The organism is Micromonospora sp. BRA006-A (assembly GCF_033433935.1).
Taxonomy (GTDB): Bacteria; Actinomycetota; Actinomycetes; order Mycobacteriales; family Micromonosporaceae; genus Micromonospora; species Micromonospora aurantiaca.
Map to the genome: position 1 here is coordinate 3,520,038 of NZ_JANCLW010000001.1, position 54,109 is coordinate 3,574,146.

62 protein-coding genes and 1 riboswitch (1 of these 63 running past the window's edge) are annotated in these 54,109 nt (G+C 72.6%); of the genes, 28 read left to right on the plus strand and 34 right to left on the minus strand.

Annotated elements, in window-relative coordinates; genetic code table 11:
- Positions 1–59 precede the first annotated feature (59 nt).
- Both NMK34_RS15920 and NMK34_RS15925 read right to left on the minus strand, forming a co-directional pair.
- Positions 60–878, minus strand: coding sequence for a TIGR04222 domain-containing membrane protein (locus NMK34_RS15920; RefSeq protein WP_318334058.1), 819 nt, complete (start codon positions 876–878; stop codon positions 60–62).
- A 13-nt stretch (positions 879–891) separates the two neighbouring features.
- Positions 892–2,433: an ArnT family glycosyltransferase gene (locus tag NMK34_RS15925; protein ID WP_318334059.1), complete on the minus strand. Its 1,542-nt coding sequence runs from the start codon at positions 2,431–2,433 to the stop codon at positions 892–894.
- A gap of 108 nt (positions 2,434–2,541) precedes the next feature.
- Here NMK34_RS15925 and NMK34_RS15930 point away from each other — a divergent pair, with 108 nt between their 5' ends.
- The 5 genes from NMK34_RS15930 (at position 2,542) to NMK34_RS15950 (ending at position 5,734) form a co-directional block, all read left to right on the plus strand.
- Positions 2,542–3,030 carry a GNAT family N-acetyltransferase gene (locus NMK34_RS15930; protein WP_318334060.1) on the plus strand — a complete coding sequence of 163 codons (489 nt, stop codon included), beginning with the start codon at positions 2,542–2,544 and terminating at the stop codon, positions 3,028–3,030.
- A gap of 58 nt (positions 3,031–3,088) precedes the next feature.
- Entirely contained in the window at positions 3,089–3,616 is a 528-nt protein-coding gene (locus NMK34_RS15935) for a DUF2087 domain-containing protein (RefSeq protein WP_318334061.1), read from the plus strand.
- On the plus strand, positions 3,613–4,122 hold the full coding sequence (locus tag NMK34_RS15940) for a GNAT family N-acetyltransferase (protein WP_318334062.1): 510 nt from the start codon (positions 3,613–3,615) through the stop codon (positions 4,120–4,122). The genes NMK34_RS15935 and NMK34_RS15940 overlap by 4 nt, the downstream gene beginning before the upstream one ends.
- 74 nt (positions 4,123–4,196) lie before the next feature.
- Positions 4,197–4,631 carry an Hsp20/alpha crystallin family protein gene (locus NMK34_RS15945; RefSeq protein ID WP_013286325.1) on the plus strand — a complete coding sequence of 145 codons (435 nt, stop codon included), beginning with the start codon at positions 4,197–4,199 and terminating at the stop codon, positions 4,629–4,631.
- Between the two features lie 113 nt (positions 4,632–4,744).
- Positions 4,745–5,734: a tyrosine-type recombinase/integrase gene (locus NMK34_RS15950; RefSeq protein ID WP_318334063.1), complete on the plus strand. Its 990-nt coding sequence runs from the start codon at positions 4,745–4,747 to the stop codon at positions 5,732–5,734.
- Positions 5,735–5,799: 65 nt separating this feature from the next.
- On the opposite strand, the gene NMK34_RS15955 is transcribed toward NMK34_RS15950, so the two are convergent.
- Positions 5,800–6,171: a VOC family protein gene (locus NMK34_RS15955; RefSeq protein ID WP_318334064.1), complete on the minus strand. Its 372-nt coding sequence runs from the start codon at positions 6,169–6,171 to the stop codon at positions 5,800–5,802.
- A gap of 99 nt (positions 6,172–6,270) precedes the next feature.
- On the opposite strand from NMK34_RS15955, the gene NMK34_RS15960 reads away from it, so the two are divergent.
- A complete protein-coding gene (locus NMK34_RS15960; RefSeq protein WP_318334065.1) occupies positions 6,271–6,729 on the plus strand; it encodes a hypothetical protein in 459 nt (152 codons plus the stop codon).
- A gap of 3 nt (positions 6,730–6,732) precedes the next feature.
- Here the strand turns inward: NMK34_RS15960 and NMK34_RS15965 are convergent, their stop codons facing one another.
- From NMK34_RS15965 to NMK34_RS15975, 3 genes are all read right to left on the minus strand, one after another.
- Positions 6,733–7,419: a thymidine kinase gene (locus tag NMK34_RS15965; RefSeq protein WP_370585003.1), complete on the minus strand. Its 687-nt coding sequence runs from the start codon at positions 7,417–7,419 to the stop codon at positions 6,733–6,735.
- A 92-nt stretch (positions 7,420–7,511) separates the two neighbouring features.
- Positions 7,512–8,903, minus strand: coding sequence for an MFS transporter (locus NMK34_RS15970; protein WP_318334066.1), 1,392 nt, complete (start codon positions 8,901–8,903; stop codon positions 7,512–7,514).
- Between the two features lie 20 nt (positions 8,904–8,923).
- Complete coding sequence (locus NMK34_RS15975; protein ID WP_318334067.1) at positions 8,924–9,691, minus strand: glycerophosphodiester phosphodiesterase family protein; 768 nt, start codon at positions 9,689–9,691, stop codon at positions 8,924–8,926.
- Between the two features lie 88 nt (positions 9,692–9,779).
- On the opposite strand from NMK34_RS15975, the gene NMK34_RS15980 reads away from it, so the two are divergent.
- Both NMK34_RS15980 and NMK34_RS15985 read left to right on the plus strand, forming a co-directional pair.
- Entirely contained in the window at positions 9,780–10,232 is a 453-nt protein-coding gene (locus NMK34_RS15980; protein ID WP_318334068.1) for a helix-turn-helix domain-containing protein, read from the plus strand.
- A complete protein-coding gene (locus NMK34_RS15985; protein WP_318334069.1) occupies positions 10,225–10,593 on the plus strand; it encodes a DUF4180 domain-containing protein in 369 nt (122 codons plus the stop codon). Before NMK34_RS15980 ends, NMK34_RS15985 begins: the two co-directional genes overlap by 8 nt.
- Positions 10,594–10,721: 128 nt before the next feature.
- Here the strand turns inward: NMK34_RS15985 and NMK34_RS15990 are convergent, their stop codons facing one another.
- Both NMK34_RS15990 and NMK34_RS15995 read right to left on the minus strand, forming a co-directional pair.
- Entirely contained in the window at positions 10,722–11,363 is a 642-nt protein-coding gene (locus NMK34_RS15990; RefSeq protein ID WP_318334070.1) for a flavodoxin family protein, read from the minus strand.
- Between the two features lie 62 nt (positions 11,364–11,425).
- Entirely contained in the window at positions 11,426–12,193 is a 768-nt protein-coding gene (locus NMK34_RS15995) for a lysophospholipid acyltransferase family protein (protein WP_318334071.1), read from the minus strand.
- A gap of 195 nt (positions 12,194–12,388) precedes the next feature.
- On the opposite strand from NMK34_RS15995, the gene NMK34_RS16000 reads away from it, so the two are divergent.
- Together NMK34_RS16000 and cydB are read left to right on the plus strand one after the other, a co-directional pair.
- Positions 12,389–13,798 carry a cytochrome ubiquinol oxidase subunit I gene (locus NMK34_RS16000; RefSeq protein WP_318334072.1) on the plus strand — a complete coding sequence of 470 codons (1,410 nt, stop codon included), beginning with the start codon at positions 12,389–12,391 and terminating at the stop codon, positions 13,796–13,798.
- A 17-nt stretch (positions 13,799–13,815) separates the two neighbouring features.
- Positions 13,816–14,814 (plus strand): cytochrome d ubiquinol oxidase subunit II, encoded by a 999-nt coding sequence (gene cydB / locus NMK34_RS16005; RefSeq protein WP_013286337.1) that lies wholly within the window; start codon positions 13,816–13,818, stop codon positions 14,812–14,814.
- Positions 14,815–14,884: 70 nt separating this feature from the next.
- On the opposite strand, the gene NMK34_RS16010 is transcribed toward cydB, so the two are convergent.
- A complete protein-coding gene (locus NMK34_RS16010) occupies positions 14,885–15,571 on the minus strand; it encodes a hypothetical protein (RefSeq protein ID WP_318334073.1) in 687 nt (228 codons plus the stop codon).
- Between the two features lie 65 nt (positions 15,572–15,636).
- Positions 15,637–16,101, minus strand: a complete 465-nt coding sequence (locus tag NMK34_RS16015; RefSeq protein ID WP_318334074.1) for a peroxiredoxin — start codon at positions 16,099–16,101, stop codon at positions 15,637–15,639.
- Between the two features lie 90 nt (positions 16,102–16,191).
- Here NMK34_RS16015 and NMK34_RS16020 point away from each other — a divergent pair, with 90 nt between their 5' ends.
- Entirely contained in the window at positions 16,192–16,584 is a 393-nt protein-coding gene (locus NMK34_RS16020; protein WP_318334075.1) for a YciI family protein, read from the plus strand.
- A gap of 19 nt (positions 16,585–16,603) precedes the next feature.
- Complete coding sequence (locus tag NMK34_RS16025; protein ID WP_318334076.1) at positions 16,604–17,824, plus strand: RNA polymerase sigma factor; 1,221 nt, start codon at positions 16,604–16,606, stop codon at positions 17,822–17,824.
- Between the two features lie 21 nt (positions 17,825–17,845).
- On the opposite strand, the gene NMK34_RS16030 is transcribed toward NMK34_RS16025, so the two are convergent.
- Positions 17,846–18,679 (minus strand): patatin-like phospholipase family protein, encoded by an 834-nt coding sequence (locus NMK34_RS16030; RefSeq protein ID WP_318334077.1) that lies wholly within the window; start codon positions 18,677–18,679, stop codon positions 17,846–17,848.
- A 75-nt stretch (positions 18,680–18,754) separates the two neighbouring features.
- Here NMK34_RS16030 and NMK34_RS16035 point away from each other — a divergent pair, with 75 nt between their 5' ends.
- Positions 18,755–19,483 (plus strand): SDR family NAD(P)-dependent oxidoreductase, encoded by a 729-nt coding sequence (locus NMK34_RS16035; RefSeq protein ID WP_318334078.1) that lies wholly within the window; start codon positions 18,755–18,757, stop codon positions 19,481–19,483.
- Positions 19,484–19,533: 50 nt separating this feature from the next.
- Here NMK34_RS16035 and NMK34_RS16040 read toward each other — a convergent pair whose 3' ends face one another.
- Positions 19,534–19,659 carry an MFS transporter small subunit gene (locus NMK34_RS16040; protein ID WP_256451507.1) on the minus strand — a complete coding sequence of 42 codons (126 nt, stop codon included), beginning with the start codon at positions 19,657–19,659 and terminating at the stop codon, positions 19,534–19,536.
- Positions 19,656–21,065 carry an OFA family MFS transporter gene (locus NMK34_RS16045; RefSeq protein ID WP_318334079.1) on the minus strand — a complete coding sequence of 470 codons (1,410 nt, stop codon included), beginning with the start codon at positions 21,063–21,065 and terminating at the stop codon, positions 19,656–19,658. The genes NMK34_RS16040 and NMK34_RS16045 overlap by 4 nt, the downstream gene beginning before the upstream one ends.
- A 180-nt stretch (positions 21,066–21,245) precedes the next feature.
- Here NMK34_RS16045 and pdxY point away from each other — a divergent pair, with 180 nt between their 5' ends.
- From pdxY to NMK34_RS16080, 7 genes are all read left to right on the plus strand, one after another.
- A complete protein-coding gene (gene pdxY / locus NMK34_RS16050; protein ID WP_318334080.1) occupies positions 21,246–22,097 on the plus strand; it encodes a pyridoxal kinase PdxY in 852 nt (283 codons plus the stop codon).
- Positions 22,098–22,195: 98 nt separating this feature from the next.
- Complete coding sequence (locus tag NMK34_RS16055) at positions 22,196–22,660, plus strand: helix-turn-helix transcriptional regulator (protein WP_013286348.1); 465 nt, start codon at positions 22,196–22,198, stop codon at positions 22,658–22,660.
- Between the two features lie 5 nt (positions 22,661–22,665).
- Positions 22,666–23,079 carry a VOC family protein gene (locus tag NMK34_RS16060; RefSeq protein ID WP_318334081.1) on the plus strand — a complete coding sequence of 138 codons (414 nt, stop codon included), beginning with the start codon at positions 22,666–22,668 and terminating at the stop codon, positions 23,077–23,079.
- 9 nt (positions 23,080–23,088) lie between these two features.
- Entirely contained in the window at positions 23,089–23,538 is a 450-nt protein-coding gene (locus NMK34_RS16065) for a pyridoxamine 5'-phosphate oxidase family protein (RefSeq protein ID WP_318334082.1), read from the plus strand.
- 26 nt (positions 23,539–23,564) lie between these two features.
- Positions 23,565–25,940, plus strand: coding sequence for an excinuclease ABC subunit UvrA (locus NMK34_RS16070; RefSeq protein ID WP_318334083.1), 2,376 nt, complete (start codon positions 23,565–23,567; stop codon positions 25,938–25,940).
- A gap of 70 nt (positions 25,941–26,010) precedes the next feature.
- Positions 26,011–26,637, plus strand: coding sequence for a hypothetical protein (locus tag NMK34_RS16075; RefSeq protein WP_318334084.1), 627 nt, complete (start codon positions 26,011–26,013; stop codon positions 26,635–26,637).
- A 537-nt stretch (positions 26,638–27,174) separates the two neighbouring features.
- On the plus strand, positions 27,175–28,161 hold the full coding sequence (locus NMK34_RS16080) for a tyrosine-type recombinase/integrase (RefSeq protein ID WP_318334085.1): 987 nt from the start codon (positions 27,175–27,177) through the stop codon (positions 28,159–28,161).
- Here the strand turns inward: NMK34_RS16080 and NMK34_RS16085 are convergent.
- On the minus strand, positions 28,151–29,185 hold the full coding sequence (locus NMK34_RS16085; RefSeq protein WP_318334086.1) for a beta family protein: 1,035 nt from the start codon (positions 29,183–29,185) through the stop codon (positions 28,151–28,153). The two genes, NMK34_RS16080 and NMK34_RS16085, sit on opposite strands and share 11 nt — an antisense overlap.
- A 122-nt stretch (positions 29,186–29,307) precedes the next feature.
- Between NMK34_RS16085 and NMK34_RS16090 the strand changes: the two genes are divergently transcribed.
- Positions 29,308–30,321, plus strand: a complete 1,014-nt coding sequence (locus NMK34_RS16090; RefSeq protein ID WP_318334087.1) for a hypothetical protein — start codon at positions 29,308–29,310, stop codon at positions 30,319–30,321.
- A 93-nt stretch (positions 30,322–30,414) separates the two neighbouring features.
- Positions 30,415–31,281 carry a bifunctional 5,10-methylenetetrahydrofolate dehydrogenase/5,10-methenyltetrahydrofolate cyclohydrolase gene (locus NMK34_RS16095; RefSeq protein ID WP_318334088.1) on the plus strand — a complete coding sequence of 289 codons (867 nt, stop codon included), beginning with the start codon at positions 30,415–30,417 and terminating at the stop codon, positions 31,279–31,281.
- A 3-nt stretch (positions 31,282–31,284) separates the two neighbouring features.
- Here the strand turns inward: NMK34_RS16095 and NMK34_RS16100 are convergent, their stop codons facing one another.
- Complete coding sequence (locus NMK34_RS16100) at positions 31,285–32,064, minus strand: endonuclease/exonuclease/phosphatase family protein (protein WP_318334089.1); 780 nt, start codon at positions 32,062–32,064, stop codon at positions 31,285–31,287.
- Between the two features lie 174 nt (positions 32,065–32,238).
- Here NMK34_RS16100 and NMK34_RS16105 point away from each other — a divergent pair, with 174 nt between their 5' ends.
- Positions 32,239–33,012 carry a sulfite exporter TauE/SafE family protein gene (locus NMK34_RS16105; RefSeq protein ID WP_194803366.1) on the plus strand — a complete coding sequence of 258 codons (774 nt, stop codon included), beginning with the start codon at positions 32,239–32,241 and terminating at the stop codon, positions 33,010–33,012.
- Entirely contained in the window at positions 32,997–33,800 is an 804-nt protein-coding gene (locus tag NMK34_RS16110; protein ID WP_318334090.1) for a GNAT family N-acetyltransferase, read from the plus strand. The genes NMK34_RS16105 and NMK34_RS16110 overlap by 16 nt, the downstream gene beginning before the upstream one ends.
- Here NMK34_RS16110 and def read toward each other — a convergent pair.
- Positions 33,780–34,289 (minus strand): peptide deformylase, encoded by a 510-nt coding sequence (gene def / locus NMK34_RS16115; RefSeq protein ID WP_113974148.1) that lies wholly within the window; start codon positions 34,287–34,289, stop codon positions 33,780–33,782. The genes NMK34_RS16110 and def overlap by 21 nt on opposite strands.
- Before the next feature lie 99 nt (positions 34,290–34,388).
- Between def and pip the strand changes: the two genes are divergently transcribed.
- Complete coding sequence (gene pip, locus NMK34_RS16120; protein WP_318334091.1) at positions 34,389–35,339, plus strand: prolyl aminopeptidase; 951 nt, start codon at positions 34,389–34,391, stop codon at positions 35,337–35,339.
- Between the two features lie 63 nt (positions 35,340–35,402).
- On the opposite strand, the gene NMK34_RS16125 is transcribed toward pip, so the two are convergent.
- Positions 35,403–36,596, minus strand: coding sequence for a chorismate-binding protein (locus NMK34_RS16125; protein WP_318334092.1), 1,194 nt, complete (start codon positions 36,594–36,596; stop codon positions 35,403–35,405).
- Between the two features lie 123 nt (positions 36,597–36,719).
- On the opposite strand from NMK34_RS16125, the gene NMK34_RS16130 reads away from it, so the two are divergent.
- Positions 36,720–36,920: a DUF5999 family protein gene (locus NMK34_RS16130; RefSeq protein ID WP_013286363.1), complete on the plus strand. Its 201-nt coding sequence runs from the start codon at positions 36,720–36,722 to the stop codon at positions 36,918–36,920.
- 94 nt (positions 36,921–37,014) lie between these two features.
- Here the strand turns inward: NMK34_RS16130 and gcvP are convergent, their stop codons facing one another.
- Together gcvP and NMK34_RS16140 are read right to left on the minus strand one after the other, a co-directional pair.
- The gene (gcvP, locus tag NMK34_RS16135) at positions 37,015–39,837 is read right to left on the minus strand and encodes an aminomethyl-transferring glycine dehydrogenase (RefSeq protein WP_318334093.1); all 2,823 of its coding nucleotides are present in this window, start codon (positions 39,835–39,837) and stop codon (positions 37,015–37,017) included.
- A gap of 73 nt (positions 39,838–39,910) precedes the next feature.
- Positions 39,911–40,001: riboswitch (glycine riboswitch) on the minus strand.
- A 57-nt stretch (positions 40,002–40,058) separates the two neighbouring features.
- Positions 40,059–40,901, minus strand: a complete 843-nt coding sequence (locus NMK34_RS16140; RefSeq protein ID WP_318334094.1) for an NAD-dependent protein deacetylase — start codon at positions 40,899–40,901, stop codon at positions 40,059–40,061.
- A 165-nt stretch (positions 40,902–41,066) separates the two neighbouring features.
- Here NMK34_RS16140 and NMK34_RS16145 point away from each other — a divergent pair, with 165 nt between their 5' ends.
- Entirely contained in the window at positions 41,067–41,723 is a 657-nt protein-coding gene (locus NMK34_RS16145; RefSeq protein WP_318334095.1) for an NAD(P)H-binding protein, read from the plus strand.
- A 50-nt stretch (positions 41,724–41,773) separates the two neighbouring features.
- Here NMK34_RS16145 and NMK34_RS16150 read toward each other — a convergent pair whose 3' ends face one another.
- The 15 genes from NMK34_RS16150 to NMK34_RS16220 all read right to left on the minus strand — a co-directional run bounded on the left by NMK34_RS16150 (position 41,774) and on the right by NMK34_RS16220 (position 53,454).
- Positions 41,774–42,454 (minus strand): DivIVA domain-containing protein, encoded by a 681-nt coding sequence (locus NMK34_RS16150; RefSeq protein WP_135240198.1) that lies wholly within the window; start codon positions 42,452–42,454, stop codon positions 41,774–41,776.
- Positions 42,451–43,617: a globin domain-containing protein gene (locus tag NMK34_RS16155; RefSeq protein WP_318334096.1), complete on the minus strand. Its 1,167-nt coding sequence runs from the start codon at positions 43,615–43,617 to the stop codon at positions 42,451–42,453. Before NMK34_RS16155 ends, NMK34_RS16150 begins: the two co-directional genes overlap by 4 nt.
- A 2-nt stretch (positions 43,618–43,619) precedes the next feature.
- Entirely contained in the window at positions 43,620–44,009 is a 390-nt protein-coding gene (locus NMK34_RS16160) for a group I truncated hemoglobin (protein ID WP_194803355.1), read from the minus strand.
- A gap of 435 nt (positions 44,010–44,444) precedes the next feature.
- Positions 44,445–45,038 (minus strand): MerR family transcriptional regulator, encoded by a 594-nt coding sequence (locus NMK34_RS16165; RefSeq protein ID WP_318334097.1) that lies wholly within the window; start codon positions 45,036–45,038, stop codon positions 44,445–44,447.
- 144 nt (positions 45,039–45,182) lie between these two features.
- Positions 45,183–45,647, minus strand: coding sequence for a bifunctional nuclease family protein (locus NMK34_RS16170; RefSeq protein WP_174527870.1), 465 nt, complete (start codon positions 45,645–45,647; stop codon positions 45,183–45,185).
- 209 nt (positions 45,648–45,856) lie between these two features.
- A complete protein-coding gene (locus NMK34_RS16175) occupies positions 45,857–46,558 on the minus strand; it encodes a MerR family transcriptional regulator (RefSeq protein ID WP_318334098.1) in 702 nt (233 codons plus the stop codon).
- 50 nt (positions 46,559–46,608) lie between these two features.
- Positions 46,609–47,061 carry an FHA domain-containing protein gene (locus tag NMK34_RS16180; protein WP_007071101.1) on the minus strand — a complete coding sequence of 151 codons (453 nt, stop codon included), beginning with the start codon at positions 47,059–47,061 and terminating at the stop codon, positions 46,609–46,611.
- Between the two features lie 216 nt (positions 47,062–47,277).
- The gene (gene gcvH / locus NMK34_RS16185) at positions 47,278–47,658 is read right to left on the minus strand and encodes a glycine cleavage system protein GcvH (RefSeq protein ID WP_135240202.1); all 381 of its coding nucleotides are present in this window, start codon (positions 47,656–47,658) and stop codon (positions 47,278–47,280) included.
- 54 nt (positions 47,659–47,712) lie between these two features.
- Positions 47,713–48,645, minus strand: coding sequence for a DUF881 domain-containing protein (locus NMK34_RS16190; protein ID WP_318334099.1), 933 nt, complete (start codon positions 48,643–48,645; stop codon positions 47,713–47,715).
- A 10-nt stretch (positions 48,646–48,655) separates the two neighbouring features.
- Positions 48,656–48,988, minus strand: a complete 333-nt coding sequence (locus NMK34_RS16195; protein ID WP_007071104.1) for a small basic family protein — start codon at positions 48,986–48,988, stop codon at positions 48,656–48,658.
- Positions 48,985–49,959, minus strand: coding sequence for a DUF881 domain-containing protein (locus NMK34_RS16200; RefSeq protein ID WP_318334100.1), 975 nt, complete (start codon positions 49,957–49,959; stop codon positions 48,985–48,987). The genes NMK34_RS16195 and NMK34_RS16200 overlap by 4 nt, the downstream gene beginning before the upstream one ends.
- Positions 49,956–50,594 (minus strand): CDP-alcohol phosphatidyltransferase family protein, encoded by a 639-nt coding sequence (locus tag NMK34_RS16205; protein WP_402806276.1) that lies wholly within the window; start codon positions 50,592–50,594, stop codon positions 49,956–49,958. Before NMK34_RS16205 ends, NMK34_RS16200 begins: the two co-directional genes overlap by 4 nt.
- A gap of 307 nt (positions 50,595–50,901) precedes the next feature.
- Positions 50,902–51,372 carry a MarR family transcriptional regulator gene (locus NMK34_RS16210; RefSeq protein ID WP_318334101.1) on the minus strand — a complete coding sequence of 157 codons (471 nt, stop codon included), beginning with the start codon at positions 51,370–51,372 and terminating at the stop codon, positions 50,902–50,904.
- A 48-nt stretch (positions 51,373–51,420) separates the two neighbouring features.
- Entirely contained in the window at positions 51,421–52,608 is a 1,188-nt protein-coding gene (locus NMK34_RS16215) for a GAF domain-containing SpoIIE family protein phosphatase (protein ID WP_318334102.1), read from the minus strand.
- Positions 52,609–52,707: 99 nt separating this feature from the next.
- The gene (locus NMK34_RS16220; RefSeq protein ID WP_318334103.1) at positions 52,708–53,454 is read right to left on the minus strand and encodes an SAM-dependent methyltransferase; all 747 of its coding nucleotides are present in this window, start codon (positions 53,452–53,454) and stop codon (positions 52,708–52,710) included.
- 128 nt (positions 53,455–53,582) lie between these two features.
- On the opposite strand from NMK34_RS16220, the gene NMK34_RS16225 reads away from it, so the two are divergent.
- Positions 53,583–54,109, plus strand: the 5' portion of a protein-coding gene (locus tag NMK34_RS16225; protein WP_318334104.1) for a universal stress protein. It continues 307 nt past the right edge of the window; the window shows 527 of its 834 coding nt (coding positions 1–527); it begins with the start codon at positions 53,583–53,585; the stop codon falls past the right edge of the window.

Sequence of the window (54,109 nt, forward strand, 5' to 3'; positions counted from 1 at the left end):
GGACAAAACGGGCGCCGGACGCCGTCAACCTCATGATCGACGCGAAAGGAGAGGTTCGGTCAGCGGCGGGCGGGTTTGCGGGCGGGGCGAGGACGGTCCCGTTCCGGGTCGACGCCCACCTGCACGGCGAACGCCGGGTCCACGGCGAGCAGGGGGCGGGGACCGAACAGCGCCATCCCGGTGAGCAGCGTGTCGGTGTCGCGGCCCTGCCAGGCCGGGCGGCGCTCCGGGTCGAGGTCGGCGTGCTCGCGGCGCAAGCGCCGCAGCAGCCCGCGCGCGGCGGCGCCGGTCTCCGGCACCTCGGTCAGCCACCAGCCGCCGAGCGCGGTGGCCAGGCAGCACAGCAGCAGCCCGGCGACCGAGGCCGGACCGCCCGCCGAGCGCCCCTCGACCGCGCTGTCCACGAGCCGGGTCAGCCCGACCGCGGCGACCGCGAACAACGGCACCGTGCCCAGCGCGATCCGCCGCCGCTGCCCGGGGGTGAGCAGCCAGCCGTCGCGGACCAGCCGCCCGACCGTACGGCGCAGCGCCCGGCCCACCGCCGGGTCGGCGAGCACCGCCGCCCAGGTCTGCGGGCGGCGCAGCGCGCTGTGCAGGGCGCGTACCAGCGCGGGCGAACCGGCCGGGGGCGGTCCCTGCGCGTGCAGGGTGGCGAGTTCGCCGACGTCGACCCCGCTCGCGCGGCGCAGCGCGGCCACCCCGACCTGGCAGGCCAGCAGCGCCCGGTCGGTCAGGTACGCCAGCTCGACCCGGTCGGGTGTCGCACCGCGGGTACGGCGGCCGGTCAGTTCGCGTACCGCCACGGCGATCACGACTGCCACGGCGACCGCGCCGAGGTAGTCGAGGAGGAAGACCGGCCCGCTGACTCCCCAGAGCATGGCGGCAAGTATCTCAGGAGCCGTGGCGTACCTCGGTGTCCCAGATCTGTGACCACGGACGCCGCAGGCCCCGGGCGAGGAAGATCGGCTCGCCGTTCTCGTCGTTGTCGACGTCGACCCGCTGGTCGACCCGGCCTGCCTCGGTGACCTCGGTGAACCAGGCACGCAGCGGCTCCGGCCGGGACCAGCCGACGACGATCACCACGTCGGCGTCGTCGGGCGGCCGGCCGAACGTGGCCATGCTGTTGTGCCCGGAGTACGCGCGGGGCAGTCCCCGGGCCGGACCGTACCGGGCCAGCGCGCCGGCCTCGCCGTAGTTGCCGGTCAGCACCACCGCCCGGTCGCGCCCGGCCGGTGGCAGCGCGCGGTGCACGGCGGCCACCGAGTCGGTGAACTCGGGCCAGCCGATGGTCTCGCCCGCGTCGTAGTTGACAGCGACCACGAACCCGGGCAGCCGGTTGGCCGGCAGCGTGGGCAGCAGCAGCACCGCGCTGCTCGCGGCCATCAGCACGGCGGCGGTGACCAGCACCGCCTGCCGGGCCCGTGCCGCGCCCCGCCGTGCCCACGCGACGACCGGCACCACCCCGGCGGCGGTGAGCACCAGCAGCAGCGGCGCGTCGTAGTAGCCCTTGCCACCGGCCACCACCACGATCGCGACCACCACCAGCCACGCCCAGGCCAGCGACCGGTACGCCGCCCAGGACGGTCGGCGCAGCAGCGCCACCAGCCCGGCGACCCACACCGGGACCGCGAACGGGCTGATGATCAGGAACTGGAGCACCACCGCGTCGATCCGGCCGCTGTACGAGCTGTCTCCGTCGGCGATCGACGCGGCGACGTCGAGCTGCGGGAAGCCGTGCGCGGCCTGCCACGCCGCGTACGGCACGGCGAGCAGCGCGGCGATGCCCGCACCGGCGAGCACCCACCGGTCGCGCAGCAGCCGGCGCGGCCCGGCGATCAGCAGACCCGCGACCAGGCCCACGCCGAGCAGCGCGGGCAGCGGCTTGTTGAGCAGGCCGACGCCGAGCGCGAGCCCGGCGCCGAGCGCCCAGCGGGTGTCGCCGGTGCGCAGCATCCGTGCCACGCACAGCGCGGCGGCCAGCCACACCAGCAGGTCGACGCTCGTGGTGCTGAGCAGGTGGCCGCCGGCCAGCACGATGCCCGAGGCGGCGGCGAGCACCGCGGCGGCCGTCTGGGCCACGCGGCCGGCGCCGAACTGCCGGGCGATCGCGGCGACCAGGACCACCGCCGCACCGCCGATGAACGCCGACGGGGTACGCAGCACCACCAGGTTGCCCGGCGCGATCGTGTCGGCCAGCCGCGCCAGCGCCGGCACGAGGGGCCCCTGGTCGACGTAGCCCCAGTCCAGGTGCCGGCCGCACAGCAGGAAGTACAGCTCGTCGCGGTGGTAGCCGTAGCGGCCGGCCAGCGACAGCAGCACGACGGTGAGGACCGCGCCCACCACGAGAGGCGCGGCGGTACGCGGACCGGCGGGCGGCGGGCCACCGGGTGCGGCGGCCTCGCTCCGATCGATGCCGGCGACTGATTCGGCCACCCGTCCATGATGGCCCCGGCCGGTGGTCCGCCGATGTCCCGCCGCCCTCGGCCGGGTGGGCGGAAACCGGTGGCCGGACGGCCGGGGCGGCGGCTAGCGTGCGCGCCGATGCTGATTCGTGACTACACCGACGCCGACTGGGCCCAGGTCCGGCCGATCCTCGCCGACGTCGTCACCGCCGCCGACACGTTCCCGTACGACCCGCAGTGGCCGCCGGAGACGGTGCGTGAGGTGTGGGTGGAGCGCCCGCCGGGGCGTACCTCGGTCGCGGTGGACCACGACGGCGCGGTGCGCGGCACCGCGAAGATGGGCCCGAACCGGCCCGGGCCGGGGTCGCACGTCGCGACGGCGAGCTTCATGGTCGCGGCGGACGCCCGCGGCCGGGGTGTGGGCCGGGCGCTGTGCGAGGAGGCGCTGGACTGGGCCCGGCGGCGGGGTTTCGCCGCGATGCAGTTCAACGCCGTGGTGGAGACCAACACGGCGGCGGTGGAGCTGTACCGGCGGCTCGGCTTCACGGTGATCGGCACCGTGCCGGAGGCGTTCGCGCACCCGGAGCGGGGGCGGGTCGGGCTGCACGTGATGCACCGGCGGCTGTGAGCGCGGCGGCCGGAAAACGCCTCGCCGGATCCGGCGGGTTGCTGACAGGCTGCCCGCCATGACCGCTCAAGCCCTCGCCGGGGCGCTCGCCGACGAGCGCCGCCGGACCGTGTTCGCCGCGATCGTGCTCGGCGCCCGGGACGTGCCGGCCGTGGTGGCCCGTACCGGCCTGCCCGCCCGCGACGCCGCAGTGGCCGTCCGCCGTCTCACCGACGCCGGGGTGCTCGCCGACGACGGCGGCGGGCTGCGGGTCGACGCCGAACGGCTGCGCGAGTTCGCCCGGGCCGCCGCGGCGTCCCCGGCGGCGCCGGCCGCGAACCCGCGCGAGACGATCCTGCGCACGTTCCTGTGCGACGGCGCGCTGACCCGGCTGCCCGCGCAGCGGGGGCGCCGCCGGGTGCTGCTGGAGCACATCACCGAACGCACCTTCGAACCCGGACGGCGCTACCCGGAACGGGAGGTCGACGACGCGCTGCGCCGCTGGTGCGAGGGCGGCGAGGCCGACCACGTGACGCTGCGCCGCTACCTGATCGACGACATGCTGCTCACCCGCGAGCAGGGCGTCTACTGGCGGACCGGCCCGTGACCGGCTGGAGCACGCAGGTCGCGCACCCTTACGAGCCGGACGCGGCGCTGCTGCTGCGCGAGTACATGGCGGAGATGGTGCGCCGCTGGTACGGCCGCCCGGAGCGGCCCGGTGAGGTGGACGCCGCGCTGGCCGAGGACCCGAGCGACGACCTGGTCCCGCCGGCCGGGCTGCTGGTGGTGGCCCGCCGCGACGGCCGGCTCGCCGGGTGCGCCGGGCTGCGATGGCAGCCGGACTGGGCCGAGCTGACCCGGGTGTACGTGCGCCCGGAGCACCGGGGCGCCGGGGGCGGGGCGGCGCTGCTCGCCGCGATCGAGGCGTACGCGGCCGCCGGCGGAGCGGCGCGGATCCGGCTGGACACCCGCTCGGACCTGGTCGAGGCGCGGGCCCTGTACGCCCGCCACGGTTACCGGGAGATCCCCGCCTTCACCAGTGGCCCGTACGCGCAGCACTGGTTCGAGAAGACGCTTGCGGGACGAGTTGACGAGGCGGCGCCGGCGCGCTAAAACAGAACCAGGAACTTGAGTCACACAGACTCAACTTGAGACCTTGGGCCAGGAGAACCGAGGAGGCAAGAGCCATGTTGATGCGTACCGACCCGTTCCGCGAGATCGACCGGATCGCCGAGCAGTTCTTCGGCACCACCGCCCGGCCCGCCGTGATGCACCTCGACGCGTACCGCGACGGTGACCACTTCTACGCGGCGTTCGACCTGCCCGGCGTGGATCCGGACAGCATCGACTGCACCGTCGAGCGCAACGTGCTGACCGTCCGCGCCGAGCGCCGCCGTCCCACCGGCGAGAACGTCGAGCTGGTCGCCGCCGAGCGTCCGATGGGCACGTTCACCCGGCAGCTGTTCCTGGGCGACACGCTCGACACCGACCGGCTGGAGGCCGGCTACGACAACGGGGTGCTGACGCTGCGCATCCCGATCGCCGAGCGCGCCAAGCCGCGCCGGATCACGGTGAGCACGCCCGCCGAGAGCAACGGCCACCGTCAGCTCACCACCGCCTGAGCACGTCACGCCCGAAGCGGGGGAGGCCGGAGCGCCGGCCGGCCCCGCTTCGGCGTACCGGCGGTCCGCGCGCCTCGTCGCCAAACACCCCGTCGGCTGAGAACCTTTCTCACATGCTTCGCCCCGAGGTGCTGCCCCGCGCCCGTACCGCCGCCCTGCCCGCCGGCCCGGCCGACGTCACCGAGGCGTGGCTGCGCAACCGGCGGCTGTCCGAGCACACCCGCGACGCGTACCGCCGCGACGTCACCGGCTGGCTGACCTGGTGCGCCGAACACGCCGTCGACCCGCTGCGGGCCACCTTCCTCGACGTCAACACCTACGGCCGCGAACTGGAGTCCACACCCCGCGGCCGGACCGGCCGGCCGCTCACCCCGGCCACCGTCGCGCGCCGCCTGTCCGCGCTGTCGAGCTGGTACGACTTCCTGGTCAAGCTGGGCGCGGTGCCCGCCAACCCGGTGTCGGCGGCGGACCGGCCGCGCGTCGACCGGGACCACTCCGCCACCGTCGGCCTGACCCCCGACGAGGTCGACGCGCTGATCGCCGCCGCCGAGGCCGACACCGGCCCGGCCGCCGCCCGCAACCGGGCCGCCGTCGCACTGCTGGCCGACCTGGGCCTGCGGGTGGGGGAACTGGTCGCGCTGGACGTGTCCGACCTGGGCACGGAGCGCGGTCACCGCAGCGTCCGCTTCGTCGGCAAGGGCGGCAAGGTACGCCGGCGTGCGCTCACCCCCGGCACCGCGTACGCGGTCGACGCCTACCTGGCCGTGCGGGCCGCCGCGCAGGGTGTCACGGTGCCGGAGCTGACCGGTCCGCTGCTGGTCACCGCCACCGGTGGCCGGTTGGACCGGCACGCCGTGTTCCGGCTGGTACGCCGCCTCGCGCAGCGGGCCGGGATCGCCGCGTGGGCGAAGCTGTCGCCGCACTCGCTGCGCCACGCGTTCGCCACCACGGCCCGCTCCGAGGGGGTGCCGCTGGAGGACGTGCAGGACGCGATGGGGCACGCCGATCCGCGTACCACCCGCCGCTACGACCGGGACCGGCACAACCTGGACCGCGATCCGGCGTACGCGATCTGGGCGGCCCGGGCCCGCCGTCGCGGCTGAACCCGTCGCACCCGCCCCGGCCGCGATGCGGGCCGCGGTGCTCCGCGGCCCGCTGCGCCGACCGGTCAGCCCTGGGGGCGGGGGCAGAGGCAGAACGGCTGCCCGATCGGGTCGAGCAGCACGGTCCACCGCTCGCCGCCGGGCTGGAAACCGGGGCGGGTCGCGCCGGCCGCCACCAGCTCCTTCTCCGCGGCCGCCACGTCGTCGACGTAGAGGTCGAGGTGGTAACGCTTGCCGCCGCTCTCGTCGGGCCAGGCGGGCGGTGTGTAGCCGGGCACCAGGCCGAAGCCGATCGACGTGCCGTCCTTGACGATCATGGCGTACTCGGCCTCGCTGTGGGTGATCTCCCACCCCAGCGCGGTGGAGTAGAAGGCCGCGTGCGCGGCCGGGTCGGAGCTGTCGAGACTGATCATGGCGATGTCGGCATTGACTGTCATGCCGACAGTCTGCCGCCGGTGCCTGACATCTTCGGCCCGGTGCGGGCGCGCGTCGCAACCGGCTGCGCGGCGCGTTCCGGTTGCCTACCGTCGACGGTGATGGGCAGGCAGCGGGAGTGGCACCACACGGCCCGGCGTCGCCGCCCGCTACGCGCGGGCGTGCTGATCGCCGGCCTCGGCGTGGGCACCTGCCTGATCGGGGTGGCCGGCCTGGCGGCGTGGAACGCGCAGGTGGTGCTCCAGGCCGACGGGCCGGTGCGGGAGACCGCCGACGGTTTCCTCGGCGACGTCGCGTCCGGGGACACCGACGCGGCGTACGAGCGGCTGTGCGCCGAGGCCCGGGGCAAGTGGAGCAAGTCGGGCTTCGGCAGTTGGGTGCGGACGCCACCACAGGTCAGCGGATACGAGATCGTCGACGTCTCGGTGGCGACCCGGTCCGGCAAACCGACCGGGACGGTGATCGTGCGGATCAACCGGGACGGCGGCGGCAGCGAGGAGCGGGAGCTGCCGGTGGTGCCGGAGGGCGGCGGCTGGCGGGTGTGCGGGGATCCGTTCTGAGGCTCAGCCGCGCGGGCCGAGGTCGCCGGAGCGGTAGTGGCGCCGGCACAGCACCTGGTAACGCACGTCGGCGGTGTCCACGGTGTCGCCGATGACGACCTGGGCGCCTTCACGCACCACCCGGCCGTCCACCACCCGGGCGTTGAGCAGCCCTTCCCGGCCGCACCAGCAGAGCACCTCGACCTGGATGCGGGCCACCTCGTCGGCCAGCTCGAACAGCCGCTGCGCGGCCGGGAACAGGCAGGAGCGGAAGTCGGTGGCGAGGCCGAAGGCGTAGACGTCGACGTCGAACCGGTCGACCAGCTCGGCCATCTGCTCGATGTGTTCGAGGTTGTAGAACGACGCCTCGTCGCAGATCAGGTAGTCGACGCGTACCCCCTCGGCCCACGCGTCGCGGACCAGGGCGCGCAGATCGAGGTCGTCGGTGACCTCGACGGCCTCGTGGGCCAGGCCGATGCGGGTGGTGACCTGCGGGCCCAGCGAGCGGTCGATGCGGGTGGTGACCAGCCCGCGGCGGCCCTGCCGCGCGTGGTTGTGGTTCATCTGCAGCGCCATGGTGGACTTGCCGCAGTCCATCGGCCCCCAGAAGAACTTCAGCGCGGCGGCGTGCAGCGGCCGGCCGTCGACGCCGCGGGCGGCGGCGCAGCCGGCGGCCCGGTCGTCGCCGGGCCCCGGCAGGGGGCGGGCCAGGCAGGTCTGGGCGGCGTCGTCTGTCACGTCGGGGCAGCCTAGTCCATCGACACCACCCGATCAGGCCCCCGATGATCGACGGGCACGGCGGGTCAGAGCACCCGGGGCGGGGTGTTCCCGGCGGCGATGATGGCCCGGCGCATCGGCACGGCGGCCAGCAGCGCGAAGCCGACCACGAAGAAGATCAGCAGCGACACCAGGCCCACCCGGTACGACGAGGTCAGCTGGAAGACCAGGCCGAACGCCAGCGGGCCGAGCCAGCTGGTGCCCTTGTCGCTGATCTCGTAGAAGCCGTAGTACTCGCCCTCCTTGCCAGCCGGGATGAGCTGGCTGAACAGCGAGCGGCTCAGCGCCTGGCTGCCGCCGAGCACCAGGCCGATGCAACCACCGAGGATCATGAACGGTACGGGCGCCTCGGCGGGCAGCCGGAACGCGGCGATGATCACACCGGTCCAGAGCACCAGCGACAGCAGCACGGTCTTCCAGGCGCCGATGCGCTTGGCGAGCGCGCCGAGGGCGAGCGCGCCGCCGAAGGCGAGGAACTGCACCAGCAGGATGGTCACGATCAGGGTGCTCTGCTCCAGCCGCAGTTCCTCGGTGCCGTACTGGCTGGCCAGGGTGATGACGGTCTGGATGCCGTCGTTGAAGACCAGGAAGGCGAGCAGGAAGAACAGCGTCAGCGGGTACGTCTTCAGTTCCCGCAGGGTGCGCCCGAGCTGCCGGAACCCGTCGGTGAGCACGTTGCCGCCCGCCTGCAGGGCTGCGGCGGTGGGGTGCTCGCGCAGCCAGCGCAGCGGGACCAGGGTGAACGCGGCCCACCACACGCCTGCCGACACGATCGACCAGCGGGCCAGGTCCAGCGTGCGCTGGGCGTTGCCCTCCTCGCTGAGCATGGTGACCGCGACCAGGTTCAGCGCGAGCAGCAGGCCGCCGCCGAGGTAGCCGATGGCCCAGCCGCGGCTGGAGATGCCGTCGCGCTCGTCCGGGCCGCCGAGTTGCGGCAGGAACGAGTTGTAGACGACCACGGCGGCGCCGAAGGAGATGTTCGCGATCAGGAACAGCGCGCCGCCGAGCAGGTAGCGCTCGCCGGTTACGAACGCGAACGCGATGGTCGCGCCGGCGCCGGTGAACGCCGCGGCGGCGAGCAGCCGCTTCTTGTGCGCCGACCGGTCGGCGATCGCGCCGATCACCGGCAGCACGAACACGGTGAGGAAGACCGACAGCGAGATCAGGTACGGATAGAACGAGCCGGCGGCGACCTTGATGCCCAGCGGGTACACCGCGCCGTCGCAGCTGTCCGCGCCCAGCTCGCAACCGGCGGCGAGTTCGGTGACCGTGGTGAGGAACGGCCCGAGGAAGACCGTGATGACAGTGGTCTGGAACGCGGAGTTCGCCCAGTCGTAGAAGTACCAGCCGGTGCGCTCGCGGCGGGTGCTGCCCGGTCCGGCGGGGTCGGCGACGGCGGGGGTGACCGTATCGGCCATCGGGGGTCGTCCTCGGGGGCTCAGGCGGCCCAGTGGCCGCGACTGCGATAGACGTCACGGAGCACGCTGACGTGATCGGTCATGATGCCATCCACACCAAGATCAAGTAAGTGGTGCATCTGGGCGGGATCGTCGATCGTCCAGACGTGCACCTGCAACCCGATCCGGTGGCAGTACGCGAGGAACCGCCGGTCCGCCACGGGCACCCGTCCGAAGGTGACAGGCACCTGCGCGGCCACCACCGACGGGGGCAGCCGTAGCGGCCGTCCGTGCAGCGAGGCCAGCCGCAGCCGGGCCACGCCGCGCATGCCGAGGCTGGTGGCGACCTTCGGCCCGGCCAGCGCCCGCAGCCGGGCGAGCCGGGCGTCACTGAACGAGGCGAGCAGCACCCGCTCGCCGGCGCCGGCCCGGGTGACCGTGGCGACGGTGGGCGCCACGCCGCCGTCGGACTTCACGTCGATGTTGAACCGCACCTGCGGCCAGGCGCCGAGCACCTCGTCCAGGCGAGGCACCAGCGCGGCACCGCCGACGCGCACCGAGGACAGGTCGGCCCACCGCAGGTCCGCGATGCGGCCCGGTTCGCCGGTGACGCGGCGCAGCGTCGGGTCGTGGAAGACCACCGGTACGCCGTCCGCGGTGGCGTGCACGTCGGTCTCCATGTACCGGTAACCCAGGGCGACGGCACGGGCGAACGCGGCGGCGGTGTTCTCGTCGCCGTCGGCCGCGCCGCCACGGTGGGCGAACGCCAGCGGCCCGGGCGCGTCGAGGTAGCCGTGACGGGGCTGCACGCGGGCAGTATGCCCGGCCCGGGTGGCCCGCACATGGCCGGGCGGTGAAATTACCTATCGTTACCTATCTTCGCTAGGATAGGGTGCGATGAGTAATGACATGTACTCGGTGGAACAGGTTGCTGACCTGCTCGGCCTGCACGTGCGCACGGTGCGCGGCTACATCCGCTCGGGGCGGCTGCGGGCCACGCGGATCGGCAAGCAGTACCGGATCGCCCGCGCGGACCTGGACGCGCTGACCGGCCGGCCCACTGCGGCCGCTCCGGCGCCGGGGGCGGAGGTGTCCAGCGTCGTTCGCCTCGACGGCGTCGACCGGGCCGCCGCCGACCGGCTCGCCACGCTGGTGCTCGCCGGCGTGAACACCCACCACGACCCGGACCGTCCACTGCGGGTGCAGACGGTCCACGACGAGGAGCGGCACCGCATGACCATGGTGATCCTGGGCGATCTCACCGCCACCGCCGACCTGCTGCGCCTGCTCGACGGAGTGCTCGACGGCGGCAACGGCCTGCTCGGCGGCGGGGAGCGCAGCCGTGACTGACCAGATGCAGGAGCGCGCCGGGGTGCCGGTGCTGGTCTGCGACCCGGACGGCCCGCCGATCGCCACCGAGGCCGACGCGCTGGACCTGATCGGCGCGGCGTTCCTCGGCGCGACAGTGGTGGCGGTGCCGGCCGAGCGGCTCGACCCCGGCTTCTTCACGCTCGGCACGCGCTTCGCCGGTGAGGTGATGCAGAAGTTCGTCAACTACCGGCTGCGCCTGGCGATCGTCGGTGACATCTCCGCGCATCTGGAGCGCAGCGGCGCGCTGCGCGCGCTGGTGGCCGAGTCGAACCGGCACGACCAGGTGTGGTTCGTCCCCGACCTGGCCGCCCTCGACGCCCGGCTGCGCACCACCCCCTGACCCCGCCCTCACCTCGAACTCGCCCCGCTGATCTTGCACTTGCGGCCCTCGTCGAGGGCGGTTGGCCGGATTCGCCGGGGCACCAACTGCAAGATCGGCGGGGAGCAGTGGGGGCGGGGCGTGTCGGGTCAGCCGGACTGGTTGGTGGCGGCGTTGCGGGTTCCGGGGGGCGGGTAGGGCTGCTCCGCGAGCAGCCGGGCCAGGTGGGCGCTGTTGAGCGCCAGCGCGGCGGTGGTGCGGCCCGTCGTGTCGGGTTTGGGCCGGGCGTCGACGTAGTCGGTCTTGTGCAGCGCCTCCCCGACCCAGTAGGTGGCCCCGGCGGCCGGGCAGGTGAACCCCACCTCGTTGAGCGCCTGCTGCACCTCGGCGATGGTGTGGTGCGCGCCGTCCTCGTTGCCGACCACGGCCACCCCGCCGACCTTGCCGTAGGTGCGCAGGCGGCCCTGGTCGTCGGTCTCGGACAGCTCGGCGTCCAACCGTTCGAGGACCATCTTGGTCACCGACGAGGGCTGACCGAGCCAGATCGGCGTGGCGATGATCAGGATCTGGGCGGCGAGCAGCTTGGCGCGGATGGCGGGCCAGCCGTCGCCGTCGCCCTCGTCGACGGAGACCCCGAAGCGCACGTCGTGGTCGACCACCCGGACGATCTCGCCGTCGACGCCCTGCTCGGCCAGCGCGTCGAGCACCTCCTGGCCGAGCACCTGTGAACTGGACGTCGCCGGGGAGCGCTTCAGGGTGCAGTTGAGAACGAGTGCTCGAACAGCGGTCATGACCGGGTCCTCTCCGCGTACGGGATGCGAGGCTTGATACCCGCCACCGCGCCCGGGATGCGTCAGCCGGTACGGCGGCGGTGCGCGCGACTGCCGTCCACCGGGCGGCCGGGGTCGACGTGCCGGGGCCGATCGGGCTCGTCGGGGCGCAGCGGCACCAGGTCGTCGGTGATCGCGTCGATGATCCGGTCGGTGGCCTGCCGGGCCGCGCCGGGGGAGCCCGGCCGCAGGTCGTCCAGCGGCACCGGCGCGCCGAAGTGCACCCGGATGGCGGGCCGGCGGAGGATCGCCCGGGCCACCGCACCCAGCATCCCCTTGGGCGCCCGGTAGGGCAGCACCTCGTGCGAGCCCCACTGGGCGACCGGTACGACGGCGGCGCCGCTGGCGAAGGCGAGCCGGGCGGCGCCGGTCTTGCCCCGCTCGGGCCACATGCCGGGGTCGAGCCCGATGCGTCCCTCCGGGTAGACGAGCACCACCGAACCGCCGGCCACCGCGTGGGCGGCGACCTCCAGCGAGCGGTGCACCGCGGCGGTGCCCCGGTCGACGCGGATGTGCCCGGCGCGGCGCATCAGCGAGCCGATCAGCGGGGCGCGGAACAGGCCGCCGGTGGCCATGATCCGGGGCGCGACGCGCCGGACCCGGCAGGCGGCGGCGAGCACCACGGGGTCGAACGGGCTGATGTGGTTGGCGGCCAGGACCAGCGGGCCGTGGCGCAGCGCGTCCGGCACGTCGCCGGTGACCTCCAGCCGGCCGACCAGCCCGACGACGGCGCGGGCGAGCGTCTGCGCGCCCCGCCACAGCAGCGGCGCACGCCAGGGGGTGCTGTTCATCAGTGGTGGATGGTCCCACGAGCCGGGGTGACCCGGGTGCCCGGCACGGGTGATCCCGGGACCGCAGGTCCTCCGGCAAGGGTGATCAGGGTCATTGGTCCCGGGCCGGGTGGGGCCCTGCGGCCCTGCTGCTTTCGCTACGACGCCGAGTAGTATCTACTACGTCTCGTAGTATGCACAGCTGGGGGTTTTCAGGTGGACGCGTTGGACGTCGCCCGCTGGCAGTTCGGTGTCACCACCGTCTACCACTTCTTGTTCGTGCCGTTGACCATCGGCCTGTCCGTGCTGGTGGCGATCCTCCAGACCATGTGGCACCGCACCGGCAACGAGCGGTACCTCAAACTCACCAAGTTCTACGGCAAGCTCTTCCTGATCAACTTCGCGATGGGTGTGGTCACCGGCATCGTGCAGGAGTTCCAGTTCGGCATGAACTGGAGTGACTACTCCCGGTTCGTCGGTGACATCTTCGGGGCGCCGCTGGCCATCGAGGCACTGGTGGCGTTCTTCCTGGAGTCCACGTTCATCGGCCTGTGGATCTTCGGCTGGGACCGGCTGCCCAAACGCCTGCACCTGGCCGCGATCTGGGCCGCCGCGATCGGCACCAACCTGTCGGCGTACTTCATCCTCGCCGCCAACTCGTTCATGCAGAACCCGGTCGGCTTCCGGATCAACCCGGACAGCGGCCGCGCCGAGCTGACCGACTTCGTCGCCGTGCTCACCAACAAGGTCGCCCTGGTCACCTTCCCGCACACCCTGGCCGGCGCGTTCCTGGTCGCCGGGTCGCTGATGGTCACCGTCGGCCTGTGGCACGTGATGCGCAACCGCGACAGCGCCGACACCGGCGCGTACCGCTTCGCCACCAAGCTCGGCTCCTGGGTCGTCCTGATCTCGTCGGCGCTTGTCATCCTCACCGGCGACATCCAGGGCAAGATCATGACCGAGGTGCAGCCGATGAAGATGGCCGCCGCCGAGGGCCTCTACACCACCGAGAGCCCCGCCTCGTTCTCCGTGCTCACCGTCGGCAGCCTCGACGGCAGCCGCGAGCTGTTCGCCGTCAAGATCCCGTACCTGCTGTCGTTCCTCGGCACCGGCGACCCCAACGGCACCGTCCAGGGCATCAACGACCTCCAGGCCCAGTACGCCAGCCAGTACGGCCCCGGCAACTACGCCCCGATCATCCCGGTCACCTACTGGAGCTTCCGCTTCATGATCGGCTTCGGGCTGGCCGCCGCCGCGATCGCGCTGCTGGTGCTGTGGAGCCAGCGCAAGGGCCGCACCCCCACCAGCAAGTGGCTGCTGCGCGCCGGCCTGGTCATGCCCGTGCTGCCGCTGCTCGCCAACTCCTTCGGCTGGATCTTCACCGAGATGGGCCGCCAGCCGTGGATCGTCTTCGGCGAGATGCTCACCCGCGACGGCGTGTCCCGCAGCGTCTCCCTGACCGAGGTGCTCACCTCCTTCACCGCGTTCACCCTCATCTACGCCGTCCTCGCGGTGGTCGAGTTCAAACTGCTGGTCCGCTACGCCCGCGCCGGCGTACCGGACGTTACCCCTCGGTCCGACGACGACACCGACGACGCCGAGCGCCCGCTGGCGTTCGCCTACTGACACCCCGGAGCCCAACCGTGGAACTGACGACCGTCTGGTTTCTCCTCGTAGCAGTGCTCTTCACCGGCTACTTCATCCTCGAAGGCTTCGACTTCGGCGTCGGGATGCTGCTGCCGGTGCTCGGCCGCGACGACAGGCAACGCCGCGTCCTGATCAACACCATCGGCCCGGTCTGGGACGGCAACGAGGTGTGGCTGATCACCGCCGGCGGCGCCATGTTCGCCGCCTTCCCCGAGTGGTACGCCACCCTGTTCTCCGGCTTCTACCTGCCGCTGCTGCTCATCCTGCTGGCCCTGATCGCCCGCGGCGTCGCCTTCGAGTACCGCCACAAGCGGCCCGAGGCGTCCTGGAAGCGCCGCTGGGACCAGGCCATCTTCTGGGGCTCGGCGATCCCGGCCGTGCTGTGGGGCGTGGCGTTCGCCAACATCTTCCGCGGCGTGCCGCTGGACGCCGACCACGAGTACGTCGGTGGCCTGCTCGACCTGCTCAACCCGTACGCGCTGCTCGGTGGCCTGACCACGCTGGGGCTGTTCCTCACCCACGGCGCGGTGTTCCTGGCGCTCAAGACCACCGGTGACATCCGGGAGCGCGCCGGCGCCCTCGCCGTCAAGCTCGGCGTCGGCACCGCCGTCGCGGCCGTGGCGTTCCTGAGCTGGTCGCTGAGCATCCGCTCCAGCGCCGCCGCCGTCGTGCTCGCCGTCGGCGCCGCCCTCGCCCTGCTCGGCGGTCTGGCCGCGGCCAAGGTACGCCGGGAGGGCTGGGCGTTCACCGGCACCGCCGTGGCGATCGCGCTGGCCGTGGCGACGCTGTTCGCCGCGCTGTTCCCGAACGTGATGCCGTCCACCCTCGACGCGGCCGGCACGCTCACCGCCACCAACGCCGCGTCCACCCCGTACACCTTGAAGATCATGACCTGGGTGGCTGTGGTGTTCACGCCGATCGTGCTGGCGTACCAGGGTTGGACGTACTGGGTGTTCCGCCGCCGGATCGGGGTACAGAACATTCCGCAACACTGATCGACCTGTGGGCGCAGGGGCGCGGGGCCGGTGCGAGGGGGTCGCACCGGCCCCGCGGGGCGTTGAGCGGTCAGCGCGCCTCGCGCAGCTCCGCCAGCCGCGCCTCGATCTCGGCCAGCTCGGCGCGCAGCTTCTCCGCCTGCTGCTCGGCCTCGGCCCGCTCGGCGGCCAGGATCTGCTCCACCGCCTCCTGCACCCCGGGCACGTCGACAAGCGCCACCATTCGCAGCGCCTCGGCCGGCTTCACCACGTACGGCCGGGCCAGCGCCTTCGTGCCCTGCTGCGCGGCCACCGTCCACTCACCCTCGGCGTAGGCGAGCGTCACGGTCAGCCCCGGCGGGGTCTTCGGCTTCGCGGCCTTCACGGCCCGCTTCGCCGGCTTCGGCTCCGCCTGCGGCTGCTCGGTCTTCGGCTCCTCCCGCCGCGGCGCCGGCACCCGCGGGGTGTCCAGCACGAACTCCGGCTCTGGCGCGGCCGGCGGCTGCTCCGGTTCCGGCTTCGCCTCGGCGGCCGGACGCCGCCCGGCACCCTTCGGGGCGATCGCCACGTCGGCGGGGGAGAAGGGCAGCTCGTCGCGGCCGAACCGCACCACCACGAACTCCTCCGACGCCGCCGGGTCGGTCAGCTCCACCACCTGCCCGATCTGCCCGGCCATCTGCCCGGCCGCCTCGGTGAACACCACCCGGGGCTTGCGGCCCGCCGCAAGGGCCTCCCGGATTCCCTGAATCTCGTCAGTGGACAAACCCTGACCCGCCATCACGCCCTCTTCCGTACACCTGTTTGACGCAGCCTTGATACCAGCCGGCTGCGACACCGCGATGATCAGCCCCCGAGGGCCCGCAGCGCCGCGTCGGCGTGCTCGTTCATGCTCAGCTCGCTGTGCACCACCGCGAGGATCCGCCGGTCCGTGCCGATCACGAACGTCATCCGCCGGGTGCTCAGCGCGCCCAGCGGCAACCGCCGCCGCACCCCGAACGCCCGCGCGACCTCGCCGTCGACGTCGGACAGCAGCGGATAGCCGAGCCCGTGCCGGCGGGAGAACTCCGCCTGCCGCTGCACCGGATCCCGGCTGATCCCCACCCGAGACGCGCCCACCGCCGCGAACTCCGCCGCCAGGTCCCGGAAGTGGCAGCTCTCCGCCGTGCAGCCCCGCGTCATCGCCGCCGGATAGAAGAACAGCACCACCGGACCGGCGGCCAGGAACTCCGACAGCCGCCGTGGCGTGCCCGTCTCGTCCGGCAGCGTGAAATCCTCGACCAGGTCACCGACACCCACCGCGTCACTCATGACGCGAGGATATGTAGACATCGGCGATCCCGCTCCGTCGTACCCGGCGAGCGGCGGGGAGGCACCGCCGCACGACGCGAAGGACCGACAGTGAAGTACGTGATCATGATCCACTCCAACCCGGAGCCTTGGGGCCACCCCACCTCCGAATACCTCGCCGCCCACCAGGAACTGCCCGCCGACGTACGCGAACGGCTCAACGCCGACTTCGAGCAGGTGATGACCGAGCTGCACGCAAACGGTGAGCTGGTCGTCGGCGAGGCGCTCGCCGACCCCCGCACCGCCCGGCTCTACCGGTGGGCCGACGGCGCACCGCTGGCCACCGACGGCCCGTACTCCGAGGCCAAGGAACACCTCGCCGGCTTCTTCCTCATCGACGTCGAGAACCAGGCTCGCGCCGAAGCCGTCGCCGCGAAGTTCGCCGGCCCCGGGGAGACCGTCGAACTGCGGCCCTCGATGTGGCCGGGCGGGTCCGATCAGTAACGCCCCGCCCCTCGCGGACGTGTGGCGCCGGGAGGCGCCGCACGTCCGCGCCGCGCTGCTGCGCCGCTACGGGCACCCCGACGCCTGCGAGGACGCCCTGCAGGACGCGGCGGAGGCGGCCGCCGCCCGGTGGCCGCTCACCGGCGTGCCCGACGAACCCCGCGCCTGGCTCATCCGGGTCGCCTCGCGACGGCTGATCGACCGGATGCGCGCCGAGGAGGCCCGCACCCGCCGCGAACGGCTCGACGCCGCCCGGCAACCCGACGCAGGCCGCGTACCGCCCGTCGACGACACCCCCGTGGCCGGGGACGACGACACGCTGCGGCTGCTGTTCCTGTGCTGCCACCCGGCGCTGAGCCGCCCCTCCCAGGTCGCGCTGACCCTGCGCGCGGTCGCGGGACTGCGCGTGGAGCAGATCGCCGCCGCCTACCTGGTACCGGCCCGGACCATGACGCAGCGGCTGAGCCGGGCCCGCGCGACGCTACGCGAGGCGGACGCCCGGTTCACCATGCCGCCGCCGGACGCGCTGCCCGACCGGGTGGCCGCCGTCCTGGACGTGTGTCACCTGGTGTTCAGCGAGGGCTACACCCGAACCTCCGGCGACCAGCTCGTCGACGTGGAACTCGCCGAGGAGGCGATCCGGCTCACCCGCCAGGTCCACGCGGCGCTGCCCGGCCACCACGAGGTCACCGGCGCGCTGGCGCTGATGCTGCTCACCCACGCCCGATCACCGGCCCGCACCGACGCCGCCGGTGACCTCGTACCGCTGGCCGACCAGGACCGCTCCCGCTGGCGCGGCGACCTCATCGACGAGGGCGTCACGCTGCTCGGCCGGGCCCTGCCCCACGGCCCGGTGGGCCGCTACCAGCTCCAGGCGGCCATCGCCGCCGTCCACGCCGAGGCACCGGCCTTCCCGGACACCGACTGGCTGCAGATCAGCGTCCTCTACGACATGCTGAGCCGGGTCGCCCCCAGCCCGTTCGTCACGCTCAACCAGGCCGTCGCGGTGGCCATGGCACACGGCCCCGCCGTCGGGCTGGCCCTGCTCGACCCGCTGCTGGCCGACCCGGCGATGCGCGGCCACCACCGGCTGCACGCCGTCCGCGCCCACCTGCTGGAACTCCACGGCGACCCACACGCCGCCGCCGAGCACTACCGGCTGGCCGCCCGGCTCACCGGGAGCCTGCCCGAACAGCGCTACCTCAACCGGCGGCTGGCCCGCCTGACCGGCGACTCCTGATCCGTTCGGCGGCCGCCGCCGTCAGCGCCACACTGCGGCCACCTCGTCGGCCACCGCATCGGCCTGCGCGAAACCCGCCCGCGCCGACGCCGCCCGACGGGCCGGGTCCAGCACGTTGCGGCCGATCGCCGTCCGCGCCGCCCGGTCCGGCGACACCACCGCCACCCGCGCCCCCGCCTCCCGCAACGCCGCCACCTGCGCCGACAGCCGCGGCATCGGCCCCACCGCCGCGCGCGTCGGCGCCAGCACCACCACCTGCCCGCACCCGGCCGCCAGGTCCGCGTTCACCGGCGAGCGGACCCCGCCGTCGACGTAGCGCCGGCCGCCGACTGTGACCGGCGGCCACACCCCCGGCACCGCGCAACTCGCGCCGACCGCGTCCACCAGCGGCACCCCGCTGTCCGCGTCGAACACCACGAACTCACCGGAGGTCGCGTCCACGGCGGTGACCAGCAGCCGCGCCGCCGGCCACTCCGGCGACGGCAACCGCGCCGCGATCACCGCCCGCCGCGACTGCTCCGACGGGGTACGCGCCGACAACGCCATCGCGCCGATACGTGCCCGGGCCCGCGCCGAGTCCCGGCCCCGCCCACCGGCCCACGCCCAGCGCAACAGCACGCCCGTCCCGAGCCGCGCCGGCACCTCCTCGCGGGGCGGCCGCAGCTGCGCCTCGTACAGCTGCGCCGGCGGCGTACCCGACCGCACCTGCGCCCCGACCACCGACCCGGCCGACGTACCCACCACCAGATCCGCCTCGTCGAACCGCAGGCCGTGCCCGGCCAGCCCGGCCAGCAGACCCAACTCCCAGGCCACCCCGGTCACCCCGCCGCCACCCAGCACCAACGCGCGCCCCATGTGACAGTCCTCTCCACCCCGGATGGTCCCGCCCACGGTAACGTCGCCCCCACCGCACGACAGGGGAGAAGGGCATTGACCTCCGTCACCATCGTCACCGGGGGAGGACGCGGCATCGGCGCGGCCACCGCCCGCCGGCTCGCCGCCGACGGCCACGACCTGGTCATCGGCTACCGCGCCGACCACACCGCCGCCGAGGCGGTGGCCGCCGACGTGCGCGCCGCCGGCCGCCGCGCGGTCACCGTCGCCGCCGACACCACCGACCCCGAGCAGGTACGCCGCATCTTCGACGCCGCCGACCGGCTCGGCCCGCTCACCGGCCTGGTCAACAACGCCGGCGTCACCAGCCCGATCGGCCCGTTCACCGACCTGCGCGTCGACGACCTGCGCGAGGTCGTCGACGTCAACCTCATCGGGTACGTGCTGTGCGCCCAGCAGGCGGCCCGCCGGCTCACCCACGGCGGCGCCATCGTCAACGTCTCCTCCGTGGCCGCCACGCTCGGCTCACCCGGCGAGTACGTCCACTACGCCGCCGTCAAGGCCGCCACCGACACCCTCACCGTCGGGCTCGCGAAGGAACTCGCGCCGCACGGCGTCCGCGTCAACGCCGTCGCCCCCGGCATCATCCGCACCACCATCCACGCCCGCTCCGGCGCACCCGACCGCCCCGACACCGCCGCGAGCCGGATCCCGATGGGCCGCGCCGGCGAACCCGAAGAGGTCGCCGGCGCGATCGCGTACCTGCTCGGACCGGACGCCTCGTACACCACGGGTGCGGTCCTGCGCGTCGGCGGCGGTCTCTGACCCGGCGGCGGCCCGGGAATCCCCACCCCCGGGCCGCCGCGTCGCGTCTCCTACTGGGTGAACAACTTCGCCGCCGTGATGAGCGTCTGCACCACCCCGTAGCCCAGCAGCGCCGACACCACCAGCCACGACACCACCAGGCGGACCTGCTGCCCGCCTCCGCTGCGCTCGTTCACGATCCGCTCCTCTCCGTGGCCCCCTGCACCGACTCGTCCCGCCCCGACGCGGGCTCGTGGTAGCGCTGCGGCACCGGCCGCACCAGCAGGTTCGCCACCAGACCCACCGCCAGCACCCCGACCATCGTGAACAACGCCGGCCGGTACGCCGCCGCGGTCAACGTGCCCGGCTCGCCCTGCGCGTCGAGGAACGCGTTGACGATCAGCGGCCCGGCCACGCCCGCCGCCGACCACGCGGTCAGCAGCCGGCCGTGGATCGCACCCACCTCGAACGTGCCGAACATGTCCCGCAGGTACGCCGGAACGGTCGCGAACCCGCCACCGTAGAACGACAGGATCACGGCCGCCAACAGCACGAACAACGCCGTCGAGGTCTGCCCCACCAGCGCCAGCAGCAGGTACAGCACCATGCCCACACCCAGGTACACCACGTAGATCGGCTTCCGGCCGATCACGTCCGACGTGGACGACCACACGAACCGGCCCGCCATGTTGAACAGCGACAGCACTCCCACGAACCCGCCTGCGGCCGCCACCGACACCGCCGAGGTGCCGTTGTCGCGGAAGAAGTCCTGGATCATCGGGCTGGCCTGCTCCAGGATGCCGATACCCGCCGTCACGTTGCAGAACAACACCACCCACAGCAGCCAGAACGACCGCGTCCTCACCGCGTTCGCCGTCGACACGTTCGCCGTCGTCACCAGCGGCTTCTCCGCCACCCTCGCCGGGTCGAAACCGGCCGGCCGCCAGTCCGGCGCCGGCACCCGCACGTTGAACACCCCGAACATCATGACCACGAAGTAGCCGACGCCGAGCGTCACGAACAACCACACCAGCGCCGACTCCGACGCCGTGGAACCGCTGTTCGCCGGGTCGTAACCCGGGTCGAAGAACGACAGCAACTGCCGGGACAGGGGAGAGGCCACCATCGCCCCACCGCCGAACCCCATGATCGCCAGCCCGGTCGCCAGACCCGGCCGGTCCGGGAACCACTTGATCAACGTGGAGACGGGGGAGATGTACCCGATCCCCAGACCGATCCCGCCCAGCACCCCGTACCCCAGATACAGCAACCACAACTGCCCGGTCGCGATACCCAGCGCCCCCACCAGGAACCCCGCCGCCCAGAAACACGCCGAGACGAACATCGCCTTACGCGGCCCGTTCGCCTCCACCCACGTACCGGCCACCGCGGCCGACAACCCCAGCATCACGATCGCGATGCTGAAGATCACCCCGACCGCCGTCTGACCGGTGTCGAAATGCGCGATCAGGGAGTTCTTGTACACGCTCGTGGCGTAGACCTGCCCGATACACAGATGGATCGCCAGCGCCGCCGGAGGAATCAGCCAGCGGCTGTACCCCGGCGGCGCGACGGTGTGCCGACGATCGAGTGCGGAAAGCATCAGCGCTTCCTCCGTCCAGATGGCGAGAACACCCCGGTTCATGCCCCCACCGCACGCTGCGCCCAAACCCGCCACGCGCCCGGCGGTCGAAACCCTGAGCCGAACGGTCAACCCCCGCCCCGGCCCGTCATCACCCCACCACCAGCAGTCATCCCCGGCCGGAGATGCGACGATGACCAGGTGAAGATCCTGTCCATCCAGTCGTCGGTCGCCTACGGCCACGTCGGCAACTCCGCCGCCGTGTTCCCGCTGCAACGCCTCCGGCACGAGGTCTGGCCGGTCCTGACCGTGCACTTCTCCAACCACACCGGCTACGGCGCCTGGCGCGGCCCCATGCTCGCCCCCACCGACGTCGCCGACGTCATCGCCGGCATCGAGGACCGAGGCGTGCTCGGCACCGCCGACGCCGTCCTCTCCGGCTACCAGGGCGACCCCGCCGTCGGCGCCGTCATCCTCGACGCCGTCGCCCGCGTCAAGGCCGCCAACCCGGCCGCCCTCTACTGCTGCGACCCGGTCATGGGCGACGTCGGCCGCGGCATGTACGTCCGCCCCGGCATCCCCGAATACCTCCGCGACACCGTCGTCCCACGCGCCGACATCGTCACCCCCAACCAGTTCGAGCTGGAATTCCTCGCCGGCCGCACCACCGACACCATCGACGACCTGCTCGCCGCCGTCGACGCCGTCCGCGCCACCGGCCCCCGGCACGTCCTGGTCACCAGCGTCCTGCACGGCGACCTGCCCGCCGGCCACCTGGAAGTCGTCGCCGTCTCCGACGACGGCGCCTGGGCCGTCACCACCCCGCTGCTGCCGATCGCCCCCAACGGCGGCGGCGACGTCACCGCCGCCCTCTACCTCGCCCACCTCGCCACCACCGGCTCACCCCAGACCGCCCTGGAACGCACCACCAACTCGATCTACGCCGTACTCGAGGCCACCCTCGAAGCCGGCACCCGCGAACTGCAGATCGTCGCCACCCAGGACGCCATCGCCGACCCACCCACCCGCTTCACCGCCCGCCGGCTGCGCTGACCGCCGCGCGGGTGCACCTGCCGGGCGGGTGCACCCGCGCCGCGACTCGCCGCTCGAACAGGTGGACGACCCCACCGCCCACCAGGCAGGATGCGGACGTGCCACCGCACCCGGCAACCGACGACCCCGCGTTCGCCCAACGCCTGCGCGACCTCACCCGGCTACGCCGCGTCCGCGACCGCATCGACCGCGAATACGCCAAACCCCTCGACGTCGAAGCCCTCGCCCGCGGCGAACACATGTCCGCCGGCCACCTCAGCCGCCAGTTCCGCCAGACCTACGGCGAATCCCCGTACGCGTACCTCATGACCCGCCGCATCGAACGCGCCATGGCCCTGCTGCGCCGCGGCGACCTCAGCGTCACCGACGTCTGCTTCGCCGTCGGCTGCCAGTCCCTGGGCACCTTCAGCACCCGCTTCACCGAACTCGTCGGCGAACCGCCCAGCGCCTACCGCGCCCGCCACGCACCCGACACCGCCGAACCACCACCCTGCCTCACCAAACAAGCCACCCGACCGATCAGGAATCGAGAAGCCCGCACCGGCCGACCACCACTAGCGTGACCACCATGACGATCACCATTCACTACGCGTTCCTGCCCCACACCGACGCCGACGCCGCCATCGCCTTCTACCGCGACACCCTCGGCTTCGAACTCCGCAACGACGTCGGCCAGGGCGACACCATGCGCTGGCTCACCGTCGGCCCACCCGACCAGCCCGAGACCGGCATCGTCCTGCACCCGCCAGCCGTCGACCCCGGCATCAGCGACGACGAACGCCGCACCATCCTCGAACTCATCGCCAAGGGCAGCTACGGCGCACTCACCCTCGCCACCGACGACCTCGACGGCCTGTTCGACCGCCTCCAAGCAGCCGGCGCCGACGTCGTCCAGGAACCCACCGAACAGCCCTACGGCGTCCGCGACTGCGCCTTCCGCGACCCCACCGGCAACCTCATCCGCATCAACGAGCGGCGCTGACCCCACCCCATGACCGACGCGCCCCGCACCCGCGCCCAGCGCCGCCACGACACCACACACCGCCTCGACCACGACATCGACTGCTGGGTCGCCACCGCCGACCCCGACGGCACCCCGTACCTCGTGCCCCTGTCCTTCGACTGGGACGGCCACACCCTGCTCGTCGCCACCCCGGCCGACAGCCCCACCGGCCGCAACCTCGCCGGCGGCCACGCCCGCGTCGGCCTCGGCCCCACCCGCGACGTCACCATGATCGACGGCCACGTCGAAACCCTCACCATCGACGCCCTGCCCACCGACCGAGGCGACCGCTTCGCCACCCGAACCGGCTTCGACCCCCGTACCCTGACCACGCCCTACCACTGGTACCGCATCACCCCACACCGCATCCAGGCATGGCGCGAAGCCGACGAACTACCCGGCCGCACCCTGATGCGCGACGGCAACTGGCTCGACTGACACCCGCACCACCGGACGGAGACACAATGAGCAAGGCCACCACCGGCCTGCACCACGCCGACAGCCACGACGTCATCCGCGTCCACGGCGCCCGCGAGAACAACCTGCGCAACGTCGACGTGGAGATACCCAAACGCCGCCTCACCGTCTTCACCGGCGTCTCCGGCTCCGGCAAGAGCTCACTGGTCTTCGGCACCATCGCCGCCGAGTCCCAGCGCCTCATCAACGAGACCTACAGCGCCTTCGTCCAGGGCTTCATGCCCACCCTGTCCCGCCCCGAAGTCGACGTCCTCGAAGGCCTCACCACCGCCATCATCGTCGACCAGGAACGCATGGGCGCCGACCCCCGCTCCACCGTCGGCACCGCCACCGACGTCAACGCCATGCTCCGCATCCTGTTCAGCCGCCTCGGCGACCCCCACATCGGCCCACCCAACGCCTACTCCTTCAACGTCCCCTCCGTCCGCGCCGCCGGCGCCATCACCGTCGACCGCGGCCCCGGCAAGACCCAGACCAAGAAGGGCACCTTCAACCGCCTCGGCGGCATGTGCCCCCGCTGCGAGGGCCGCGGCACCGTCACCGACTTCGACCTCACCGTCCTCTACGACGAGAAGCTCTCCCTCAACGAGGGCGCCATCACCATCCCCGGCTACAGCATGGACGGCTGGTTCGGCCGCATCTTCCGCTCCAGCGGCCTGTTCGACCCCGACAAGCCCATCCGCGACTACACCAGAAGCGAACTCGACGACCTGCTCCACAAGGAACCCACGAAGATCAAGGTCGACGGCATCAACCTCACCTACACCGGCATCATCCCCACCATCACCAAGTCGATGCTCGCCAAGGACGTCGACGCCATGCAGCCCCACATCCGCGCCTTCGTCGAACGCGCCATCACGTTCACCGCCTGCCCCGACTGCGACGGCACCCGGCTCGCCCCCGAAGCCCGCTCCTCGAAGATCAACGGCATCAACATCGCCGACGCCTGCGCCATGCAGATCAGCGACCTCGCCACCTGGGTACGCGACCTGCACGAACCCTCCGTCGGCCCGCTGCTCAAGGCGCTGGGGGACACCCTCGACTCCTTCGTCGAGATCGGCCTCGGCTACCTCAGCCTCGACCGCCCCGCCGGCACCCTCTCCGGCGGCGAGGCCCAGCGCACCAAGATGATCCGCCACCTCGGCTCGTCCCTCACCGACGTCACCTACGTCTTCGACGAACCCACGATCGGCCTGCACCCGCACGACATCGCCCGCATGAACAACCTCCTGCTCCAACTGCGCGACAAGGGCAACACCGTCCTCGTCGTCGAACACAAACCCGAGACCATCGCCATCGCCGACCACGTCATCGACCTCGGCCCCGGCGCCGGCACCGCCGGCGGCACCATCTGCTACGAAGGCACACTCGCCGGCCTGCGCGCCAGCGACACCACCACCGGCCGCCACCTCGACGACCGCGCCACCCTCAAGGAGAAGCTGCGTACGCCCACCGGCGCCCTGCCGATCCGCGGCGCCCGCACCCACAACCTGCGCGACGTCGACGTCGACATCCCCCTCGGCGTCCTGGTCGTCGTCACCGGCGTCGCCGGCTCCGGCAAGAGCAGCCTCATCCACGGCTCACTGGCCAAACGTGAGGACGTCGTCAGCATCGACCAGACCGCCATCCGCGGCTCCCGCCGCAGCAACCCGGCCACCTACACCGGCCTGCTCGACCCCATCCGCAAGGCCTTCGCCAAGGCCAACGGCGTCAAACCCGCCCTGTTCAGCGCCAACTCCGAAGGCGCCTGCCCGACCTGCAACGGCGCCGGCGTCATCTACACCGACCTCGGCATGATGGCCGGCGTCGCCAGCACCTGCGAGGACTGCGAAGGCAAGCGGTTCCAGCCCGCCGTCCTCGACTACCACCTCGGCGGACGCGACATCAGCGAGGTCCTCGCCATGTCCGTGGACGAAGCCGAGACGTTCTTCAGCGACGGCGACGCCCGCACCCCGGCCGCCCACACCATCCTCGACCGGCTCGCCGACGTCGGCCTGGGCTACCTCACGCTCGGTCAACCCCTCACCACCCTGTCCGGAGGGGAGCGGCAGCGGCTCAAGCTCGCCACCCGGATGGGGGACAAGGGCGGCGTGTACGTCCTGGACGAACCCACCACCGGCCTGCACCTGGCCGACGTCGCCCAACTGCTCGGCCTGCTCGACCGGCTCGTCGACGCCGGGAAGTCCGTCATCGTGATCGAGCACCACCAGGCCGTCATGGCGCACGCCGACTGGATCATCGACCTCGGCCCGGGCGCCGGACACGACGGCGGCCGGATCGTGTACGAGGGCACCCCGGCGGATCTCGTGGCGGCCCGGTCGACGCTCACCGGCGAACACCTGGCCGACTACGTCGGCGCCTGATCGCCGTACCGGCAGCAGGGGAGAGGCGCGGGTCAACACCACCGTCGGCCTGCGCCTCTACTCTCGGCCGGTGAGCTTCAGCGCCTTCGCCCGCCGCGTCCGCGACCCGGCGCTGCCGCACCAGCGCCGGGTCTCCGCACTACGCTCGTGCGTGCAGCTGTACCGCCCAGTCGGCTTCGAGGCGACACTCAGCTTCCTCGAAGAGCTGGCCGGACCGTTCCGGCGTGACGAGGCGGCGCTGCTTCGGGCGCTGGAGCATCTCGCGGCGAGCCGCCGCCTCTGGCACGAGGATCTACAGTGCTACGCCGCCGAACGCCGCACCGCGAAGCAGCTCGGCCACCGGACACCGAGGCGCGCTGATCGAAACCCCAACCTGGGCCCGACGATCTGGTACGAAGCTGCGCAGCGAGCGGCACTGCACGCGCTGAACCACTGGCAGCGCAGCCGGCTGCTCGCGGGCGACGACCCGGGCGCGCGGGAGATCGGCAGCTCGGTGTCCGCCTGCCTCGCGAGCGGCGGGCCTTTGACCGCCGAGCAGCATGAGCGACTCGACGACGCGGTACAGCAGGTGCGGCAGCGTGTCGGCGGACGGCTCTACGAGGAGGACGCGCGGGCGTACTTCCGTGCGCGAGACCTGCTGCGCGTGGCCGCGCTCGTCAGGGACGCGGCGACGAACGAAGGCGCGAAGCCTGCCTGAGCGCCTGATCATTCGAATTCGATAATGTACATTATGTCAAGTAACGCTGAGGCGAGAGCTCCCCGAGGGCCCGCGCGAGGCAGGTGACCGCCTTTGCGGGCCTTCGGGGGCGCCGGAGTGTCACGCAGTCACCGCTGTCGTGCCGCCGGGCCGTGTGCTCAACCTGGCGAGCGTTGGCAGCGGCAGCGAGCTCGCCGCGAGCCGGCTCACGCCTCCAGACACGATGTCGCCGCCGTTGCGTCCAGGCACCGATCACCGGGCCGGCCCACCCACCGGCCGACCCGAGCATCCCCCGCCGAATCCCACCTCACTCCACCCACCGTCCGGCGATCATGAAGCTGGCGGCGACAGATCAGACAGCACTCCCGGTCAACCTCATGATCGGCGGCGCTGCCGCCAGTTCGCCGACGTGGCTGCATCGGAGCACTGGGGTTACCTCCATCTCGGCGAGATGGAGTTGATCAAGGCGTTGGTCGCCCCTGCTCCCCTGATGTGGGCTTCCTGGCTGGAACGCGAGAATCATGCATAATATCCCTTATGCATGACAAACCGGACGAAACGGTGGGGGCCCTGATTGAGGAGTTCCTGACCGCCCGGGCCACCCGTAAGCCCTCCCCCCACACCCTGGCCGCGTACCGGAGGGATCTGACCACGGTGGCCGAGCTGGTCGCCACCGACGGTGACGCCTCTCCCCTGCACGTACCCGTCAGCGCCCTCTCCCCCAGGGTGATGCGCGCGGCGTTCGCGCGGTTCGCCGCTCCCCGGGCCGCCGCGTCGGTCCATCGTGCCTGGTCGACGTGGAACAGCTTCTTCACGTTCCTGGTCGCGGAGGGTGTCGTACCGGGGAATCCGATGCCGGCGGTGGGGCGGCCCCGCACGCCTCTCCCCCGGCCCAAGCCGCTGCGGGGCGAGGACACCCCGGAGGAGTTGCTGGCGGCGGTGGCCCGGGCGGAGGGCCGGCAGCGTGACCCGTGGCCGGAGCGCGACCTGGCGGTGCTGGCGCTGGCGTTGTGCGCGGGGTTGCGGCTTTCGGAACTGCTGGCGCTGCGGGTGTCGTCGGTGGCCGGGCGCGACGGTGAGCGGCGGGTGGACGTGGCGGGTAAGGGCGGACGGCCGCGTACGGTGCCGATCGAGGACGGCGTCGACCGGGTGATTGCGGGTTACCTGGACAGCCGGCGGTACCGGTTCGGGTCGCGCAGCGTGCGGCCGGATTCGCCGTTCCTGGTGGATCGTCAGGGTGAGGCGTTGCGTCGGGGTGGGCTGCAGTACCTGGTGGAGTCGTGTTACCGGCGGGCGGGCATCGGTGACCGGGTGCCGCGGGGTGCGCGGTTGCACGCGTTGCGGCACACGTTCGCGACGCGGCTGGCGGAGGACGGGGCGAGCGCGGCGGAGATCATGCGGTTGCTGGGGCATGCGTCGTTGGCGTCGTCGCAGACGTACATCGAGGTGACGGCGGGTCAGCAACGGGCTGCGGTGGCGGCGAACCGTACCAACCGGGCGTTGTCGGGATTGGTCAAGCGATAACTGTCAGGCCGAGTTGGCCGGCGACGTACGACAGGTGGTGTGACGTCGCCCAGGCGATCCATTGGGTGGCGGTGCCGGGGCCGGCGTGGCGGGCGGCGCGCAGGGCGATCTGCTCGTCGCCCCAGGAGAAGTGACGCCCGGTGGGCGGCCAGTGGTCGGCGGATACAAGGGCCTGGCAGATGTCGTAGATGCCGGTGTTGCCGCTGTCCATGCCGTCGCCGGGCGCACGGTAGGTCCACCAGGTGTCCTGGTGGGTGTAGCGGATGTTGGGTGCTGGCCCTCGGCGTCCCGAGCCGGCGCCGGGGTGAGTGACGCCGTAGTCGGCGAACTGGATGTCATGGTCCTTGAGCCGCTGCCAGAGGTCGAAGTCCCGCCTGCGGAGCGGGATCGCGGTGCCGGCTGGCACGTGGGAGATCGTGGCGGGCATTGCTCCGGCGGCGACGACGACCGCCTTCCAGGGGTGGCGTCCGGCCCACACGAGGTGTTTGCGAACGAGGGGCTCGGCTGTCGTGAGGTGCCGGTCGGATGCCACCTCGGCGACGTCGATGACGAGGGTGCAGTTCTCGGGTCGCAGTTCGGTGGCGGATAGGACGTGGCTCAGTCGTGCGTCGGTTTCGGCGTCGTCCGGTTCGGTGTGGCCGGCGGCGAGCCGGAGAACGCCGCCGTAGGGCGCGGCGGCGTAACGGACGTCGGCCAGTTGCGCGGGGGTGTCGTTCAGGTGGGCGACGGGCAGCGCGGGGATCCCCCACGGGTGCAGGTCGTCGGCGATGTCGCGGAGTGGCCGGCGGGTGCCGGTGGTGGGCTCGGGGAGGTGGCGCACGTCGACGGCGATGGCCATGTCACGCGGGATGCTGTCCTGTGCGCGTCGGCTGAAGATGCATGCGTCGGTGATCGGACCCTGCTTGGAGGGTGGCAGGTCGAAGATCGGGAGGATGTGTGGTGCGAGTTCGTCGGGGACGTGGCTGACGGCCTGGAGTTCGGCTTGGCGTCCTTTGAGGATCGGGTGGTAGCCCGTCATTCGCATCGCCCCACACGATTTCGACGACAGTCACTTACGTCGATATTCCACGTTCTGTGCCCGATCGACAACCGTCCGTATCCGGAATGGGTCTGCCGGTGCGCTGCCGGGCTGGCAGGATCGGGCGGATGCGGGTGGGTGCGGCGCGGGCGGTGGCGCTCGGGTGGGTGCGGGAGCGGATGCGCGTCGATCCGTCGATCGAGGGCGCGTTGTTCAGTGGGTCGACTGTGGGGTTGCCGGACGACGCGGTGCTGCCAGTGTGGTCGGACGTGGACGTGTTGCTGGTGCGCCGGGAGCCCGGTGTGAAGGTGGGCAAGTTCGTGCACCGTGGGGTGCTGCTGGAGGTCAGCACGATCACGTGGGCGGAGTTGGGCGGCCCGGAGGATGTGCTGGGGTCGTGGGTGTTCGCGCCGATGTTCCGTACCGATGGGGTGATCGCGGATCCGTCGGGGCGGCTGGCGGCGGTGCGGGAGCGGGTGGCGGCGGGGTTCGCGGATCCGGTGTGGGTGCGGGCGCGGTGCGCGGGGGTGCGGCGGCGCATCGAGGCCGGCCTGCGGGCGGTCGACGCCGAATCGCCGGCCGCGGAGCAGGTGCTGGCGTGGGTGTTTCCGACGTCGTTGCTGGCGGTGTGGCCGGCGGTGGCGGGGCTGGCGGATCCGACGGTGCGGCGGCGGTATGTGCGGGCGGAGCGGGTGTTGTCGCGGTTCGGGTTCGCGGATCGGTACGGGGGCCTGCTGGACACGCTCGACGGCGGCGGTGTGGATGCGACGCGGGTGCGGGAGCATCTGGCCGGGTTGGCGGTGGTGTTCGACGAGGCGTCGCGGTCACCGCGGGAGGGGTTCGCGTTCGGGGCGGACCTTGGTGCGGCGGGGCGGCCGGTGGTGTTCGACGGTGCGGCTGAGCTGATCGAGGCGGGGCGGCATCGGGAGGCGATGTTCTGGGTGCTGGTGACGTACGCGCGGTGTCATGTGGTGTTGGGCCAGGTGGCGCCGGAGCGGGAGCGGGCGTTCGGGGCGGTGCTGGCGGATCTGGGTGTGACGTCGGCGGCGGATCGGCGGCGGCGGGCGGACGGTCTGCTGGCGGCGCTGCCGGGTTGGCAGGCGGTGGTGGATGCGGTGGCGGCGGAGGCTGTGGCAGGCTGAGAAGGAACGCGACTGGCGGCACGGGGATGGGTGAACCATCGGGGAGCTCGTCGCGGGGGTCGACCGCCTGGGCCTCCGCGGGCGAGGTGTCGTATGTCTTCTGCGCGGTTGCTGCCGGGTGCCCCGGTGGCGGAGCGGGTGTTGTCGGAGGTCGCCGCGTCGGTGGCGGAGCTGCGTGCGGCGGGGGTGACGCCGGCGCTGGCGACGGTGCTGGTGGGTGACGACGATGCGAGCGCGGGTTATATCCGGATCAAGCAACGCCAGGCGGCGGAGCTGGGTTTCGTGTCGCCGCACGTGCATCTGCCGGCGTCGGCGTCGCAGGCGGATCTGCACGCGGTGCTGGCGGAGTTCAACGCGGACAAGACGGTGCACGGGGTGCTGGTGCAGTATCCGATTCCGGGTCGTCTGGACTACGACCGGGCGTTGGCGGCGCTGGACCCGGACAAGGACGTGGACGGGGTGCATCCGGTGAACATGGGTCGGCTGGCGTTGGGGTTGCCGGGTCCGTTGCCATGTACACCGGCGGGGATCGAGGCGTTGCTGGCGTTCCACGGTGTGCCGGTGGCGGGCCGGGAGGTGGTGATCCTGGGCCGGGGTGCGACGTTGGGGCGGCCGCTTGCGATGTTGCTGGCGCAGAAGCGGCCGACGGCGAACGCGGCGGTGACTGTGGTGCACACGGGGGTGGCGGACTGGCCGCGGTACACGCGGCGGGCGGAGATCCTGATCGCGGCGGCGGGGGTGCCGGGGATCGTGCAGCCGGAGCATGTGCGTCCGGGTGCGGTGGTGGTCGGTGGCGGGGTGCGGTACGAGGGGCGGCGGTTGCTGCCGGACGTGGACGAGTCGTGCGCCGAGGTGGCGGGTGCGATCACGCCGCGTGTGGGCGGGGTGGGTCCGACGACGGTGGCGATGTTGTTCCGTAACGCGGTGGACGCGGCGCGGCGGCAGAGCGGGTTGGGCTGAGCGTCAGCCGAGGTCGACGACGAGGGGCCGGTGGTCGGAGATGGTGGCCAGCGGTGTGTGGACGGCGGTGACGGGTGGGAGCCGGTCGAGGCCGTGCCGGTCGGCGAGGATGTGGTCGAGTTGGACGCGGGGTTGCCCGGCCGGGTAGGTGGGGCGCCTTGCGAGGGGCCGCCAGCGGGTGAGCGCGGCGGCGGGTCCGGCGGGCAGGTTGAGGTCGCCGAGCAGGATCCGGGGTGCGGGCAGGGTGCGCAGGACGCGGACGACGCGGCGTAGTTGCCAGACGTTCCAGCCGGGCACGAAGGACAGGTGGGTGGCGGCGACGGTGAGGGGGCCGTGGGGGGTGTCGAGGACGGCGGCGAGCACGACGCGGGGTTCGTCGCGGAGCAGGACGAGTCCGCCGCCGGGGCCGGGTGCGTAGATGGGTGAGCGGACGGGTGCGGCGCGCAGACGGGTGACCTGCCAGGAGCGGACGGGGTGGCGGCTGATCAGGCCGATGCCGTAGAGGGGTTCGCCGTGGCCGTCGTCGTCGTGGGTGAGGGGGCGGAACTGTTCGCCGGGGGTGCCGACGACGGCGGCGGCGAAGCGGTGGTGGTCGGCGTGCAGGGCGCGGGCGGCCACGGCGGTGAGGTCGAGTCTGCCGCTGCGGGTCTGGTCGCGGTCGACTTCCTGGAGGGCGAGGACGTCGGCGTCGAGGTCGGTGACGGCGGCGGTGAGCCGGTCGGGGTCGACGAGCCCGTCGGTGAGGGATCGGCCGTGCAGCAGGTTGAAGGTGGCCAGGCGCACCTGGACACCCTACGTCGTCGTGGGAGTCTTGCCGGGTGCTGAAACTGTTGTGCTGTTCGATGCTGGTGTTCGTGGCGGTGGGGTCGGCCGGGGTGTGGTTGCGGCGTCGCCGGGGGCGGTGAGGCTGGCCACAGGGGGCCTTGTCGCTGGTGGTGGCGTGGGCAGAATGCGGCGGTGGATGCCCTGTCGTTGACGACGTTGCTGACCGCTGCCCTGCTGGCCGGGTGGGTGGACGCGGTGGTGGGTGGCGGTGGTCTGTTGTTGTTGCCGGCGTTGCTGGTGGCGGCGCCGGGTGTGCCGGTGGCGACGGCGTTGGGCACGAACAAGCTGGCGGCGATCTTCGGTACGTCGACGGCGGCGGTGACGTATGCGCGGCGGACGAAGCTGGATTGGGCGGTGGCGGGTCCGGCGGCCGGGTTGGCGGTGCTGACGGCGGGGTTGGGTGCGGCGTTGGCGGGTGCGGTGCCGGGTAGCGCGTACCGGCCGGTGGTGCTCGTGGTGCTGGTGGCGGTGGCGGTGTTCGTGCTGGCGCGGCCGTCGCTGGGTGTGGTGGCGTCGCCGCAGCGGCGGACCCCTCGGCGGGTGGTGGTGGCGGTGGCGGTGGCCGGTGTGGGCATCGCCCTGTACGACGGGTTGATCGGGCCGGGTACGGGGACGTTCCTGGTGTTGGCGTTCACGGCGATTCTGGGTTCGGATTTCGTGCACGCGTCGGCGATGGCGAAGGTGGTCAACGCGGGCACGAATCTGGGTGCGCTCGTGGTGTTCGGGTTGACCGGGCACGTGTGGTGGGCGTTGGGTGCGGCGATGGCGGTGTGCAACGTGGTGGGGGCGGCGGTGGGCGCGCGGATGGCGTTGCGGCGGGGTGCCGGGTTCGTGCGGGTGGTGCTGCTGGTGGTGGTGCTGGCGTTGGTGGCCCGGTTGGGTTATGACCAGTGGATGGCGGGCTGATCGCGGTGGCGGTGCGGGCGGAGCACGACCGGGCGGTGCTGGCGGGTCTGCTGGGCCGGGATCCGGTGTTGCACGCGTACCAGTTGGGTGATCTGGACGATTTCTTCTGGCCGTACACGTCGTGGTTCCGGCGTGGCGACCAGGTGGTGTTGCTGTATCACGGGGTGGAGTTGCCGACGTTGCTGGCGTTCGCGGCGCCGGATCGGGTGCCGGAGTTGGCGGGGTTGCTGGCGGAGGCGGCGCCGGTGTTGCCGGCGCGGATGTGGGCGCACCTGTCCCCCGGTCTGGAGGCGGCGGTGGGCCGCTGGTTCGTGGTGTCGGAGGCGGCGGCGCATCACCGGATGGCGTTGACGGATCCGGGGCGGCTGGCGGCGGTGCCGGCGGTTGGTGAGCCGTTGGGGCCGGCGGACGCGGCGGAGCTTTCCGGGTTGTACGCGGTGGCGTATCCGGGGAACTGGTTCGATCCGCGGATGCTGGACACGGGCCAGTACGTGGGGGTACGGGAGCACGGTCGGCTGGTGGCGGTGGCGGGGGTACACGTGTTCTCGCCGCGGTGGCGGGTCGCGGCGCTGGGGAATGTGACGACGCATCCGGAGGCGCGGGGTCGTGGTCTGGGTGCGGGTGTGGTGGCGGCGTTGTGCGCCCGGCTGCGCGTGTCGGTGGATCATGTGACGTTGAACGTGCGGGCGGACAACGTGGCGGCGGTGCGGTTGTACGAGCGGCTGGGGTTCTCCCGGGTGGCCGGGTTCACCGAGTGCGCGTTGACGTCAGCGGCCGCGGCTGGGTGAGTCGAACCGGCCGGCGCGGATCTCGCGCAGGGCGCGGCGGCGGGTGTCTCCGCGCAGGGTGTCGACGTAGAGGCGCCCGCGCAGGTGGTCGGTCTCGTGTTGCAGGGCGCGGGCGAGGAAGCCGCTGCCGGTGACGGTGAGCGGTTCGCCGTGCTGGTCGTAGCCGTGTGCGGTGGCGTGCAGCGCGCGGGGGGTCGGGAAGTACAGGCCGGGGATGGACAGGCAGCCCTCCTCGTCGTCCTGGAGCTCGTCGGACAGCTCCAGCGTGGGGTTGATCATGTGGCCGCGCCGGCCGTCGGCGTCGTAGACGAACACCTGGGCGTTGACGCCGATCTGGGGTGCGGCGACGCCGGCGCGGCCGGGTGCGCCGAGCAGGGTGTCCATCAGGTCGGTGACGAGGGCGCGCAGTTCGGCGTCGAAGCTGGTGACGGGTTCGCTGGGGGTGCGCAGCACGGGGTCGCCGATGATCCGGATCGGGCGCATAGTCATGCCCGGAAGGCTATCCGTTGCTTACCTCTGCGTGGGGGTCACCCGCCGGGACGGCAGGGCTCGTAGGGTGTGCGGACACCGTCGCAGGGAGGCCGCCGTATGTATCCGCCGATCGAGCCGTACGCGCAGGGGATGCTGGACGTCGGGGACGGGCAGCGCGTGTACTGGGAGACGTGCGGCAACCCGGCCGGCCGGCCGGCGCTGGTGGTGCACGGCGGGCCGGGTTCGGGTGCGGGCGCGTCGTGGCGGCGGCTGTTCGACCCGGCCGCGTACCGGATCGTGTTGTTCGACCAGCGTGGCTGTGGGCGCAGCACTCCCCCGGCGTCGGATCCGTCGACCGACCTGTCGGTGAACACCACCGGGCATCTGCTGGCCGACATGGAGGTGCTGCGCGCGCATCTGGGGATCGACAGGTGGCTGCTGTGCGGCGCCTCGTGGGGGTCGTCGCTGGCACTGGCGTACGCGCAGCGGCACCCGGATCGGGTGAGCGCGCTGGTGTTGTTCAGCGTGGTCGCCAACACCGACCGGGAGATCGTGTGGTTGACCCGGGACATGGGCCGGGTGTTCCCGCAGGAGTGGGCGCGGTTCCGTGACGGGGTGCCGGAGGCCGACCGTGACGGTGACCTGTCGGCGGCGTACGCGCGGCTGGTGAACGACCCGGACCCGGCGGTGCGGGAACGGGCGGCGCGGGACTGGTGTGACTGGGAGGACGTGCACGTGTCGCTCGCGGGCGGGTTCGCGCCGGATCCGCGGTTCGCCGATCCGGTGTTCCGGTACGGGTTCGCCCGGCTGGTGACGCACTACTTCACGAACCGGGGTTTCCAGCCGGACGGGCAGGTGCTGCGCGACGCGTACCGGCTGGCGGGCATTCCGGGGGTGCTGGTGCAGGGCCGGTTGGACGTCAGCGGCCCGCCGGACATCGCGTGGCAGCTGACCCGGGACTGGCCTGACGCGCGGCTGGAGATCGTGGAGTCCGGCGGGCACGGCGGCGGGCACGGCATCAGCGAGCGGGTCGTCGCCGCCCTCGACGAGTTCGCCGCCGCCGGCTGAGCGCGCCGCGCACGACCGCTACCGCCCAGCAGAGCCGCCGCGAAAAGGCCGGGCGCCGAGCCGTCAGCCGGCGAGCAGGGCGCGGATCGGGGCGGCCTTGGCGGCGGCCTCGGCGACCTCGGCGGCCGGGTCGCTGTCCCAGGTGATGCCTCCCCCGGCCCACAGGTGCAGCAGGTTCCCGTCGGCGGCGGCGGTGCGGATGGTGAGGCCCAGGTCGAGGCGGTCGGGGCCGACCCAGCCGAGCGCGCCCATGCTCGCGCCGCGACCGACCGGCTCCAGCGCGCCGATGTGCGCCAGGGCGGCGTGTTTGGGTGCGCCGGTGACCGAGCCGCCGGGGCAGACGGCGCGCAGCAGGTCGGCCAGGCCGAGGCCGTCGGCGGGCGCCGCCGACACCGTGGACTCCGCCTGCCACAGGTCACACCAGCGGCGTACGGCGAACAGCTCGTCGACGCGCACCGAGCCGGTGCGGGCGATGCGGGCGAGGTCGTTGCGTTCCAGGTCGACGATCATGACGTGTTCGGCGCGTTCCTTGGCCGAGGCGAGCAGGTCGCGGCGTCCGGCGGCCGTGGCCGGGCGGGTGCCCTTGATGGGGCGGGTGACCAGCCGGCCGTGTTCGACGGCGATGAGGGTCTCCGGGGAGGCGCAGCCGAGTGCCCAGCCGGGGCCGTGCAGGGTGCCGCCGTAGCGGGCACCTGGTAGCGCGGCGAGGCGGGCCAGCGCGGTGCGCGGGTCGCCGGTGTAGCCGGCGGCGGCGTGGCCGACGATGTTGACCTGGTAGACGTCGCCGCGGGCGATGGCGGCGCGGACCGCGCCGACGGCGTCGGCGTGCGCGGCCGGGGTCCAGCTGTCCCGCCAGTCGCCGAGCCGCCACGGCTCCGGGGCCGGTGGCCGGGGCGCGGCCGGGCGGCCGGTGTGGTGGTAGACGACCACGACCAGGTCGGGCAGCGCCGGCGCGGGGCTGGGCGCGCCGGGCGACACGCCGATGGCGTACGCGCCGGCGGCGGCGGACAGATACAGCGCGGCACCGCACACCGCGGCGTCCGGGTCGTGGCGGCCGGGCCGGGTGAGGTCGTCGCGGTCGATGCCGTGTGCGGCGAGGAAGCGTTGGGCCAGGTCGGCGGGGTCGCCGCCGTCGCCGATTCGCCAGTAAAGCCGAGCGGTCTCGACGATTCGGCGGCGGCATCCGGGCGGGGCGCCGGGTGCATCGACCTCCACCTGTGGGAGCGCTTCCACGACGTCCGGGCCGTTACGGGTCATCCGTTCAGCCCATTCTGGGTGAACAAGACGCATCCTTGCTCGTTGCCGCTCAGTTTTCCTTGGTACTGTGCGTCACTGGTCATGTGAACCATGACACAGTGCCCCCACAGTCCGGAGAACCCGATGTGTCAGCACCAGCCCACCTGCCCCTCCGCCGACGCGACCGACCGAGAGGCCGCCCGCGTCCTCGCCTGCTTCCCTGAGCAGGGCTGGAGCCTGCTCTGCAACGGTGTCATCGTCTTCGAGGACACCGGTGAGCTGCTCCCCGACGGGCGCACCATCGCCCCGCACCGGGGTCCGGCCCGCCACGCCCTCGTCGCCTGAGCGATCACGCAGCGTCAGTGAGCGTACGCGCCGGCCATGACCGTCCGGCGCGCCGGCCGGGGCGGCGAGAGCCCACCGCCCCGGCGTCAGCCGCTCAGTCCTCGAACGCCTCCGGCGCGGGGCACGAGCAGACCAGGTTCCGGTCGCCGTACGCGCCGTCGATGCGCCGCACCGGTGGCCAGTAGCGGCCCGCCCGGTCCACACCCGCCGGGTAGGCGCCCACCGACCGCGGGTACGGGTGCGGCCACTCGTCGGCCGACACCATCGCCGCCGTGTGTGGCGCGTTGGACAGCGGGTTGTCCCCCGCCGGCCACTCCCCCGAGCCGACCTTGTCGATCTCCGCCCGGATCGCGATCATCGCGTCGCAGAAGCGGTCCAGCTCGGCCAGATCCTCGCTCTCGGTCGGCTCCACCATCAGCGTCCCGGCCACCGGGAACGACATCGTCGGCGCGTGGAAGCCGTAGTCGATCAGCCGCTTCGCCACGTCGTCGACGCTCACACCGGTGGCCTTGGTCAACGGCCGCAGGTCCAGGATGCACTCGTGCGCGACCAGGCCCTTGTTGCCGGCGTACAGCACCGGGAAGTGCGCCCGCAGCCGCGCCGCCACATAGTTCGCGGCCAGGACGGCCACGCCGGTGGCGCGGGCCAGCCCGCCGGCGCCCATCATCCGCAGGTACGCCCACGGGATCGGCAGGATCCCCGCCGACCCGTGGTTCGCCGCCGAGATCGCCGGCCGCCCGTCGGCGCGCGCGCCGAGCGGGTCACCGGGCAGGAACGGCGCCAGGTGCGAACGCACCGCCACCGGGCCCACGCCGGGGCCGCCGCCGCCGTGCGGGATGCAGAACGTCTTGTGCAGGTTCAGGTGCGACACGTCCGCCCCGAACCGGCCCGGCTTGGCGAACCCGACCAGCGCGTTGAGGTTCGCGCCGTCGACGTACACCTGACCGCCCGCGTCGTGGACCTTCGCGCACAGCTGGGCGATGCCGGTCTCGTACACGCCGTGCGTCGACGGGTACGTCACCATGATCGCGGCGAGCGCGTCCCGGTGCTTGTCGATCTTCGCGTCGAGGTCGACCAGGTCGACGTTGCCGTCGGCGTCGCAGCCGACCACCACGACCCGCATGCCGGCCATGACGGCGGACGCGGCGTTGGTGCCGTGCGCCGACGACGGGATCAGGCACACGTCCCGGTGGGCCTCGCCGCGCTCCCGGTGGTAGCCGCGGATCGCCAGCAGCCCGGCCAGCTCACCCTGCGACCCGGCGTTCGGCTGCACGCTGACCGCGTCGTAGCCGGTGACCTCGGCCAGCCAGCCCTCCAGCTGCGCGATCAGCTCCCGGTACCCGGCGGTCTGCGCGTCCGGCGCGAACGGGTGCAGGTGCGCGAACTCCGGCCAGGTGATCGGTTCCATCTCGGTGGTGGCGTTGAGCTTCATCGTGCACGACCCCAGCGGGATCATGCCGCGGTCCAGCGCGTAGTCGAAGTCGGCCAGGCGGCGCAGGTAGCGCAGCATCGCCGTCTCCGAGTGGTGGCTGTGGAACACCGGGTGGGTGAGGAAGTCCGACGTGCGGGCCAGCCCGTCCGGCAGGGCCGTATCGGTGTCGCCGTCGAACCCGTCGACGCCGAACGCCGCCCACACCGCCTGAAGGTGCGCGGGCGTGGTGGTCTCGTCGCAGGAGATGCCGACCCGGTCGGCGTCGGCCAGACGCAGGTTCACGTTACGCTCGGCGGCGGCGGCCACCACCTCGGCGGCGCGGCCCGGCACGATCGCGGTGACGGTGTCGAAGAACGCGACGTCCGCGACCTCGACGCCGCCGGCGCGCAGCCCGGCCGCGAGCCGCGCCGCCGCCTCGTGGGTACGCCGGGCGATGGCGCGCAGCCCGTCCGGGCCGTGGTAGACGGCGTACATGCCGGCCATCACCGCGAGGAGCACCTGGGCGGTGCAGATGTTGCTTGTCGCCTTCTCCCGGCGGATGTGCTGCTCGCGGGTCTGCAACGCCAGCCGGTACGCCGGGTTCCCGTCGGCGTCGCGGGACACCCCGACCAGGCGGCCGGGCAGCATCCGCTCCAGGCCCGAGCGCACCGCCAGGTAACCGGCGTGCGGCCCGCCGAAGCCCATCGGCACGCCGAAGCGCTGGGTGGTGCCGGCGGCGATGTCGGCGCCGATCTCGCCCGGCGGGCGCAGCAGCGTCAACGCCAGCAGGTCCGCCGCGACCGTCACCAGCGCGCCCACGCCGTGCGCCGCCTCGACCAGCGCCCGATGGTCACGGACCGCCCCGGACGCGCCCGGGTACTGCAGGTGCAGACCGAAGAACTCCGCCGGCAACTCGTCGCGCTCGACGTCGATCACGCGCACCTCGATGCCGAGCGGCTCGGCCCGGCCGGCGATCACCGCGACGGTCTGCGGCAGCGCGTCGGCGTCGACCACGTACACCGGGCTCTTGCTCTTGGACGCGCGGCGGGCGAGCGTCATCGCCTCGGCCGCGGCGGTGCCCTCGTCGAGCATCGAGGCGTTCGCCGTGGCCAACCCGGTCAGGTCGGTGACCATGGTCTGGAAGTTCAGCAGCGCCTCCAGCCGGCCCTGGCTGATCTCCGGCTGGTACGGCGTGTACGCGGTGTACCAGGCGGGGTTCTCCAGCACGTTGCGGCGGATCACCGCCGGGGTGTGCGTGCCGTGGTACCCGAGGCCGATCATGGACACGGCGACGGTGTTGCGCGACGCGAGGGCGCGCAGCTCGGCGATGGCCTCCCGCTCGCCGGCCGGGGCGGGCAGGTCGAGGGTGCCGTGCCAGCGGATCACCTCGGGGATCGCCGCGTCCATCAGCTCGTCGACGGAGCCGTAACCGACGGTGTCCAGCATCCGGCGTTCGTCGTCGCGGCCGGGGCCGATGTGCCGGTCGGCGAACTGCTCTGCGGTCATGCGCTGCGCTCCTTGGTGGGGCGAGGTCGACGGGTCGGCCTCCCCCTGAGTCGCGCTGACGCGCTCCACAGCGCCTGCCCACGTGGTCCTTTTGCCTGAGAGGTTCCGGGGAGAATCTGCCCCTTCGGCGCCGTCGGGTCGACGGTCTCTCCCACGTGGGTGGTACCGGCACCCCCAACGCTACCAGCGGGCGTGTTTCCGGCTCATGTCCCGGGGGTTGATCACACCGGCGCCGGAGCCGCCGCGCACCGGTCGGCCAGCGCGCACAGGGTGGCGCCCAGCGGGGCGTCCAGGCGCAGCGCGGCGTACCCGTCGCCGCGGGTGACGCCCTGGTTGACGATCGCCACCGGGATGCCGTGGCGGGCCGCCCGCAGCACGAACCGCCGGCCCGACATCACCGTCAACGACGAGCCGAGCACCAGCAGCGCCCGGGCCCGCTCGACGAGCGCGAAACAGTCCGCGACACGCGGGGCGGGGACCGTCTCGCCGAAGAACACCACGTCCGGTTTCAACATGCCGGTGCCGCAGAGCGCGCAGTCGACGGTGCGGAACCCGGTCACCGCCTCGTCGGGCAGATCCACGTCACCGTCGGGGTTGACGCGCGCCACCCGGGCGTCGAAACCCGGATTCGCCTCGGACAGGCGCCGGTGCAGCTCGTCGCGGCCCGTGGCGTTGCCGCAGTCCAGGCACGTCACCTCGTCGAGGCGGCCGTGCAGTTCGATCACACCGGTGGCGCCGGCGGCGGTGTGCAGCCCGTCGACGTTCTGCGTGATGATCCCGCCGAGCAGCCCGGCGTTCTGCAGCCGCGCCACCGCCCGGTGCCCGTCGTTGGGCACCGCCCGGGCGATGGTCTGCCAGCCCAGGTGGCTGCGCGCCCAGTACCGACGCCGGGCCAGCGGATCACGGGTGAAATCCTGGTACGTCATCGGGGTGTGCCGGCGCGCCGCGCCGCTGGGCCCCCGGTAGTCCGGGATGCCCGACTCGGTGGACAGGCCCGCGCCGCTGAGCACCACCACGTCCCCGGCGGCCACCAGCCGCGTCAACTCCTCGAACGCCTCACTCACCCGTCCATGGTCCCTCGCCGCGCCGCTCGCTGCCCCTCCCCGCCCACCCCACTTCGTCGATCATGAGGTCGGCGGTCGTCCGGGCCGGCGTGCCGGGCCGCCAACCTCATGATCGACGAAGCCGGTCGCCCGGCGGCGGGCGGTGTACCGGGCTAGGTTGAGCCCATGCGCGTCGTCATCGCCGGAGGGCACGGAAAGATCGCCAAACTGCTGGAGCGGGAACTGGCCGGACGCGGAGACACCGCGCTCGGGCTGATCCGCAACCCCGACCACGCCGCCGCGCTACGCGCCGCCGGCGCCGAACCGGTCGTGTGCGACCTGGAACACACCGACGCCGGCACCCTCGCCGCCCACCTGGCCGGCGCCGACGCAGTCGTGTTCGCCGCCGGCGCCGGACCCGGCAGCGGCGCCGGCCGCAAGGACACCGTCGACCGCGGCGCCGCCGTGCTGCTCGCCGACGCCGCCACCCGCGCCGGAGTACGCCGCTACCTGCTGGTCTCCTCCATGGGCGTGGACGCCGCACCGGCTGAAGGCACCGACGACGTGTGGGCGGCGTACCTGCGGGCCAAGAAGGCCGCCGAGGACGACGTCACCGCGCGGGACCTCGACGTGACGGTGCTGGGGCCCGGCCGCCTCACCGACGACGAACCCGGCGGCCGGATCACCCTGGCCCGGCACGTCGAACCCGGCGCGATCAGCCGCGCCGACGTGGCCCGGGTGCTGCTCGCCCTGCTGTACGCCCCGGCCACCGCCGGGCACACCCTGGAACTCGTCGGCGGGGACACCCCCATCGCCGACGCGATCGCCGCCGTCACCGCCTGACACCCGCCGGCGCGTCCCGGCCCGCGATCACGCGCGGGCCGGGACACCGCTCAACGCTGGTGCCGCGACAACGCCGGCTGCGGCGCGGCCCCGCCGCCCTGCGGCAACTCCCGCGCGATGCGCTCCATCGTGCGTGACAACTGCTCACTGCCGTCGTCGAGGTGCCGGGCCGCCGCCTGCATGTGCGAGATCATCATCTCGCCGAAGATCCGCAACGCCTCACGCGTCGCCACCGAGTCGTCGAAGCCGCTCCCGGCCGCGCTGCGGTACTCCGTCACCGCCCGCTCGGCCTCCCGCTTCGCCTCCTCCGCCGCCGCCCGCATGTAACTCTCATACTGGGTACGGGCGTACTCGGCGACCCGGCGCGCGTAGTCGTGGGCCTGCGCGATGATCTGCTCGGCCTCCCGCTGCGCCGCCGACAACAGGTTGACCTCCTTCGCCGCCGGCGCCACCGCCGCCTCCGTGCTCGGGATCACCCCGTGCCGGTGCAGCTCCAGATGGTCGTTGAGCCGCTCGTTCTCCGCCCGCAGGTTCGCCACCTGCGCCGCCAGCAGATCCAGCTCGTCGGCCACCTGCAACCGGAACCGGTCCACATCGGTCTGGTCATAGCCGCGGCGGGTGAACGCCGCCGACCCGAACTCCCACCGACGCACCCGGTCCGAGGTCAACCGCACCTGCACCGGACCGGACACCTGCTGCGCGTCGTAACTGCTGATCGGACCCGCGCTCACCGGTTCACCTCCGACTCGTCAGCCCCCGTCATCGTCCGCCACGCCGGGCCGTACCAGTGCTTGCCGTAACCCTCGTGATGCACCTGACCCGGCTGGAACCCGGCACCGGTCAACGCCGCCACCGAATGACCCACCATCTCGTCCGAGCCGCACACGTACACGTGCCGCGACCGCCAGTCCCCGTCGGCCAGCACCCGGTCGGCGATACGCACCGACTCACCCGGCCGGGCCGGATCCGCACCGGCCACGTACGACACCCGCAGCCACGGATGCGTCGCCGCCAGCTTGTCGATCGCCTCGCTGTCGTAGAACTCCATCCGCGACCGGGCACCCACGTACAGGTCCACCCGCCGCCCCGAACCCTCCGCCGCGACCTGCTCCACCAGCGCCTTCACCGGCGCCCAGCCGGTACCACCGGCGAGCAGCAGCAGATCCGACGCCCCGGCCCGCCACAACGTCAACCGGTCCCCCACCGGCGACGCCAGGTGGATCTGGTCACCGGCCGCGCACCCGTACACCAGACGCGACGACACCACACCACCCGGCGCGGCCCGCACGTGCAACTCCACCGTGCCGTCCGGCCGCGGCGCGTTCGCCGGCGAGTAGTACCGCCACGACCGCACCGCCGGATGCGACACCCCGATCGACTGGCCGGGCGTGAACGGCAGCAGATACTGCGGGCGTACGGTCAGCACCGCCACGTCGAACGTGCGCTGCTCGTGCGTCAGCACCTCCGCCACCCACCACGGCGGCGACTTCGACTCCGCGGCCTGCGCGCCCTCGGTCATCACCTGCGCCACCAGCCCGTACGCGGCGGCCCAGTCGGCGGCCAGCTCCTCGGTCCACGCGTCGCCGCAGAAATGCCGCAACGTCGCCAGCAACGCCTCACCGACCGCCGGGTAGTGCTCGGCGCGCACCGCGAACTTCCGGTGATCCGCGCCGAGATCCCGCAGGAACCCGACCAGCCGGTCCACCTGGTCCACGTGGGACACCACATGCCCCAGCGCGGCCACCAGACGGTCCCGCTGCCCGGCCATGTTCGTGGGGAACATCTGCCGGGTCTCCGGATGTGCCAGGAACAGCGTCGAATAGAAGTAGAGCGGCACTTGGTCGCCGTGCCCGGCGACCAGGGACCAGCTCTGCTTGAGCCGTGCGACGTCCACGCTCAGGCGTCCCCCGCCGACACGACCTGCTCCCGCACCTGCCCGAGCACGACCTGCACGTCGGCGATCACGTCCGCCGGCACACCCAGCTCCACCAGCGTCGCGGTCAGGTGCTCACCGACCTTCGCGTAGTGCTCACCGGTGATGTTCAGCGGCTGGTGCGCCTCGTCCAGGCCACGGCCCGCGTACTCGTTGGGGCCGCCGAGCACCACCGCCAGCATGAGCGCCAGGTGCCGCCGCTGCTCCACCATGTCCACGTCGGCGAAGTAGCCGGCCAGATCCGGATCGGCCAGCACCTTGTCGTAGAACAGCTCCACCGCGGCCTTCACCGCGGCCGCGCCACCGATGCGCTCGTAGTGGGAGATCGGGGTGGTCTCGCTCGTCACCGTCATGCTCGGTCCTTCCACCAGGGGTCCGCGGGCAGCGCCGCGGCAGGGGTTCGCCGTCCGGCGCGGCGTCACACAGCGTTCCACCGTGACGTCGACACGCCGACGACCGGAACGGACCATAGCGCGCTCGCCGGCACAGTTCACGACCGCCCTGTGCCGATCCCGAGAACTGTCAATCACGGACAGTGAACGACGCGGCGCGAATCGGTGGACGCACCGCATCCGGCCGGACACGAGCCGTCAACATGGACGACGTACCGTCCTTTTCGGACATCCCGTGCGCACGTGCCGTGACCTGCGGCGACTCACACCCGCCCCGGTGGGCACCGTCCACCCGCCCCGGTCCGCGGGAAAGAACCACACCCCGTCACCAGAACACGAATCGCGCCACACCCTTTTCGGGCGCGGCGCGATCCCGTCAACGAGACGCGACGCAGGTCACCCGGCCCGGCGCCGCGCCCGGCGCGCCGCCAGCTCGTCACCCACCGACTCCGAGTCCGACTCCGGCTCCACCGCCGGCACGGCCGGCTCCTGCCCGCCCACCGGCTCCGCCGGCAGATGCGACAACGAACCCTGGATCTCCTTGAACGCACCACCGATCGCGATGCCGAACACGCCCTGGCCGCCCTGCAACAGATCGACCACCTCCTCCGGCGACCGGCACTCGTACACAGTCGTCCCGTCGGAGATCAACGTGATGCCCGCCAGATCGTCCACCCCACGCGACCGCAACGCCTCGATCGCCTTACGGATGTTCTGCAACGACACCCCGGCGTCCAGCAGCCGCTTCACGACCTTCAACACCACCAGGTCGCGGAACGAGTACAACCGCGACGTCCCCGAACCCGACGCGTCGCGCACACTCGGCACCACCAGCGCCGTACGCGCCCAGTAGTCGAGCTGCCGGTAACTGATCCCCACCGCCGAACACGCGGTCACACCCCGGTAGCCGACCTCGCCGTCACCGGCCGGATCGGGCCCCACACCCGCCTGCTGTTCCACACCCGGACCAGGATCCCGCGGCTCGTGCATCGGACCAACCTCCCCGCGCCCGTGGCGGTGCCGCGTCGATTCCCCGTACGCGCACCACTCGACACGGCAACCCTAACGCCGCCCCCCGCACTTCACCCGCAGGAGACACCGCGACACGCCGCGCCACCACCCGGGCGGGACACCTCAACCCGCGAAGTCCTCCGGACGCACCTGATCCAGGAACTCCCGGAACTTCTCGACCTCGTCCTCCTGCTCGTCCGGGATCACGATCCCCGCCTCGCTGAGGACCTGCTCCGCACAACGAATCGGAGCACCCACCCGCAACGCCAACGCGATGGAGTCACTCGGCCGCGCCGACACCCGGACACCGTCACCGAGCAGCAGATCCGCGTAGAACACGTTCTCCTTCAACTCGGTGATCTCCACCGCCCGCAACGGCGCCTGCAACGCCGTCAGCACATCCCGCAGAAGATCGTGCGTCAACGGCCGGGCCGGCTTGACCCCCTGCTGCTCGTAAGCGATCGCCGTCGCCTCGACCGCGCCGATCCAGATCGGCAGATAGCGGTCCCCCTCGACCTCCCGCAGCAGGACGATCGGCTGGTTGCTGGGCAACTCCACCCGAACTCCGACCACGCTCAGCTCGCGCACCGCCGCCTCCGTGTCGTCGTCACCTTGCACCGCGCCCTTCCCTGCACGGTACACGGACCAGGACACGGGAGTCCCACGCGCTACGTGCACCACGCCTCGCCGGACGGGCATACCCCGGCAAGCCTACGACACGCTCCGCGCACCAGATCTTTCCGCGCCGACAGACGACGAGGGGCCGGGCGCACACGCACCCGGCCCCTCGCACCGACTCACCGGCCCAGCGTCGACCGCAGCCCCACCCGCACCAACGCCGCGTGCAACCGCTGCGACAACGCCACCAACTCCCGCGCCGTCTCCGCCGCCCGAGCCCGCGCCGCCGGATCGCTCTGCCGCGCCAACGGCGCCACCAACTGCGCGAACAACCCGACCTCACGATCCGCCGCCGACCGGTACGCCCGCAGATGCCGAGGCTCCAGCCCGTACGCCGCCAGACCCGCCACCGCACTCGCGATGATCAACGCATCCGCGTCGTACCACCCCGGCGGATCCGACACCAGCACACCCAGCCGCTCCAACTCCGCGAGCGTCGACTCGTCCACACCACTACGAGCGATCAGACCCGCCCGGTCCAGCCGCACCTCCGACGACTCGACCGACTCCACCGGCTCCCGGCCCGGAACCTCACCACCCGGACCCACAGCCACCAGATTCGGCCGCCCCCGCCCCGGCGACGGACCAGACCCGTCCCACTGGGCCAACTGCTCCCGGATCACCCGCAACGGCAGGTACTGATCCCGCTGCGCGGTCAACACGAACCGCAACCGCGCCACATCGTCCCAGCCGTACTTCCGATAACCCGCCGGCGTCCGCTGCGGCTCCACCAGGCCCTCGGCCTCCAGGAACCGCAACTTCGAGATCGTGACGTCCGGAAACTCCGGCCGCAACTGCGCCAGCACCTCGCCGATACTCATCAGCGCAGGCGCCCGCGCCGCCCCGGACGGCGTCGAAGCCGCAGGCTCGTTCACCCCCGGCCGGCCTCCTCCTCCGGGCGCGGACCGGCGATGAACACCACCCGGAACTTGCCGATCTGCACCTCGTCACCGTTGCTCAACGTCGCCGCCTCGACCCGCTCACGATTCACGTACGTGCCGTTCAGGCTGCCCACATCCCGCACCGTGAACGTCCCACCGTCACGGTGGAACTCCGCGTGCCGCCGCGACACCGTCACGTCGTCGAGGAAGATGTCACTGTCCGGATGCCGCCCACTCGTCGTCACATCGTGGTCCAACAGGAACCGGGCACCCGCATTCGGACCCCGGCGAACCACCAGCAACGCCATACCCGGCGGCAACGAACCGGACATCCGGCTCGGCACCACATCGGTGTCCGGGCCCTCCAGCACTTCGTCGAGCGAGCCGAGATTGAGCGTCGAAGTGACGTCGAGCGGGGGGAACTCGTCGTCTGGGCGCGTCATGGGACCACCTCACGGATCTGTTCGGTCGGCGTCAGGGAATGGCGGGTCTGGCCGCCGGGCAACACCACACCCGGCGGCTGGCTCCCCGTGCCCGGGAAGGCGCATTCCGCAACGCTCAAACTATTGGTTCTCGGTCGACTGGGCGAGCCTAGCCAGCGCCGAAATGCAGGGCAACCGGACGCGCGGAACCTCGCCGCCGCCCGGAACAGCACGAACTCAGCTCTCGGTGAGCTCGCGGTACGCATCAGCGGTCAGCAGACCCTCGACCGCCGCCGGATCATCCGGAGTGATCTCCACCAACCACCCCGCACCGTACGGATCCGTGTTGATCACCTCAGGGGTGTCGGCCAACGCCTCGTTGCGCGCCGTCACCGTGCCACTCAGCGGCGCGTAGATCTCCGACACGCTCTTCGTCGACTCGATCTCGCCCAGCGACTCACCAGCCGCCACCACCGCACCGGCGTCCGGCAGCTGCACGAACACGATGTCACCCAGGGCGTCCTGCGCGAAGTGCGTGATACCGACGCGGACGACACCACCGTCACCACCGACCACCCACTCGTGCTCGGCGGTGTACCGCAGATCCTCAGGAATCACCAACTGCGTCCTTCGTCATCGGTGCACCGGAGAAACCGGCGCGGCCGCGACCGGTCACGAGACCGGCCGGGCGTGGTCCAGCTTGATCGGCGCGTGCAGCTGCGAAACCTCCACAACCTCACGATCCTCGGAGGTCACGTTACCGCCGGCCTTCCCCACCGATGCGACCACCCCGCCGGGAATGTTCAACGCCGTACGCATCGTCGCCGGATCACCGATCACCATGATCGTGAACGGACCCGTCAACCGCCGCCCGTCCACCACCAGCGCACCGTCCGGCCCGTCCACGAAATACGTCGACGCGATGATCCGCGCCGCCGTACCGTCCGCGCCCTGGATCTGCATCGCCTCCGCGCCCGCACCCCGCAGCTCCTGCACCGCATCCAGGATCCCCGCCGACGACACCGCCTCGGCCGGCCCCGAGAATCGCACCTCAAGACCCGGACCCACCGCCGGCAACGTCCCCGCCAGAATGCCCAGCTCGTCCGCCCGCCGCGTCGCCTCCTCCAGCGCCGCCTGCCGGCCCTGCTCACCCGACCGCAGCTGCCGCTGGCTCTCCTCCAGCAACTCGATCTCCTGGCGCAGCCGCCGCTCCCGCGAATCCAGATCCGACGAGATCCGCACCAGGTCCTCCTCCCGCGCCGCCGCGAGCGTCGGATCCGTCGACGTCGTCTTGAACTGCACCACCAGCGTGAAACCCAGCAACGCCAGCAACACCGCGATCATCGCGCCCGCCGACGAGAACCGCCGCGCCACCGACGACCCACCCGCCGCCGCACCCGGCTCCGGCTCGGACTCCGGCACCGCCTCCCGCTCCGCGGGCTCCACCGCCTCGTCCGGCACCGGCTCCGCCGGCGCCAACGGGCTCAACTCGTCCGGATCGGGCGCGTCCGGGCGCGGATCCGGCTCACCCGCCGGACCCGACGGCCGCGCCGGCTCCCCCGGCCGCGGCCACCCGGTACCCGTCTCCCTGTGTTCCTCGCTCATCGCCACAAACCTACGCCCGGAACAGGTGCCGGCGGATCGCCGCCACGTTTCCGAAGATGCGCACCCCGAGCACGACCACCACACCCGTGGACAACTGACCGCCCACGCCCAACTGGTCACCCAGGTACACGATCAGACCCGCCACCAGCACGTTCGAGATGAACGACACCACGAACTGCTTGTCGTCGAAGATCCGGTCCAGCTTCGCCCGCACCCCGCCGAACACCGCGTCCAACGCGGCCACCACAGCGATCGGCAGATACGGCTGCAACGCCGCCGGCACCGTGGGGTCCAGATACACCCCGAGCACCACACCGGCGAGCAACGCCAGCACCGCGATCATCGGCCACCTCCCGAAGGGCTGGAAGAACCACCCGGGCCGGACGACCCGGGACTCGGCGAACCGGCGGTACCCGAACCCGACGGGCGCGCACCCGCACTCGCGCTCGGACCCGGGGTCGCCGGAGGCTCGGCGTAGCGTAGCCGCGGCTGCGGCGCCGCCGGCAGGGTGAGGTCACCGACCCGCTTCACCCCGAACGACAGACCCGTCTTCCGCGCCACCTCACGCATCAACGCCGCCGCCCGGCTCTCGTCGAACCGGTCCCGCATCGACCGAGGCCCGATCGCCTGCACCTCGTACGGGCCCGTCACCGGCCGGTAGTCCACCAGGATCGCCTCACCCGCCGAACGGATCGTCGACGTCGCCGTCAACCGCTGGCCGTTCACCGCCACCGCCTCGGCACCCGACGCCCACAACGCGTTCGCGACCTTCTGCAGATCCGAATACAGCACCCGCGACGGACCCGCGTCCCCGGTCGTCACACCGTCCTGGTCCGCCGCCGCGTCGGCCAGCCGCACCACCACGCCGTCCCCGCGCACCCGGGCCAGGCCGGTGCCCGCCTCCAGCGTGCGCAACCGGGACGCCTGCGAACCGCTCAACGTCGCGTCCCGCTGCCGGCTGACATCCTCACGCAACTGCTCGGCGCGCTCGGTCAACCGGTCCGTCTCCGCCTCACGCCCCTTGATCTCCGCGACCAGGCCCGCCCGCGCCGTCGCGCGGCTCGGCTCCTCCGCCATCGTCTCCCGGTACGCCACCGCGAACAGGAACCCGATCAGCGCCAGCACCAGCAGGCTCACCGGCCGGCCGAGCACCTCCCGCACCCGCGACATCGAGCCCGTCGCCCGGCGCTCCGCCGCGTCCCGGTACCCCGGGTCCAGCGGATTGCGGAACAGTTCGGTCAGGAAGTCCGGCGCGTACACCCGGTTCGAGGGGTCGCGTTCGTTCTGCCCGTCCCGTGGCGGCGAGGTGGTCATGCCGGTGCCTCCGTACGCCGGGCCCGCATGGCTCGCACGAGACGGCTCGCCTGCACCACGTACATCGCGCCGGCGACCCAGTAGAGGACCAGGCCCCACCAGGCCAGCCCCCAGCCGATCGCGCCGGCCGCGGTGCCGGCGTCCGGCACGGCGTCTGCGAGCAGCAGGATCGGGAACGCCGCGAGCAGCAGGAACGTCGCGGTCTTGCCGACGTAGTGCACCGGCGGCGGGCCGTAGCCGTAGCGGCGCAGCACCCCGAGGGACACCAGCAGCAGCAGTTCCCGGGCCAGCAGCGCCCCGGTGAACTGCCAGGGCACCACCTCGCGGGCGGTGAAGGCGAGCAGCGTGGCGAGGATGTAGAGGCGGTCGGCGAGCGGGTCGAGCAGCTCACCGAGCCGGCTCACCTGGCCCAGGCGGCGGGCGATCCAGCCGTCCACCCAGTCGCTGGTGCCGCCCACGGCGAGCACCGCGATGGCGGCGACGTCGGCCCGGACCACGAGGAACAGGTAGAGGAAGATCGGCACGCCGACGAGCCGGACGAAGCTGATCAGGTTGGGCAGCGTGAGGACGCGGTCTCCCACCACCGTGGCGGTCCCGGAATCCGGTTGCTCCGCTGGAGCCGGCCGACGCGACACCGAACCCTCCCTTCGCAGCACGGTCCGGCAGCCGGATGAACGGCCGCTGGAGGGACGTGCGCGTTGCCGGCCGGTCAGACGCCGGCGCCCTCTGTGATCCCGGGCTGGGACCTCCCCGACGCGGCCCGTCCTCGTGGTGATCACGGGCCGCCCAGTTGCGCTGCCACTATATCGGGCTCGCCCTTCTCCCCCGGATGCCCGCTGCGCCGTTGCTCAGTGGTGTCACGGTGTCGGCCGTCACAACCGCTAAGGCATCCTAGGACACTAGTCGAGCGGTGGAAGGCAGGACGGACGGCGGTGCGAGAGGTCAGGCGGTGCGGGCGGTCGAGTCCGAGCCGGCCTGCGGGGCGGTGGCCGTCGCGGCCTGGCTGAACGCCACCAGCGCCAGCAGCAGCTCGTGCTGCACCCGGTGGGGCATCCGGTCGAGCACAGCCTGCACCGCCCGGTGGCGTCTCTCCTGGAGGTCGCGCAGCAGCGTGTCGGCGGCAGCGGTCGGGATCAGCCGCACCTCCCGCCGGTCGCGCGGGTCGGCCACCCGGCGCAGCAGGCCGACCGCCTCCAGGCGGTCGCAGAGCCGGCTCGCCGACGACGGGACCACGTCCAGCAGCTCGGCCAGCCGGTTCACGTTGGTGTCCGGATGCGACACGATCAGCGACAGTACCCGCAACTGGGTGGGCGAGACGCTGACGGTGTGCCGGGAGGTCGCGGAGTCGAGCACACCGATGAGCGCCTCCGCAGCCGACTCGATGGCCGCGGCAAGATTCGGAGGTCGCTCCACTCGCTGTCCCCTGCGATCGTCCCGCTCGTGTTCGCTCCGCCGGCCCGCTCACTGCCCCGTCACGTCGTCGGACCGGCTGGAGCGGCGCCAGTCCAGGCAGACGACGACCGCGTCGTCACGGAGATCCGCGTCGGCATGGTACGCATGCAGTTCGCGCATCACCGTACCAACTGCCTCGGTCGCCGGCTGCAGCCGAGTCGACCGCATCGCGCGCGCCATCGCCCGGACACCGTACGGCTCCTGCTCGTCGGGCTCCGCCGCGTACACGCCGTCGCTGACCACGAAGAGGCGATCGCCCGGCTCCAGAGTGAACTCCTGCACGTCGTAGCGCGTCTCGGCGAACATGCCCAGCGGCAGCTGCTGCTCCAGCGCGATCGGTGTGACGCGTCCCCCGCGCAGCCGCAGCAGTTGCGGCGAACCGGCGTCGACCGCGCGCATCACGCCCCGGCGGCTGTCCAGCTCGAGCAACAGCGTGGCCACGTGCCGGCTCCCCCGGTGCTGGTAGTAGATGGTGTCCGAGGCCAGCTCCGCCTGCTCGACCAGGCTCCCGCCGGAACGCCGGGCGTTGCGCATCGCGTTCACCGTCATCGCCGTGAGCATCGACGCGGCCAGCCCGCTGCCGGTGCCGTTGAGCACGGTGAGGGTGAGGCGGTCGCCGTCCACCGACCAGTCGAAGTGGTCACCGCCCACCGTGTACGCCGGTTCGAGCTGCCCGGCGAGCAGCGCGTCACCGATCCGTACGCTGCGCCCCGGCAACAGGTCCCACTGCATCTCGGCGGCCATGCTCAGCCGCTCCCGCCGCCGGGCGCGCCGGTAGCGGTCGGTCTCCCGGTCCGCCGCGCGGATCGCCACGGCCAGCTCACCGGCGGCGTCGCGGGCGGCCTCCACAGTGGCCGGGTCCGGATCGCCGGGCAGCTCCACCATCAGCACGCCGAGCCGCTCCCCCCACACCGACAACGGCAGGTAGGCGCGGCAGCGGCCCTCCTCGACGATGTCCAGCACCGGCTCCTGGCTGCTGAAACAGCGCTGCGCGACGCTGTGGGCCAGCAGCGGGCCGCCGTCGGGCACGTCCGGGTCGAGCACCGGCCAGAGTCCGCTGGCGCGGTAGTCGGCGACGAACACCTCCGCCCGCGCGGCCCCGAGCGTCTGGCGCAGCACCGCGTCCGCGGTCTCCGCCAGCTGGTCGGGTGGCGCCGTGCGCAGGGCACGCGACACCGATCCGGACGCCTCCGGCATGCTCATCCTCCGATGACGACTATTGCTACAGAGCAAACATCATACGAAGGCCCCCCGACGGCGAACGCCCCGCCTCGGCCGGGTGTGACAGGGACCGGCTCAGCGGGCCGGGCGCACCGCCAGCGCGCCGTGGAACGCGTCCGGCACCGGCTCGGGCTCACCGGCCGGCCGCCACCGCGCCACCGGCACGATGCCGTCGCCGGTCGGCTGCCAGCGGCCCAGCAGCGGCGCGAACCGCTCCGGCGCCCGCATCCGGAACGCCGGACCCATCATGGCCAACGCCTCCGGGTGCCCGGCCAGCTCCTCGGTGTCGAAGTCGATCGCCAGCCGGCTGCCCGGCGCCACCGCCTGGTACAGCTCGTCGAGCGTACGGGCCAGCGTGTCGTCGTCCAGGAACGCCGCCAGCCCGAGGAAGATCACACCCACCGGCCGTCTCCCCCAGCCCGGCACGAACCGGTGCAGCTGCGCCCGGTCGACGGACCCGATGTCGGTGGCGTCGCCGTAGCCGTACCCGGCCCGGTCGCTGCCGTCGAGCAGGCTCCGGCCCAGCCGGACCGTCTCCGGGTCCACGTCGGTGTAGAGGACCGTCGCCTCCGGTGCGACCTCGTGCACGTTGCCGCAGGTGGGCACGCCCGCGCCGAAGACCAGGAAGCCGTCGATCCCGTCGGCCGTCATGGCCCGCACGGTGCGGCCGAGGAATCCGCGCAGCGACCGGAAGATCTCCGCGCAGGGCCCGTACGCCGCCTCGAACGCGGCGGCCGCGGCGACGTCGACCGGGCGGTGGTGCCGGCCGCCGAGCCAATAGTCGATCATGCGGGCGGTGCTCGGTCCGTCCGGCTGATCCATCGACGGGGCTCCCTCCCCTGGGCGCTGCACGCCAGCGTACCCACCGGGCGACCCCGGCGGTATCGCCCCGGGCCGGCCGTCCGGGCCGCGATACTGGCCGCGGGAGCACCGGCCACGAGGAGGTACTGGTGAACTCGGCGAACGGGGCCGCGGTGGTGGTCGGGGTGGACGGCTCCGAACCGTCCACCCGGGCGGTCCGCCTGGCGGCCCGGGAGGCACGGCTGCGCAACCGCCCGCTGCGGGTCGTCCACGGGTTCATCTGGCCGCTGCTGCGCGTACCGGTCTCCGCGCCGGCCGGTTCGCCACCCGGCGCCGGGCTGCGCAACCAGGCCGAGCAACTGGTCACCGACGCGGTGGCGGTGGCCGAGGCCGAGTCGCCGGGGCTGCGCGTCACCGGCGAGATCATCGACGGGGAGGCGGCAGCGGTGCTGCTCGGCGAGTCCCCCACCGCCGCCCTGGTCGTGCTCGGCGATCGCGGCCTGGGTGGCTTCGCCGCGCTCGTGATCGGGTCGGTGGCGGTGCAGGTCGCCTCGTACGCCGACTGCCCGGTGCTGATCGCGCGCGGCATCGCCCACGACGGCGGCCCGGTCGTGGCCGGCGTGGACGGCTCGACGCTGTCGCGCGCCGCTGTCGAGTTCGCCGCCGAGACCGCGTC

Coding starts and splice junctions, on each gene's coding strand:
- NMK34_RS15920 (WP_318334058.1), bottom strand. CDS start 878: ATGCTCTGGGGAGTCAGCGGGCCGGTCTTCCTCCTCGACTACCTCGGC.
- NMK34_RS15930 (WP_318334060.1), top strand. CDS start 2,542: ATGCTGATTCGTGACTACACCGACGCCGACTGGGCCCAGGTCCGGCCG.
- NMK34_RS15935 (WP_318334061.1), top strand. CDS start 3,089: ATGACCGCTCAAGCCCTCGCCGGGGCGCTCGCCGACGAGCGCCGCCGG.
- NMK34_RS15945 (WP_013286325.1), top strand. CDS start 4,197: ATGTTGATGCGTACCGACCCGTTCCGCGAGATCGACCGGATCGCCGAG.
- NMK34_RS15950 (WP_318334063.1), top strand. CDS start 4,745: ATGCTTCGCCCCGAGGTGCTGCCCCGCGCCCGTACCGCCGCCCTGCCC.
- NMK34_RS15955 (WP_318334064.1), bottom strand. CDS start 6,171: ATGACAGTCAATGCCGACATCGCCATGATCAGTCTCGACAGCTCCGAC.
- NMK34_RS15960 (WP_318334065.1), top strand. CDS start 6,271: ATGGGCAGGCAGCGGGAGTGGCACCACACGGCCCGGCGTCGCCGCCCG.
- NMK34_RS15970 (WP_318334066.1), bottom strand. CDS start 8,903: ATGGCCGATACGGTCACCCCCGCCGTCGCCGACCCCGCCGGACCGGGC.
- NMK34_RS15980 (WP_318334068.1), top strand. CDS start 9,780: ATGAGTAATGACATGTACTCGGTGGAACAGGTTGCTGACCTGCTCGGC.
- NMK34_RS15990 (WP_318334070.1), bottom strand. CDS start 11,363: ATGACCGCTGTTCGAGCACTCGTTCTCAACTGCACCCTGAAGCGCTCC.
- NMK34_RS15995 (WP_318334071.1), bottom strand. CDS start 12,193: ATGAACAGCACCCCCTGGCGTGCGCCGCTGCTGTGGCGGGGCGCGCAG.
- NMK34_RS16010 (WP_318334073.1), bottom strand. CDS start 15,571: ATGGCGGGTCAGGGTTTGTCCACTGACGAGATTCAGGGAATCCGGGAG.
- NMK34_RS16015 (WP_318334074.1), bottom strand. CDS start 16,101: ATGAGTGACGCGGTGGGTGTCGGTGACCTGGTCGAGGATTTCACGCTG.
- NMK34_RS16030 (WP_318334077.1), bottom strand. CDS start 18,679: ATGGGGCGCGCGTTGGTGCTGGGTGGCGGCGGGGTGACCGGGGTGGCC.
- NMK34_RS16045 (WP_318334079.1), bottom strand. CDS start 21,065: ATGCTTTCCGCACTCGATCGTCGGCACACCGTCGCGCCGCCGGGGTAC.
- NMK34_RS16060 (WP_318334081.1), top strand. CDS start 22,666: ATGACGATCACCATTCACTACGCGTTCCTGCCCCACACCGACGCCGAC.
- NMK34_RS16065 (WP_318334082.1), top strand. CDS start 23,089: ATGACCGACGCGCCCCGCACCCGCGCCCAGCGCCGCCACGACACCACA.
- NMK34_RS16070 (WP_318334083.1), top strand. CDS start 23,565: ATGAGCAAGGCCACCACCGGCCTGCACCACGCCGACAGCCACGACGTC.
- NMK34_RS16080 (WP_318334085.1), top strand. CDS start 27,175: ATGCATGACAAACCGGACGAAACGGTGGGGGCCCTGATTGAGGAGTTC.
- NMK34_RS16085 (WP_318334086.1), bottom strand. CDS start 29,185: ATGCGAATGACGGGCTACCACCCGATCCTCAAAGGACGCCAAGCCGAA.
- NMK34_RS16090 (WP_318334087.1), top strand. CDS start 29,308: ATGCGGGTGGGTGCGGCGCGGGCGGTGGCGCTCGGGTGGGTGCGGGAG.
- NMK34_RS16095 (WP_318334088.1), top strand. CDS start 30,415: ATGTCTTCTGCGCGGTTGCTGCCGGGTGCCCCGGTGGCGGAGCGGGTG.
- def (WP_113974148.1), bottom strand. CDS start 34,289: ATGACTATGCGCCCGATCCGGATCATCGGCGACCCCGTGCTGCGCACC.
- pip (WP_318334091.1), top strand. CDS start 34,389: ATGTATCCGCCGATCGAGCCGTACGCGCAGGGGATGCTGGACGTCGGG.
- NMK34_RS16125 (WP_318334092.1), bottom strand. CDS start 36,596: ATGACCCGTAACGGCCCGGACGTCGTGGAAGCGCTCCCACAGGTGGAG.
- NMK34_RS16130 (WP_013286363.1), top strand. CDS start 36,720: ATGTGTCAGCACCAGCCCACCTGCCCCTCCGCCGACGCGACCGACCGA.
- gcvP (WP_318334093.1), bottom strand. CDS start 39,837: ATGACCGCAGAGCAGTTCGCCGACCGGCACATCGGCCCCGGCCGCGAC.
- NMK34_RS16145 (WP_318334095.1), top strand. CDS start 41,067: ATGCGCGTCGTCATCGCCGGAGGGCACGGAAAGATCGCCAAACTGCTG.
- NMK34_RS16160 (WP_194803355.1), bottom strand. CDS start 44,009: ATGACGGTGACGAGCGAGACCACCCCGATCTCCCACTACGAGCGCATC.
- NMK34_RS16165 (WP_318334097.1), bottom strand. CDS start 45,038: ATGCACGAGCCGCGGGATCCTGGTCCGGGTGTGGAACAGCAGGCGGGT.
- NMK34_RS16175 (WP_318334098.1), bottom strand. CDS start 46,558: ATGAGTATCGGCGAGGTGCTGGCGCAGTTGCGGCCGGAGTTTCCGGAC.
- NMK34_RS16180 (WP_007071101.1), bottom strand. CDS start 47,061: ATGACGCGCCCAGACGACGAGTTCCCCCCGCTCGACGTCACTTCGACG.
- NMK34_RS16190 (WP_318334099.1), bottom strand. CDS start 48,645: ATGAGCGAGGAACACAGGGAGACGGGTACCGGGTGGCCGCGGCCGGGG.
- NMK34_RS16195 (WP_007071104.1), bottom strand. CDS start 48,988: ATGATCGCGGTGCTGGCGTTGCTCGCCGGTGTGGTGCTCGGGGTGTAT.
- NMK34_RS16200 (WP_318334100.1), bottom strand. CDS start 49,959: ATGACCACCTCGCCGCCACGGGACGGGCAGAACGAACGCGACCCCTCG.
- NMK34_RS16215 (WP_318334102.1), bottom strand. CDS start 52,608: ATGCCGGAGGCGTCCGGATCGGTGTCGCGTGCCCTGCGCACGGCGCCA.
- NMK34_RS16220 (WP_318334103.1), bottom strand. CDS start 53,454: ATGGATCAGCCGGACGGACCGAGCACCGCCCGCATGATCGACTATTGG.